Below are 57,342 nucleotides of genomic sequence, written 5' to 3'. Positions count from 1 at the left end.
TGCTGAAAACCGATCCGGACGGTTCGCGGGTGCGTTTGGCCGACGTGGCGCGCATCGAACTGGGGGCGCAGAACTATTCCATCGACAGTTATTACAACGGCGACGCGGCGGTAGGCTTGGGGGTTCGGTTGGCAACCGGTGCCAATGCGCTGGAAACCGCCCAGGCGGTGCGCGCCACGCTGGCGGAGTTGAAACCCTTCTTCCCGCCGGGGATGGAGGCCGTCGATGCCTATGACACCATTCCCTTTATCAGCCTGTCGATCGAAAACGTGGTACGCACGCTGGTGGAGGCGGTGGTATTGGTGTTTGCGGTGATGTACCTGTTCCTGCAGAACTTCCGCGCCACGCTGATCCCGACGCTGGCGGTACCGGTGGTGCTGCTGGGTACCTTCGGCGTACTGGCGGCTTTCGGGTATTCAATCAATACCCTGACCATGTTTGGCATGGTGCTGGCGATCGGCCTGCTGGTCGATGACGCCATTGTGGTGGTGGAAAACGTCGAGCGATTGATGCATGAGGAGGGATTGTCGCCGAAGCAGGCGACCCGAAAATCGATGAGCCAGATCACTGGCGCACTGGTGGGGATTGCCATGGTGCTGTCGGCGGTGTTTGTGCCAATGGCGTTTTTTGGCGGTTCAACGGGCGTGATCTACCGTCAATTCTCGATAACCATTGTCTCTTCTATGGTGCTGTCGGTGATCGTGGCGGTGGTATTTACCCCTGCGCTGTGCGCCACGCTGCTCAAACCGGTTAAACCGGCGGATCACGCAGCGAGAAAAGGTTTTTTCGGTTGGTTCAACCGCCGCGTTGAGTGGGCCAATCACAGCTATGCGGCTTCAGTGATGCGTGGGTTAAGTCGCCCACGTCGGTTGATGCTGATTTATCTGGTGATTGCTATCGCCACCGGCTGGCTGTTTACCCGCATCCCCACCTCGTTCCTGCCCCAGGAGGATCAGGGCGTGCTGTTTGCTCAGGTGCAGGCGCCGGCCGGTGCCAGCGCGGAACGTACACAAACCATGCTACGTGGTGCCTCCGACTACCTGTTAGAGATGGAGAAGGACAGTGTGCGATCGGTGTTTGCCATCTCTGGTTTTAACTTTGGGGGGCGCGGACAGAACGTCGGCACACTGTTTATTCGCCTGCACGACTGGGATCAGCGACCGGACGCATCGCAGAAGGCCGAAGCGGTTGCGGCCCGTTTGAATGCCATGTTCGCGCGCGACTTCCGCGATACCCGCACCTTTGTGGTTTCACCGCCGGCAGTGCGTGAATTGGGCAATGTAGCGGGCTTTAACTTTCAACTGATGGATCGCGGCGGCATTGGGCATCAGCGGTTGCTGGCAGCGCGCGATAGCTTCCTGACGGCTGCCCGACAAAGCCCGGTGCTGAACAACGTTCGCGCCAACGGTCTGGAGGATGCGCCACAGTATGAACTGTTGATCGACCGGGAAAAGGCGCGGGCACTCAGCGTACCGATCTCTGAGGTTAACCGTACCTTGTCACTGGCCTGGGGGTCGGGCTATGTGAATGACTTTATCGATCGTGGCCGGGTGAAAAGGGTTTACGTACAGGGCGATGCTTCGTCACGCATGCTGCCACAGGACCTGGAACAGTGGTTTGTGCGTAACGACAACGGCGATATGGTGCCGTTCTCCGCCTTTGCCAGCGCCGAATGGACCTATGGCGCGCAGAAACTCAATCGTTATAACGGTGCACCGTCGTTTAACCTGCAGGGTGAACCGGCGGCGGGGTTTAGCTCTGGTGACGCCATGGCGGAAATGGAACGGATTGCCGCCACGATGCCACCTGGCGTGGGCTACGACTGGACCGGGTTATCGTTTGAAGAACGGCTTTCCGGCGCACAGGCCCCGGCGTTGTATGCCATTTCGCTGTTGGTAGTGTTCCTGTGTCTGGCGGCGCTGTATGAAAGCTGGAGCATCCCCAGTGCGGTGATGCTGGTGGTGCCGCTTGGGGTGATCGGTGCCGTGGCGGCCACGCTGTTACGGGGCCTGGCCAACGACGTGTATTTCCAGGTGGGCTTACTGACCACCGTTGGGCTGGCGGCCAAAAATGCCATTCTGATCGTGGAGTTCGCCAAGGCGCATTTTGAGGCTGGGGCCAGCCCGGAGCAGGCAGCGGTACAGGCCGCCAGGCAACGGTTACGACCGATCCTGATGACTTCGCTGGCATTTATCCTTGGTGTGGTGCCGCTGGTGATTGCCAGTGGTGCCGGCTCGGGCAGCCAGAATGCCATTGGCACCGGAGTGATTGGCGGCATGCTGACCAGCACCTTCCTGGCGATCTTCTTCGTGCCGGCGTTCTTCGTCATCATGCTGCGGTTGTTCCGGGTGAAACGTGCTAGTGAACGACGTCAGCAAGAGGAAGAAGCCGAACTCAGCGCCCCGGCACCGGGAGAGCCGTCATGATGAAATCTGTGGGCATGATGCTGGCAGCCGCCACTTTGGCGGGGTGTTCGCTAACGCCAGAGTACCAACGGCCCACCGCGCCGGTTGCATCACAGTATCCAGCCTATGGCACGGTGCAAACCGCAAGTGCGGTGACTGCGGATAGCGGTTGGCGTGAGTTTTACCGCGATCCGTTGCTGCAAACTCTGCTCGCACAGGCATTGGCCAATAATCGCGATTTGCGTATTGCGGCGCTGAACGTGGAGGCCGTTCGCGCCCGTTATCGTATTCAACGGGCAGATTCTCTGCCCACACTGGCGGCACAGGGGGATGCTGCGGTGCAGCGCACGCCGGGCGATCTGGCCGCTGGGGGGCAATCCGCTATCGGTCGCAGCTATCAGGTTGGCGGGGTCATGGCATGGGAACTGGATCTGTTTGGTCGTCTGCGCAGCCTTAATCAGCAGGCGCTGGAATTGTATCTGGCGCAGGATGAAACGCGGACGGCGGCACAACTGGCCTTGATCGCCGAAACCGCCAACGCTTATCTGGCGTTGCGTGCCGATAACGAACTCCTGGCGTTGGTGCAGGAGACGCTGAACTCACAGCAGGCGGCCTATGAGCTGGTAGATCAAAGCTTCCGGCTCGGCGTGGCGACCGAACTGGATCACAGTCAGGCAGAGATCGGAGTGCGAACGGCGCAGCGCGATTTGGCACGGTATCGGCGGCAGGTTCGGCAGGACAATAATGCCCTGACGTTGTTGATCGGGCAGCCTTTGACACCAGAGGTTTCCGCGCAGTTAACTCAGGCAAACAGCTTGCCAGACGGCCTGTTGCCTGAGGCGATCCCGGCGGGTTTACCGGCAGAGTTACTGACCCGGCGCCCCGATATTCGTGCGGCGGAGCATCAACTGCGCGCTGCCAATGCCAATATTGGCGCGGCACGAGCGGCATTCTTTCCGGCTATCAGCCTGACCGGTTTCAGCGGCACGGCCAGCGCGGGTTTGGACGGGTTATTCTCTGCCGGTTCCGGTGCCTGGAGTTTTACGCCGCAAATCTCACTGCCGATCTTCTCTGGAGGAGCTTTACGTGCCGGGCTGGACCTGAGCGAGGTGCAAAAGCGTATTGAAGTCGCGCGTTATGAGCAGGTGATACAGCAAGGATTCCGTGAAACGGCTGATGCCCTGGCCGGTCGCGACACGCTGGATGAGCAGATCCTGGCACAGACGCAGTTGGTGGCGGCAAACCAGCGTGCTTACACCCTGTCGCAGCAGCGTTTTCAACAGGGCGTAGATAACTACCTTAACGTGCTGGATTCCCAACGCGCGTTGTATGCGGCGCAACAGGTATTGGTAGAGACGCGTTTGGCGCGGTTGACCAATCTGGTCGATCTTTACCGTGCGCTGGGTGGCGGCTGGCGGGAGTAACGGTCACTGGGGCTTCAGGCGCGATTTTCACCGGCCTGAAGCGGTAACAGATTAACTGAGTTGGTAGCGGCTGTCTGGCTGCGCGGCGGCCGGCAAGTCTGTTTCATCATTCATTTCACGCAGGTTGATCTCAATCGTATTGCACATGGCATTGAGCGGCAGATCGTTGGCTGCAGTACCAAAAGGATCTTCCAGTTCTTCCGCCAGCGAGTCCAGTGAGATGAAGGTATAGGAGATAAATACCGATACCAGCGGCGTCATATAGTGCAGATCCGGCACCAGCGCGAAGGGCAGCAGGGTGCAGAACAGATAAACCGTACGGTGAACGATCAGGCTGTAGGCGAAGGGGATCGGCGTATTGGCGATGCGTTCGCAGCCGCCGAGGATCTCCGACAACCGGTTTAGATTCTGATCGATGCTATGAAACAGCACGTCCGACAACTGGGCCGATTGCCGCTTCTCACCCAACCATTGACCCATCATCAGTAGCAGCCGGTTACAGGGTGAAGCGCTGCTTTCAATCGCCCGCAGGTCGGCATTAGGGAGCAGGCGCTGTAGGTCTGCGCTGATATCAGTGCCACGCAGCTGATGTTTCAGGCAGTAGCTAAACGCCATCAGCAGGGCGGCAAACTCATGTGCCGCCTGGTCCTGCTGCGGCAGCAGGCTTTTAATCTGGCGCAGCAGTGAACGCTGGACGATCAACAGGCTGCCCCACAGCAACCGCGCCTCGGTGAAGCGTGCATAGCTGACACTGTTACGAAAGCCGAGAAAGATAGCGATCGCCACGCCCAACAAACTGAAGGGGGCCAGGGTCAGTTTGACGCCTAGGTGTTCGTACCATTGGAAACAGAGCACCGCGACCAGCGACATTGCCACGTTAAGGCTGAGGCGGAACAAAATTTTGGAGAGCACCGAGCCGTGCCAGACGAAAAGCCGTCTGAACCAGTGTTGCTGAGGTCTGACAATCATAGGTGTGGGGCTGACTGGGAATAGAAGCCGCAGTTGTAACAGATTTGCGGCCTGTTCATCAACGGTCTGAGCGCTAAAAGTTAAAAATCCCGCAGCAGACGGAATGCTGTCCCGTTAATTTCCGGGAGGCGAAAAGTAAGCTACATCCGTGCCGATCTCAGTCTCCATCCGTCATAACCCTCAGATTTTTATTTCGTTTACATTACATTTTCTGATGGTGCTTAAGCTAAGGTAATAGCGTGGGCGCGGGATGCTCCCGGCGAGCGGGGGAAGGCGACCATGGGTCAGACTGTCTGCTCGGCATCAACATAGGAGAAGATAAATCTGTTTAGTAAAGTGAGGCTATGGTGAAGCAACGTAAATATTTAACCCGCAATGAGATTGAAAAAATCTTACGCGCCACGGCACAGGGGCGTCATCCGCAACGGGATGCCTGTCTGTTAAAAATGTGTTTTATTCACGGGTTTCGGGTCAGTGAATTGGTTCGTCTGACATTGTCGGACATTAATCTGGAGGCCGGCATCGTTTATGTCAGGCGGTTGAAAAACGGGTTTTCCACTACCCATCCCTTAACACCGGAGGAGTTGCCTTATTTGCATGCCTGGCTGGCTCACAGATTTACGCTGGACGACCGCTCTGCGCCCTGGCTATTTTTGTCGCAAAAGGGCGGTCCGCTTTGTCGGCAGGCGGTGTACAGCTTGCTCAAGCGACTCGGCCGATTGGCCGGCGTGGATGTGACCGCTCATCCGCATATGTTGCGCCATGCCTGCGGGTTTGCGCTGGCCGATTTGGGGGCGGATACACGCCTGATACAGGATTATCTTGGCCACCGTAATATCAACCATACGGTGCTCTATACCGCCAGCAATTCGCAGCGTTTCAATGAAATTTGGACACGAAATGGGGCGAGAAACTTAAGGGCAAGAGTCAAAGCGGAATAATCGGAATTGGTTATTAATCAGTAGGTTAGTTCAATAAAAATGTGTCATTTTGTATCAAAGTGTCGCCATATTAAGAATGCCCCCCCATTTTGTCAAGCCTTGTCAGTGGATTGTTGTATCACATTGATAAACAAGGATTATTTTTTCAACCTCCTCGTGTGTGTCATCTCCGTAGCTTATTTTCTACCACCTCATTTCTGCTTGAGTAACGCTTAGAACTCTTCTTTGGGTATATTTCTAGATTTATATTCTTTTTTCTTTGTTTATTTAAGAATAAAAATCAAATTAATTATTAATTTACAGTCATTAAAACTTAATGTGTCACTTTGATACAAAATGGAACATTGCCTGGATGGCGTGGCCGTTTTTTATCGGGGTGAATTTGGTGGCGGCGGAGGGATGCCCGTCTGCCGGAGTTTATCACCAACTTTATTCCCGGTTCGTTGGGAACCGGAATCGAAAATCACGTCTTTTAAGGGATTACAAAGCATGAACATGAACAAAAATCTGATTGCGGCAGTACTGGCTACCATGGCGATGGGCTCAATGGTTTCCACGGCTAATGCGGCCAACCAGGGCAGCGGCTCCGTGACCTTTACTGGGTCAATCATCAACGCACCATGCTCGATTGCGCCGGACTCCGTTGACCAAACCGTCAATCTGGGCAGTGTGGCCAACAAGGCACTGAAGGACGGCGGCAAATCCAGCCCACAATCTTTCAACATCAAGCTGCAGGACTGCGACATTACCGGTCTGACCAATAACACCGTCACCGCCACCTTCACCGGTACCCCGTCTAAAATCAATGCCAACAATCTGGGCCTGAGTGGCACCGCCAGCGGCGCGGCCATTGTGCTGACCCAAGGCGGCACCGACATTAAACTCGGCGAACCTACCACCGCCACTAAAGTGGGTGACGGCAATAATACTCTGACGTTTGCCGCCTTCTTGCAGGGCGAATCCACTACCACCGCCGCCAGTGGGGGGACTCCAGCCAAAACCACCTATTCCCCGATTGTTCCCGGTGATTTCAAGTCGGTCGCCAACTTCACGCTGGCCTATCAGTAAGCCTCGCACGGGCGCTATTGCGCCCGTCCCTTTCTGTCGCCAGCCCGATTGAAGTGAGGTTGCCTCATGTTCCGCTTTAGGTCTTCATGCTTCACGCCTTGCCTGTGGGCTATTTGCGGGTTTTCCGTTGCAGCTTCTGCCCATCAGGGGCAGGGGTTAGTCAATATGCAAGGCTCGATTGTCGACGTGCCCTGTGCCATTGCCGTCAGCAGCCGTGACCAGAGCATCGATCTGGCGGTGCTGCCGGTCGGGCAACTCATGCGAGACGGCCAGGGCCCGGTCAGCCCCTTCAGCATTCAACTGGTCAACTGTTCGTTACAACAGATGCGCCCCGGCCGTGCCGACTGGACGCAATTCCGCGTGACCTTTGCCGGTGATGTGACCGACAGCGCCTTGTTTGGCAGCACAGGTCAGGCTGAGGGGATGGGGATACAAATTACCGATGCCGCCGGCAACGTGGCGCAATCTGGCGTGCCAATGCCGCCCGGCGCACTGGTACCTGGGGATACGCGGCTGGACTACAGCCTGCGGCTGGTGGGTACGCATCAGATACTGCGCGTGGGGGCCTATCGCACCACGGTGCGGTTCAAAATGGATTATTACTGATGAAGGAACATGCCGTGTTGTTGCTTTCCCCACGGGCAAAATGGATATTGCGCCCCCTGGCGGTGTGGATGGGTCTGATGTTGGGCCATGCCGGGCAGGTGCTGGCAGCCGACAGCATTGAATTCAACACCGACGTACTGGACGTCAAAGACAGAACCGCCATTGATCTGAGTGAGTTTTCACGCGTTGGTTACATGATGCCGGGCAAGTATGCGCTGGTGTTACGGGTCAACAAACAGGAACTGCCGGAGCAGCAGATCACCTTTTTGGCCCCCCCGGACGATGCCAAGGGCAGCGTCCCCTGCCTGACACCGGCCATGGTGGATCAACTGGGGCTGAAAGCCTCGGTGCAGCGCAATCTGGCCTGGTGGAACCAGGGGCAATGTCTGGCGCTCGACTCGTTGAAGGGCATGCAGACGAGGGCCGACCTGGGGTCCGGTTCGCTGTATCTGAATGTGCCACAGGCCTACCTGGAGTACACCGACGAGAACTGGGATCCGCCGTCGCGCTGGGATCAGGGTATCGCTGGCATGCTGTTTGACTATAACGTCAACGCGCAAACTGTCCGCCAAAGCCAGGGGCAAAACAATCAGTCGCTGAGCGGCAACGGCACCACCGGGGCCAATCTTGGGGCCTGGCGCTTTCGTGCCGACTGGCAGGCGCAGTATGACCATACCACCGGCCAGAACAGCAATTCGCAGCAACGCTGGGACTGGAGCCGTTATTACCTGTACCGCGCGATTGCGGCGCTGCGCGCCAAGCTGACGTTCGGTGAGGACTACCTCAACTCCAGCATTTTCGACAGCTTCCGCTACACCGGCGCCAGCTTGGTTTCGGACGGCAACATGTTGCCACCCAACCTGCGCGGCTATGCGCCGGAAGTGACCGGGGTGGCGAAAACCAACGCCAAGGTGACGGTCAGCCAGCAAGGACGAGTGCTGTATGAAACTCAGGTACCGGCGGGGCCGTTTCGCATTCAGGATTTGAACTCCGCCACCATGGGCAAACTGGATGTACGCATTCAGGAACAGGACGGCAGCGAACGCACTTTCCAGGTGGACACGGCGGACGTGCCTTACCTGACGCGCCCGGGTCTGGTGCGTTACAAGATGATGGCCGGCAAACCGTCCAATCTCCGGCACAACAGCGAAGGCCAGGTGTTCAGCGGCGGCGAATTCTCCTGGGGGGTCAGCAACGGCTGGTCACTGTTCGGCGGTGGGCTGCTTTCCGCCGGCTATAAAGCGCTGGCATTGGGGGTAGGTCGTGATCTGCTGGCCTTTGGTGCGTTATCGCTGGACGCCACGCAGTCACGCGCCGAGTTGCCGGGCAAGGGGACGCCGTCCGGCACCTCCTGGCGACTGAACTACTCCAAGCGTTTTGACGAGTATGACAGCCAGGTGACCTTCGCCGGCTACCGCTTCTCCGAACGCAATTATATGAGCATGTCGCAATACCTGGACGCGCGTTACCACGGCGGCAATTACAGCAACAGCAAGCAGATGTATACCGTCTCGCTGAACAAGCAGTTCCGAACGCTGGGGCTGAGTGCATTCCTGACTGCCAGCCATCAAACCTATTGGGATAGACCTGCCAACAACAATTATAACCTGTCGCTGTCGCGCTATTTCGACATTGGCTCGTTCAAGAACATCAGCCTGAGCCTGTCGGCCTACCGCACGGTGTTCAACAACAGCCACGACGACGGGGTTTACCTGGGGGTCAGCGTGCCCTGGGGCAGAACCGGGACCATGAGCTACAACAACCAGACCACACGGGCCGGCAGCACCAATACCCTCGGCTATTACGATCGCATCGACGACAACAATACCTACCGCCTGACTGGCGGCGTGGGTAACGGTGGGCGCGGTACGGCCAGTGGCTACTTCACCCATGACGGCGATCTTGCTGAAGTGACCGCCAATGCCAGTTATCAGGGTAGCCAGTACAGCTCGCTCGGTTTGTCCTTGCAAGGCGGTGCGACAGTGACGCCAAAAGGGGCCGCATTGCACCGGGTCAATACGCTAGGGGGCACCCGTATGATGGTCGACACCGCCGGTGTTAGCGGTGTACCGGTGCAGGGATACGGTGGTACCTCGAACACCAACATGTTTGGCAAGGCGGTGGTCAGCGACATCAACAGTTATTACCGCAACAGCGTGTCGGTGGACGTCAACAAGCTGCCGGATAACGTCGACGCCAACCAGTCGGTGGTGCAAGGCACCCTGACCGAAGGGGCGATCGGCTACCGCAAGTTCAGCGTAGTCGCAGGGGAGAAAGCCATGGCGGTGATCAAACTGGCCGACGGCAGCGCGCCGCCGTTTGGCGCCATCGTGGTCAATGACCACCTCTATCAGACCGGCATCGTCAATGACGAAGGCAGCGTATGGCTGACCGGGCTGAATCCGGGGGAAGGGATGGACGTGCGTTGGAACGGCCAGACCCAGTGTCGGGTGCATTTACCCAGCCCACTGCCGGCATCGGCCCTGTTACTGCCGTGCCAGACAGTGTCAGGCACGGCGGCGCCTAAGGCCGCAGAGACACCCGCTCTGACGCCGGTTGAATCATAACCCGACCCCTGAAAGCCAATAATAGTGAGTGAAAGAGATGAAATTAAAGACTTCCCTGGCGGTAACTGCCGTCTTATTGACCGGTGTATTGAGCATGCAGCAGGCGGTTGCCGCCATCGCGTTGGATCGTACCCGCGTCATCTTTAACGGTGACCAGAAATCCATCAGCCTGAGCATCAGTAATCAGAACAAGGAATTACCCTATCTGGCACAGGGCTGGATAGAGAATGCCGAAGGCAACAAAGTGACCTCGCCATTAATAGTGTTGCCACCACTGCAGCGCGTCGAACCGGGGGCGAAAAGCCAGGTAAAAATTCAGGCCAGCCCGGAGGTGGCAAGCCTGCCGCAGGATCGGGAGAGCCTGTTTTACTTCAACCTGCGCGAAATTCCACCCAAGAGCAGCAAGCCGAACACTCTGCAGATCGCGTTGCAGACGCGCATCAAACTGTTTTACCGCCCGGCGACGCTGGTGACGCGAGATGCCAAGGCCTGGCAGGAAAAGCTGACGTTGACGCGGGTAGGGGATCAGTATCAGGTCAACAACCCGACGCCGTACTTCATCACGCTGGCGAGTGCCTCGGCCAGCCTGGGTGGCAAAGACATCCCGGGCGTTAACCCGGTGATGATCGCCCCCAAGGCTAACGTGATGTTGGGCGGATCGGCGGCAGCGCTGGGGTCTGCCCCGGTGCTGACCTACATCAACGACTACGGCGGCCGCCCGAAGCTGGTATTTGGCTGTAACGGTGCCACCTGCAGCGTGCGCAGCAGCAAGGCCGGCTAAGCGCGGCACGGAACGCGGCAATCAACAAGGAGAAGTGTATGAACAGGATTGATCGAACCCCGCCCGCCTGGGTTGCCGCGCTGGTGTTGATGAGCACGGCGATGTCGGCACAGGCTGCGCCGGACAACTGGGGGGTAGAGGGCGCACACGGTGAGTTGCACATCAGCGGTGCGCTGGCGGCCGGGGCCTGCCGACTGGATATGACGTCGCTGTTTCAGCAGGTGGAGATGGGGGTGATCCCGACCGCGACCCTGCTGCGCCCGGGCGACCAGGGCGAGCCGGTGGCGGTGCAACTGCAACTGCGCGACTGCCTGCCTGTCGGCGGGCGTCAGCGTGATGACCGCACCGGCAGCCTGACCTGGGACGGCATTCAGCCGGTGGTATCGGTGTCTTTTGCCGCTCGCATGGACGATGACAACCCGGCTCTGGTGCAGGCGCGCGGTGCATCAGGACTGGGCCTGCGGCTGTTGGACAGCCAAAAGCGTGATGTCCGGCTGGGGGCGCGCGGCGCACCGCAATTTCTGACGCCGTACAACGACCAGTTGACCTATTACGTGGTGCCGGAGCGCACCCGGGCGGCGTTGGCGCCGGGGGCGTTTCGCGCCAGCGTCGATTTTCGGCTGAATTATGACTGAGGCGCGAATGATGCAAAACACCTTCAGGCGGCGACGCGGTCAGGCAGCGCGAGTGTGGGCACTGGCGTCACTGCTGCTGTCCGGCACGGTGCTGGCCAAAATGGATGATTCGACGGTGAATGTGAAGATCAGCGGCACGGTAGTGGCAAAAGGCAGTTGCACCTTTATTGGCACCCGGCCTATCGCAGTCGAGTTTGGCGATGTGTTTATCCGTGACATCAAGGACGGCGCCTACAAACAAAGCCTGCCGTACACCCTGGATTGCCAGGGCGATCCGGAAGGTAAAAGCATCCAAATGAAGCTGACGGGCACCGCCGCGGACTTTGACGGCACGCTGCTGAAAACCGACGCCAAGGGTCTGGGGCTTCGCCTGCAGAAAGATGGCAAAACCCTGACGTTGAACCAATGGATCGATATTGATCCCGCTGCACCGCCGAAGTTTGATGCGGTATTAGTGAAAGGGAAGGATGCCAGCTTTCAAAATGGCCAGGCCTTCAACGGGGCCGCGACCTTAATTGTCGGTTTTAACTGAGGGCAGTGAGATGAACCAACACAGAGGGTTGTCGGCGGTGATGCTGATGATGGCGCTGAGCTTTCAGACCGCCGCCGCTCCGACTGGCGACCAGATCGACGTGACCTTCCACGGGGTGTTGAAACAGCGCCCTTGTCACATCAATGGCGATCGGGATATCGAGGTGCATTTTGGCGATGTGGGTGTCAACAAGGTGGATGGCAGTCGCTATCTGCAAAAGGTGAGTTACAGCCTGAGCTGTGACGATCCGGACGACAGCGCCGCAATGACCCTGGTGGTGAAAGGTATGGCAACCAGTTTTGATCAGGCGGCGGTGAGCACCAGCGCCAATGGTCTGGGGGTCCGTATTTTGCAGGATGGCAAACCCTTTACCCTCAACAGCCGGATGAAGATTGATGATAAAAGTCCACCCAAGCTGGAGGTAGTACCGGTCAAGGATCCCAGCGTCACGCTGGTTGAAAGCCCGTTTACGGCCACCGCAACCCTGCTGGCGGAGTATGAATGATGCAACGACAACACAGAACCCACCCGCTGCGGGGAGCACGTATGCCGGCACTGTTACTGACCTTGTTAATAGCGGCGAGTGTGCAGGCGGCAACCACCGATAACCTGCGGTTTGACGGCACTTTGGTAGCCGACCCGTGCGAGCTGGACCCGAAAACCACCGATATCTCACTGGATTTCGGCACGGTGATCGACAGGTACCTGTACCTTAACACCCGCACCCACAGCAAGCCGATCACCATCAGGCTATTGGGCTGTGATTTGTCGCTGGGCAAGACGGTATCGCTGACCTTTAAGGGCACCGAGTCTGTGGCATTGCCGGGCTTGCTGGCGATGAACACCGGGGGGGCGGGTGGCATTGCCATCGGCATGGAGCTGGCGGACGGCACGCCGCTGCCGATTAACAAGGCCACACCGTTGCGCTAACCAAAGACACCACCACGTTGACGCTGATGAACTATGTGCAGGGTGAGCCAAAGGCGATAAAGGACCACAAGATTGTGACCGGGGATTTTACCGCGGTAGCCACCTTTGCGTTGGATTACCCATGATGGCTCGGGGCTGCGTTTGGTTTCAAGAGCAGAGTTTTTTCGCAAATAACGCTGCGGATGAATGAGGATAATAATAGTGAAAATAAAAATTAGAGGGTTGGTACCCGCTCGTATATGTGGAATAGCAACCTTATTCTGCGCGATTCAGCTATTGTTGGCGGCGAATGTCTGGGGAGCGACTTTTTGGGGACCGATTAGGTGTGCTGCTCCGGGTTCGGCGACATGGTGTGTAGATCAGAACGGCCCAAACGGGCCTTTTTGGCGGAGAGTTGATGGAAAGCCTGGTCCATTGGGGGCAAGTTTTACTGCCGCCAGTCAAACACCTCCTGTGGGATATGTCCCGGCGGGTTTAACCTCTATTTATGGGACGTTTCGTGGATGCAAAGGTAAACAAACTACAACGGCATTTTGTCCTGATGGGGAAGAGGGCATAGTTATTGCTGGGACTGGGGCTGGGGCATCACGAGTTTGTACTGCTGGCGAACTCTGGGGAGATTGTATAACACGCGCAACAGCGGCTTATGGAATCTTCGACATTCCCTTTCCAGCAGGGGTGCAATCAACATGTCTGGTCTATAAGGATCAACTAGGGAGAGTATGGGCATTGACATACTCGGATGGTTCTAGGTGTGGAACCGGGAAAGCCGTGCCGACCACCCCAGATAACTGCACGGTAACCACGACCGACAACTGGAATATCCCCTTTGGCAGCGTGGAGCGCAGCGAAATCCCCACGACTGGCGGAACCGAACAAACCAAAGCACTGACCCTGGCCTGCACCGGTACTAGCGCCCACGATTTCTCCGTCAAGCTCAATATGACCCCGACCTCCTGGTCGACCTCGCAGTTGGCCACCAGCAACCCCGATCTGGGGGTGCAGGTCACCGTAGGCGGAACCGCGGCCAAGCTGGGGGATTCGTTCGCCATGAAGGTCACGGGGTCAGGCAGCCAAACCCTCGGCTTCTCGGTGCTGCGTAACCCGAAAACCAAAGCGTTGGATATCGCCACTGGTGACTTTAGCGCCTCGGGAACGTTGGTGGTGTCCGAGCTATAACCGGCGTCAAAGCCAGAATGACTCGCCGCAGGCCAGACCTGCGGCGAACAGGGAAGCCGTTAATCATGGAGCAAGATCATGGAGTTCAGCTATCGACCAACCGTCGTTGACGGTCTGGCACCCGATGCCATTACGCAGGTGGTGATTTATTCGCGCGACGGTTTTTGGCGACAGGGGTTGCTGGCGCTAACCAGTCAACTGCTGCCTGCCAATGTAGTGCCGGTCGTGGTGTCTTCGCTGTCCGAGGTAGTCCACACGGTCAAACAGAGCAAATTGCCGATGCTGGTGATTTACGCCTATTCGTATGGCGTCGCTTCATTACAGGGGGCGCTGTCGATCCTCAAACAGGTGGCCGATCTGTCACCGTTTTGCCGACAAGTGGTAATGACCGATGAGCTGCAGCCGCTGTTTGCGGCGATGACTCAGCGCATCCCCAGCCTGACGGTGCTGGACGCACATATGACGCGTGAGCTTTTGCGGCAGGTGCTGTCATCGTTGCTGAATCCTTCACCAGCGAGGGGTGTTTACCTGCCGCCGTTACCCAAGGCCGATATTGATCTTAGCTTTCGTCAGCGGGGGGTATTGCGCCTGTTGCGCCAGGGCGTGAAGCAGCAGGACATTGCCCGGCGGCTGCAAATCCATGAAAAAACGGTCAGCGGCCACAAGGTGGATGTTTTTAAGCGTCTGCATATCCGTGGCGGGCGGGAAATGATGCTGCTGTTTTCGTTGATGGATGAGTTTTTCCGTCTGACCCTGGTCGGGTACCCGTTACCGTCATGTTGTTTACCGCCGCCAGTGCATAGCGTCGCTTATTTCGATGCTGAGTGGCAAAAAGCAGAACGTTAATTATCGTGAATTTACAAGGGCTTTAACCAGAATATGAATGCTTACTTTAGGTCCGGCGCATTGCGTCGCAGTGTGATGATGGGAATGGTCGGCAGTTTTCTTCTTCTTGGCGGTTGTACCACCTCGCCGGAGTCACGACTGCGCCCGCAGGACGCACCCAACATAGCGGCGGTACCGATGAAAGTCACCGCGACTGCCACTAACCCCAATGCCACACCGGAAGCGCCACCGGTCATGGAGAAAGACAGCAAGGTCACGCAGTGTAATAACGAACTGGCCGCGCTGAAAACGGTTAATGCGGCGCAGTATGCCCGCTATCGTAGCGAAATGGACCATCTGGTGGCCAGCGGTCGGCGCTATATGGAGGTCAAAACGGGCATCAGTAACGACATCAACGACATCATGACGCCACGTTACCAATACGGTATGGCCAGACTGTGTTGGGGAATTCGTAATGCGTTGTCGCAATCGCTGATGGCGCAGGCGGATATCCCGCAGGGGCGTGGGCAATGATCAAGACGTGGTCAGTAACGGCCTGCACCTTGTTGGCGGTTCCGCTGTGCTTCGCCGGTACGGCGACGGCGGCTTACACCCCACCGGAACCCCTGTCTTCGGTCGATGCGCTGGTGCGTCCGCAGCAGGATAACGGCTATGGGCTGGGCGCGTTGATTGAGTCACAACAAAAAGGGCGAGGTGAAAAGGAACGTGGTACAGCACCGGTGTCAGTTTCAGCCGCCGCGGCGGCTGCGCGCCAGGCGCAGTCCGCCCGCCGCCAGACCAGCGCGTTACAGGCGGAAATTGCCGGTCTCAAGGCGCAACTGGCGGCAGGCAGCCGGGATGATCAGCAGTTGGCGAGCAGTGAAGCGGCACGCGCCACCCTTACCGCCGATAAAACCGCCCTGCAACAGCAGCTAGAGAGCCAATTGGCCAAGGAACGCTCGGTGGCCGGACATCTTGCGACTGCCAGAGAGGCACTCAAAGAACGTGACAGCCAGTTGCGGGTACAGCAGCGGCAACTGGAAGCGCTGCAGTCCCAATTGACCCTGCGTGGGGATAACCAAAAACAGCTTACCGCTCGCACGGCCGAGCTGGCGGTGTCGCAATCTGCGCTGGCCGCGTTACGCGCCAAGCCTGCCGGGCCGCAGGCCAATCTGACCACCACCAGCGGCAAACAGGATTATGTGGTGGGGCAAAGCATTGCCGCCAACCTGCGTGAGCGATTGCAGAGTTACACCAGCGCCGGTTTGACGTTGGATCAACAGGGTGTGCTGGCCGGTATCAGCGACGGCCTGAAGGGCAGTATGCAGATGAAAAAAGCGGATATGGATGCCGTTTATCTCCAGTTCGCGACCCGGTTGCAGCAGCAGGTGAGCAAGCAGGTCAGTGACGGTGAGGCGCTGATCGCCAAGAAAAGCCGGGGACGCACGCCGGTGAAACAGGTGGATGGCATTACCTATTTTGTGGTGAAAAAGGGCAAGACGATTACCGATCCGGATGCGCCGGTGATGCTGTCGTTGACCGAAGCCATCGCCGATGGACGCACGGTCAGTCAGTTACCGCAGTTGGTATTAACGGTCACCGATGAAATGCCGGCGGTGGTGCGCGAAGCCCTGCCATTGCTCGGTGAGGGGAGTGAAGTACAAGCCTATGCGCTAGCCAAATCGGTGTATGGCTCGCTGCCGTTGCCGCGTGGGGTAGAGGCGTTCACCGTGCTGAGTTACGATCTGAAAGGATTAACCCCGCCACGGCCGGCCAAGAAATGACCGGCAGTTGCAGCGGGGCTACCCGTTAGCGGAAAGGTGGCTCGTTAAAGGTACGCAGCTTGCGGGAGTGCAAACGATCGCCTTCTGCACGCAGCAGATCGATCGCGCAGATTCCGATCTGCAGGTGCTCCGAGATTGCGCCTTCATAGAAGCGGTTGGCCTGGCCGGGCAGCTTGATTTCGCCGTGCAGCGGCTTGTCGGACACGCACAGCAACGTGCCGTAAGGCACCCGGAACCGATAACCCTGAGCGGCGATGGTGGCGCTTTCCATGTCTACCGCCACGGCCCGGCTGAGGTTAAAGCGCAGTGCCGAAGCCGAGTAACGCAGCTCCCAGTTGCGGTCGTCGGTGGTGACCACGGTGCCGGTACGCAGGCGCTGTTTGACCTCTTCGCCCGGCATGCCGCTGACCATTTTGGTGGCGTCATACAGCGCGCGCTGTACTTCGGCAATGCTGGGGATTGGGATGTCCGGTGGCAGTACCGAGTCCAGCACGTGATCGTCGCGCAGGTAGGCGTGGGCCAGCACATAGTCGCCAATCGACTGGCTTTCACGCAGGCCGCCGCAGTGGCCGATCATCAGCCAGGCGCTCGGGCGCAGCACCGCCAGATGGTCGCAGATGGTTTTGGCGTTGGACGGGCCGACGCCGATATTGATCAGGGTAATGCCCTGGCCGGTACGGGAAATCAGGTGGTAGGCCGGCATCTGGTGATTCTTCCAGGCCAGATCGGACACGGCCTGGTCCGGCGCGGTGGTTTCCGGCGTGATATAGATGCCACCGGCGCTGGACAACGCAATATAAGGGCTGGCCGGATCGGCTATCTCGGCGCAGGCCCAGCGGACAAACTCATCCACGTAGCGGGTGTAGTTGGTGAACAGCACGAACGGCTGGAAATGCTCCACCGGGGTGCCGGTGTAGTGCCGCAACCGCGCCAGTGAAAAATCGGCCCGCAATGCGTCGAAGTGTGAAAGCGGGAAAGTGCTGGTGGCGTTGAACAGACCGTCAGCGGTTTCGTCACCAATTTGCGCCAATTCGGTGGTAGGGAAATGCTGCGCCAGACTGGCACTCATCGAACGATCCAGCATCAGATTGGAACCGTCGATCACGTATGGGAAGGGGATTTCCTGTTGTGATGGCCGCACTTCAATATGTGCATCATATTCCCCCGCCAACAGGGTCAATTGTTCGGTCAGATAGTGCCGAAACAGCTGTGGTCGGGTAATGGTGGTGGTGTAGCAGCCGGTATGGGTGAAGCGGCCGAAGGCGCGGGTCTTGGTCTGACCGGACGATTTGCCATCCCAACTGACTCGCAGTTCAGGGTAAACAAACAGCCCTGCGGCGCGGGTCTGCGCGTCGGGTAGCCCGCCGTGACTGATAAAATCCCCAACCGCCTGGCGCAGCGCTTCAACCGAGGCTTCATACAGCGCTTCCAGTTGTTCAATCGCCTGAGCGGGGGTGAGGCCGGTGCCGGATTGCTGACTGCTCATACTCTCTCCTGGGTTCTCCCGGCTCTGCGGCGGGAGGCATGCGGATGCCGATATCAATTCACAGCAACAGGTTAGCTGAAGATGGGCGCAAAAGCTTTGCAGAAATAGAACCGGAGGAAAGAAAACGCAGCGTTCAAATCTGCGCCCGGTAGATTTGCTGTTGGGGGCGAATAAATTCGCCCCCAACAAGGAGATGATCAGGAAGCGGGGGCGGCCTGTTCGACCTTCAGCGAGACCAGGCCAATACCCAGTTTTTTCGGTATAAAGCCCCCGCTGGCACCTTCCTGCGGCTCGGTCGGTGCCGGTGGCGTGATGCTGATGTTCTGCGCACCGCCGGGGTTGTCGAAGCGCAGGGTCACGGTGGTGTCCTGCTCAGTGAGCGTCACAAACTGCTCCTGATCCCCAACGCGTACCGAGATCGGCTCACCGACATTTTTGCCGTAAGCGCGTGCGCGCAGCACCAGATCGAAGGCGGATGGCAGTGGGTCAACGTAGTCAATGTTCACCGTCGGAGCCAGATTGGCGTCTGACCAGCGGCCCCAATCCTCGATGCTGGAAACGCCGGTGATGGCCTTCACCTGTTCCGGCATCCCCGGCAGCATAAAGGCGATGGCATCCGCGTGATATTTAACCGCGCTGTCGTCCACTTTCAGCCGCTCGACGGCCTGTTGGTAAGCGGCAACGCTGTCCGCTTCTGGCGCAGTAAAGTTGACCTTGCCGCGATAACTGCCCGCTTTGGCCTGCACAATCTGCGGTGGGGCGGCCAGATTGCCGGAGGCGACGCAGGTTTCGGTGCTTAGCGCCAGTTCCGGTGCCCACACCCGACCGATTTCATAGCACTTGTCGACCCAGACAAATTTTTCACCTGCTCCCAGACCGGCCAGCTGTTTCTTCAGCGGCGTGGACAGGTAGACGTTAAACATTGGCTCAATTTTGTTGTCCGTTACCTTCAGGATAAACGGCACCTTAAAGGTGATGCCAGAGAAGGTAAAACGGCTGCCCTGGTCGTCCAGACTAAAGTTGCTAATGCTGTTGGGGAAGCCCCATTGCTTCACCACCGCCGGTTTCCAGGCGTTGATCTTTTCATCAATATTCAGGAACACGGTGGCCAGCGTTGGGCTGGACAGGCTGCTGCGGCCGAGGCCGATGTAGTTATCGCCGCCCATCACGTCCAGCACCGTGGCACCGTTGTCCAGCGTACTGCGCTTTTCGTTATGCAGCGCGGTCTGCGGGTGGGTGCCATCAATGATAAAGAACAGGTTGCGGCGTTTCTGTTTGGTCAGAATGTCATAGGCGGTGTTGTTCATCGCCAGATGATCTGAGGACACCACGATGACGGTGTTTTTGAAGTAGTCGGACGCTTTGATTTTGTCGATCAGCACCGCAATGTGCTGCTGGCTGCAGGCCACCGCGCTCAGCGAACGGTTTTCCTTGTTCTGCCAACTGAATGACTTTTTGCTGCAACTGGCGGAAATGAAACCATCCGGATGATGGGTATCGACGGTCAGTGCAAACAGCGAGAACTTTTTATCCTGTTTCGACAGCTCGACAAACTTGTCGAACACCAGATCCAGCACGGTATCGTCGTACCAGCCCCAGTCATTTTTGTAGCTTGGGTCGCTGACCTGCCCGCGCAATTCCTTGAAGCCGTAAGCATGATCAAAACCGTGCGATTTCAGGAAGGTGTCCTTACCGGCAAAGGCCAATTCGGCACCCTGATAAAAGTAGTTGTCGTAACCGGCGGATTTCAGCACGTCGCCCAGGCAGACGTTTTCCGGATAAAAGGTGGACACCGCGCTGGAGGCGTTGCCATCAAAGGGGGCAAACAGCGGAATACCGCACTGTGAAGACACCATTCCGGCAATGGTATAGCCGGTGCCCGGCAACTGCTGGGTGTTGCTGAAGTCGATGCTGTTTTCACGGTGCTGATTCAGTTCATCGGCCAGGCCGGGGAAAACATCCTCATCCAGGTAGGTTCTTTCCAGGCTTTCGGCATAGATATACACCAGGTTCGGTGCTTTGCCCTGCACGCTCTTCTTCGGGGCTTTGTAGTAGGTATCAAAGTCGGCGGTGTCACCGCTAATCTGGCTTCTGACCAGCAGGGAAATATCCTGAAAGGCCGGGGTGGTGCCGACGGAAAACAGCGCCAGCAGCACGGCGATCACGCTATATACCACGCTGCTGCTTTTTGCCTTGCGCCGCACCAGGCTCCAGGTCAGCACGGCGAAGATCAGTGCCAATACCGCCAACAGCCCAATAAACGGCAGCAGGTATTTGCCGACGCCGGCGCCCTTCAGACTGCTGGTGAGGGTGTAGAGCACCGCATCGGTAATGCCGTCGCCGGTAAAGTAGTTACTGGCGATCAGCACCACGTTGAGGATCAGGTAGCTGCCCAGCAGCGTCAGCAGGGCGGCCAGCCACCAGCGGTTGGCGGCGGCCCGGGTCCGGTAGATGAGAATTGAGGCTAAGAAAAGTGCAAACGAAATTAATGCTGAAACCATCCACCGTACCCTGTCTGATTAAAAAGAAAATCTTAACTGCCCTGAGAAACGCGGCTGAACCGCGCACAGCGCGAAAGAGGAAGGGTATAGCGCATTGACCGCGACAGGGTCAATGCGTGTTTGCAGCGGCCCGGTGCGGCGGGGGGCGATTGGTCATTTTTGTGACAATACTGTGACACCCATCACGTCTGTAGGGGTAACAACGGCTGAAAGTTGCTCATCTGGCGTTGGGCTATAACATTAGTGAGTCACGTCGTTGTGGCGTATTGACGCTTTGTTCAGGAGAACAGCATGCACCTTATTCCCGCAGCCGTACTTGATGATCTTGCCCCACAGGGTGTCCTGCGCGCGGCGATCAATCTTGGCAATCCGGTTTTGGCGCAGACGGGGCCGGATGGCGAGCCGCAGGGCGTATCCGTGGTTTTGGCCAGCGCATTGGCGCATGAACTGGGCGTGGCATTGGAGTTGGTGACTTACGACGCGGCGGGCAAGGTTTTCGCCGCGTTGGCAACCGCGGCCTGGAATGTGGCCTTTATGGCTATCGAGCCGGTGCGGGCGGAACAAATCGCTTTCAGCGCGCCTTATGTGATCATTGAAGGCACTTATTTGCTGGCACAGGCGTCACCCTGGCAGCAGGTGGCCGAGTTGGATCGGCCTGAGGTGCGCATCGCGGTGGGCAAGGGCGCGGCTTATGACCTGTATTTGTCGCGCACCTTAAAGCATGCGCAGTTGGTGCGAGCAGAGACCTCCGCCGAGGCGATAACCCTGTTTCTGGAGCAGGGCCTGGATGCCGCAGCAGGTGTGCGTCAACCCTTGCTGGCCGCCGCAGCGGCAAATCCGGCTTTCCGGGTGCTGGCCGGGCACTTCACCGCGATCCACCAGGCGATGGCAGTGCCGCGAGAAAAAACAGCCGGGGCGGCCTATGTGCGCGAATTTGTGGAGCGGTGCAAGGCGAACGGACTGGTGCAGCAGGCCCTGCAGCGCAGCGGCCAGGGGGATGTGACCCTGGCCCCCTCTGCCTGAGTCCAGTTAGTGGTAGGGGCGCTGCATGCCGCGCCCTTAGTGCAGCTCCACCGCATACTGCTCTATCGGGGTGATTTTCTTGATCAGCTTATTGTCGAACAGGAATTGTTCGTAGGCCTGATAGCGCGCTTTATCCAGCCTGGCCGGATCGCGGGCGAACAATGGCAGGCTGGCTTGCCAGGCCAGTTTGTTCAACTCGGTATTCAGTTCCGGGTGGGCCTTGGCGAACGCCAGCCAGCTTTCCTGCGGGTGGGCCTGCAGGTAGTCGTTGCCTTTTTTCAGTGCCACGAGGAATTTTTTGATTTTCGGCTCGGTCACCACGTCGCGATTGGCGACAATAATCAGCTCGTCGTAAGCCGGAACCCCGTAGTCTTCCACGTTAAACACCACCGGATCCTTGCCCTGCAGCTTGAGTTCCAGCGCTTCAATATTGCGATAACCGCCAATCACTGCATCAACCTGGCCTGCCATCAGGGCGCTGGTCAGTTGGAAATTAACGTTGATCAACTTGCCGTCGTCAGGCTTGAGGTGTTCATGTTTGAACATGGTTGCCAACGTGGCCTGTTCGATACCGCTGACCGAGTAGCCGATTTTTTTGCCCTTAAGGCCCGCCGGGGTGGTGATATTTTTATCCAGCGTAATCACAGTATTCAGCGGTGAATTAATCAGGGTGCCTACGCGCACCAGCGGCAGGCCCTGATCGGCGAAGAAATGCAGCTGTGGCTGATAGGTGATCGCCAGATCGGCCTGTTTTGCCGCCACCAGCCGCGGTGGCAGCGCCGGATCGGAAGGCGGCACGATCTTGACGTCCAGCCCTTCGGCCTTGAAGGCACCGATCTGCTCGGCCACCATAATCGGCGCGTGGTCAGGGTTGATATACCAGTCGAGCACCAGCGTCAGTTTTTCAGCGGCAGTGGCTTGCCCGGCCAGCGTGGCGCTAAGCATCAGGCCGCACAGGGTATTTTTAATCATGGTGGATCCCTTATTTTCAGTCATGTTCCGGCGCCCAGTTGATCAGGCGCAGCAGCAGCGCGTCCACCGTCACCCAAAGCAAGACGGTCATCAGCACCAGAATAAACAACGCGGCGAAACAGACGTCGGTCTGCATGCGCGCATTGGCGTTAAGCATCACGTAACCCAGCCCCTCCGCCGAGCCCACCCATTCGCCGATAATCGCGCCAATCGGGGCGACGGCAGCGGCCATCCGCAGCCCGGAACCAAAGGCCGGCAGTGCCGCCATCAGCCGCACGTGCCGCAGTTGGGCCCAGGGGGAGGCGCGCAGGGTGCGGGCCAGATCGAGATAATCGTTATTGACCCGGCGCAGCCCATCGAAGAAGGCCGAGGTGACCGGGAAGAAGATCACCAGCACCGCCATCACCACCTTGGCGCTCATGCCAAAGCCAAACCACAGCACCAGCAGGGGGGCCAGCGCAAACACCGGTATCGCCTGGCTGGTCAGCACCAGGGGCATCAGCCAGCGTTGTAGCCGTGGGGAATAAATCATGCACAGCGCCAGCACGGCACCGAGTAACACCCCGGCCAGCAGGCCGCAGGCGATCTCGGCGGCGGTGATCAGCGTGTGATAAGCGAGGTAGGCCCGGTCATTCCACAGCGCCTGCGCTACCGCAGAGGGGGACGGCAGCAAAAAGGCGGGAATATCACCCAAAGTGACCAGCCCCCACAGCAGTAACAGGCCGGCAAACACCGTCAGGCTGCGGCGCATCCGTGACAGGCGGCTTTCTACCTGCGGCGTCATCCGGCGGCCCTCACCAGTTGCAGCAGCAACTCGCTCTGGCTTTTCAGCAGTTGAGGATCGTCCGGTGCGCGCGGCGGCAGGCCTTCGATAATATGGCTATCGTCGATACCGGCGGGGGGGCGGGACAGCACCAGCAAGCGATGACTAAGGCGGCAGGCCTCCATCGGGTCATGAGTAATCAGCAACACGGTATGTTGCGCCAGCAGGTCGGCGGCCAGCGTCTGGATCATGGCGCGGGTTATGGTGTCCAGCGCCGAAAAGGGTTCATCCATCAGCACAATCGGCTGGCGTTCATACAGGGTACGGGCGATGGCGGCGCGCTGGCGCATGCCACCGGACAGCGCGGCAGGCAGAGTGTTGCCATAACCACTCAGCCCCACGCGTTCCAGCAGGTGCTCCGCCCAGGGGCGATCGGCCTTTTCACCGCGTAGCCGCGCGCCGAGGCTAATGTTCTGGTCAATGGTCAGCCACGGATAGAGCAAATCTTTTTGCCCCATATAGGCGATGCGCCCGGCAATCGGCTGGCCATCGCTGCCGATGACCGTACCGGAGGTGGGTTTCGCCAGCCCGGCAATAATCTTTAACAGGCTGGTTTTCCCCGCCCCGCTGGCACCGAGCAGAGCGACAAAGCTGCCGCCTGCGATATCAAAACTAAGCCGGTCGAAAATCACCTGCTGACCAAAGCGCAGGGTTAAATCCCGCACCTGAATACCCGGCCGGACGCCATCGTGCTGCGCATTGCCTATACTCATTGGGCATTCAGCCCCATTTGCCAGAAGGCGGATTCCAGCCGGGTGGCGGTGGTGAAAATCACCGACAGCTCGGCCAGGCGGCTCTCAGCCCCACGCTGGCGGCCAACGTTTTCCAGCAGGTCGAGTGCGGCCTGCACCCCGGCCAGATAGGCCGGATCGCCATAGTTGCGGATCCACGAGGCATAAGGATTAGCTTCCATCACCGTGGCGGGGTCGTTGAGCAGGCGCAGGCCAATCTCGGCATAGCCGGCGACGCAGGGCAGCAGGGCCGCCAGCAGATCCAGAGCATCACCGGCGTGGCCGATATCGAGCACATAGCGGGTGTAGTTGAGGGTTTCCGCCGCCTCGGGTTCGGCGGCAATCTGCGGCTCGCTCAGCCCCCAGTCGGCGCAGTCGGCGCAGTAGGCCAGATGCAAAGGCAGTTCGGCGACAATCGCATTGAGCGAGGCGGTGGCTGCGCGCATCTCCGGCAGGGTGCGCAGCTTGCTGACCAGCAGCGCGTAGGCGCGGGCAAAGTGGATCAGAAACAGATAATCCTGGGTCAGGTAGCGACGGAACGCGGGTTCCGGCAAGGTACCAGCAGCCAGTTGCTGAATAAAGGGATGAGCGACATAGTCCTGCCAGTGGCTACCGGCCTGTTGGCGTAGCCGACCATAAAGACCGTCGTCGAATTGGGGGGTAAACATGGGACCTCCAAAAGTTAAGTGGAGATCCGGGCGTGCTGAGGTAAGAACGGGCAATAACTGATGGTGTTATTGCCGACCCGTCCCTTCGCTGGCATGACCCAGATCAGGTTCAAAGGGTTCGGCTTACGCCATCTCAGCCCTTTACAGGACACCCCTCGGAGCAGCCTGTTATACGATATTTACTTTTTGATTACAATGCCCGGGCGGTGGCCACGGGCACCCGGCGTTAAGGTTTTTCCTAGCCGAAAACGGTTCGTTTAGTGCGGTCCAATACAATTTTCCTGGCTTGCAGGGGGGCATGTTTGTCACTGTATTCCGGTCATAATTCACTCTAAGGACACTACCCATGAAGAAAATTGGATTTCTCTCTTTTGGTCACTGGACGCCTTCGTCGCAGTCGGGCACCCGCTCGGCTGGCGATGCACTGTTGCAATCCATCGATCTTGCCGTCGCGGCAGAAGAGCTGGGGGCGGACGGGGCCTATTTCCGCGTACACCACTTCGCGCGCCAACTGGGTTCGCCATTTCCGTTGTTGGCCGCCATCGGTGCCAAAACCCAGCGCATTGAGATCGGTACCGGCGTGATCGACATGCGTTATGAAAACCCGCTGTATATGGTGGAAGACGCCGGCGCCGCCGACCTGATTTCAGGCGGGCGCTTGCAGCTTGGCATCAGTCGCGGCTCTCCCGAGCAGGTGATTGATGGCTGGCGTTACTTTGGCTATACCCCGGCCGAAGGCGAGACCGAAGCCGATATGGCTCGCCGCCACACCGAAGTGCTGCTTGATGCGTTGCGTGGCGAAGGGTTCGCCGAACCTAGCCCGCAGCCGATGTTCCCGAATCCACCGGGCTTGCTGCGGGTGGAGCCTTTCTCCGCCGGGCTGCGGGATCGCATCTGGTGGGGCGCCAGCTCAGACGCTACGGCCGTTTGGGCGGCGAAGTTGGGGATGAACCTGCAAAGCTCAACGCTGAAAAACGACGAAACCGGCGAACCGTTCCACGTGCAGCAAGCGAAGCAGATCCGCGCGTATCGCGAAGCCTGGAAGGTCGCCGGGCATAAACGGGAACCCCGCGTGTCGGTCAGCCGCAGCATCTTTGCGTTGATGGACCAGCGGGATCGCAACTATTTTGGCAATAGCGGGCAGGACGGCGATCAGGTGGGGTATATCGGCGATCAGACCCGGGCGATATTCGGCCGCAGCTATGCCGCCGAGCCGGAGCTGTTGATCAAACAACTGGCGCAGGACGAAGCAATTGCCGAGGCGGACACCTTGCTGCTGACCGTGCCAAACCAGCTGGGTGTTGATTATAACGCCCATGTGATTGAGTCGATCCTGACCCATATCGCCCCTGCGCTGGACTGGCGCTAATTAGGCCATAGCCAAAAGCCCGCCTGAGGTTTCTGCGGCGGGCTTGACTTATTTTGCTCAATTTGTATTTTAACGACATGCATACATTTCTGATTATCGTCCCTGAAGGGGGCATGTTGTTTGAGTCGGCGGGGATCGCCGACATCCTGATGCAAGCCAACCGCTTGAGGCCCGATGACGCGCCGCTCTACCAGATAGCGATAGTCACTACCCAGTCTCACCGCGTGGTGCATGGGTCCTCCGGCTTGAACCTGTTGGCAGACCATCGCCTTTGCGATCTGGATCCAGAACAAGCGCGTGACACCATCATCGTCACCGGCAAAGGGGCGACCGAGGAAGAAAGTGCTTTTGTGGTGGATTGGCTACGTCGTGCCGCACCCAAAGCGCGTCGAATGGCCTCCGTTTGTGGCGGGGCCTTGTTGCTTGCTGAAGCCGGGTTGCTGGATGGCCGTCGTGCCACCACGCACTGGCGGTTGCTGGACACCTTGCAATCTCGTTTCCCCAAAGTGCTGGTCGAAAATGGGCCGATCTATGTGCAGGACGGCAGTGTCTGGACCTCCGGCGGCGTCAGCTCCGGGTTCGATCTGACGCTGGCGCTAGTGGAAGACGATTACGGTTTTACTCAGGCCCGCGAAGTGGCGCAGGACCTGGTGATGTTTTTGCGTCGGCCCGGCGGGCAGGCGCAGTTCAGCCGTTACCCGTTAAATCAGGCTAAAACTCCCGGCCCAATCCGCGATCTCCAGTGCTGGATCCTGGAAAATCTGGCGGAAGATCTTTCCGTCGAGAAACTGGCCGAACGGGTTGCCATGAGTCCACGAAACTTTACCCGCGTGTTCACGCGTGAGGCCGGTATTCCTCCGGCCAAATTTGTCGAAGAAGGGCGTTTGCACAGCGCCCGACAGCGCCTGGAACAGAGCTCGGCAGGCATTGAGCAAATTGCCCTCACCAGCGGTTTCGGCAATAGCCTCAATCTGCGGCGTGTCTTCGAACGGCATTTGCAGCTGACCCCGACAGAGTACCGCGAACGTTTTCATGCACGTACTTTGGCCTAAATTGATCTGTAAACGTCATTTACGACACACATCCCTCAGGCTTAAATTGGCAGCAGAGCCAATAACGAAGGAGTAGATCATGGTCAAAGTAGGCATTAATGGATTCGGCAGGATCGGCAGGAATGTTTTGCGTGCGGCATTAGGTCGCGATGACTTTGAAGTCGTGGCGATTAACGATTTGACCGACAGCAAAACCCTGGCGCACCTGCTCAAATACGATTCGCTTTCGGGCACTCTGGCCGCCCAGGTTGAAGCCGGTGAAAACCAGTTGCTGCTCGATGGTCGTCCGATTCATGTATTCTCCGAAAGAGATCCGGCGGCCATCCCATGGAGCAGCGTGGGTGTCGAGGTGGTGATTGAGGCGACGGGTTTCTTTACCGACAAAGCCAAGGCTGAAGTGCACATCACGAAAGGCGGAGCCAAGCGAGTCATTATCTCGGCACCGGCCAAGGGCGACGACATTACCCTGGTACTGGGCGTTAACCACCAGCAATACGATCCGGCCAAACATTTTGTCGTCAGCAACGGCAGTTGCACCACTAACGGTCTGGCACCCGCCGCTCAGGTATTGCATCAGGCTTTCGGCATTGAATACGGCCTGATGAATACCACCCATGCTTACACCAACAGTCAGGCATTGCATGACCAACCGGAAAAAGACTTACGCGGTGCCCGCGCCGCAGCAGAGTCGATTGTGCCTTATTCCAGCGGCGCGGCCAAAGCGCTCGGCAAGGTGATCCCGGAGCTGGAGGGCCGTTTGACCGGTTACTCGCTGCGGGTGCCGGTACCGGTGGTGTCTATCGTTGACCTGACGGTCACGCTGAAACGTGAGGTGACGGTGGAAGAGATCAACGCTGCTTTCCGCCAGGCAGCCGAATCCGGCCCTCTCAAGGATATTCTTGGCTACAGCGATGAGCCGTTGGTGTCGAGCGACTACCGTGGCGATCCACGCTCTTCCGTGATTGATGGGCTTTCCACGCTGGTCATTGGCGGCAAGCTGGTCAAGATCCTGGCCTGGTATGACAACGAGTGGGGCTTCTCTAACCGGCTGGTGGATCTGGCGGTATTGATGGATAAACGCGGGTTATAGACGAGTAGGGGCGCTGCAGGCTGCGCCCCGATGTTGAAATCCAGCCAATTTACAGCTGCGCGATGCGCATTAAATCTTGTTTGGCTCCTGGCGCGACCGCCAGCACCGGCCCGCCGTGCAGCAAATGTTCCCCTTCGGTGTTAAATGCATGGGTCCAGCCACCGGCTTCGTTGACCAGGCAGTAACCCGCCAGACAATCCCAGGCATGCATATAAGGTTCGTAATAACCCACCAGTCGTCCTGCGGCCACCCAGGCCAACATCATGGCGCCGGAGCCGTTGCGGAAGAAATTGCCACCGACCGCAGTGATCTGGGCAGCGATTTCCCCAACGCGTTCCGGTGTCACATAGCTGTTGGCACCAAAGCCGGTGACGTGGTTTTGCATGGTGCGCTGTGGATCCACCTGCAGCGTTTTACCGTTGAGGGTGGCACCCGCGCCGCGCGCCGCGACAAAACACTCCTGCTGGCAGGGGGCGACGATCACCCCGATCACCGGCTCACCCTGATGGATCACCGCAATCGACACGCACCAGTTAGGCATACCGTTAACAAAGGGGCTGGTGCCGTCGATCGGGTCTACCACCCAGGTGTAGCCAGAATCACCAGGCTGCAGGCCAAATTCTTCTCCCAGAAAGCCGTCGTCCGGGAACTGGCGGGCTATCTGCTCGCGGATCAGCAGTTCAACTTCGCGGTCGGCGATCGATACCACATCTTGCGCATCGCGTTTGGTTTCAATCACCAGGCTTTCGCGGCGGTTAAAATAGTCCAGCGCTTTGTCGCCCGCTGCTCGTGCCGCCTGTTCGGCCAGCGTCAAACGCTGGGAAATGGACTGATTCATCTTTGCTCCTTAAGGTATTGAGGTTCACTGGGCAATCAGCACCAGTCCCTGAGATTTGAAATCAATGGCCACGCGGGTGGTCGGCGTCAGCTGGCGTTCCATCTGCACATCGACAATAAACAGCGCGCCGAGATCGGTTTTCACTTCATATTCGATATGGTCCCCCAACCAGGCGCTGTGGGTCACTTCACCGTTTAATGCGCCGCTCTGCTCGGGCTGTAAGGTAATAAACTGTGGCCGCACCGAAAGCTGCGCAGCGCCGGGGCGCGCTTTGGCACCCGGTACCCGGTACTGACGGCTGCCGAGGGTGATCAGCGCTTCGCCGTTGTCTACCCGCTCAATGTCGCAGGGCAGGATGTTAGCCTCACCCATAAAGTCGGCAATAAACACTGAAGCCGGCGAGTGATACAGCTCCTGAGGCGCACCCTGTTGAGCAATATGCCCTTCTTTCATGACGATAATCTTATCGGAGACCGCCAGCGCCTCTTCCTGATCGTGAGTGACATACACCGCGGTGAAGCCGAGGCGCTGTTGCAAATCGCGGATCTCGGTGCGCACTCGGCGACGCAGCCGTTCGTCAAGGTTGGATAAGGGCTCATCGAGCAGCAACACCTGAGGTTCCAGGACCAGTGCGCGCGACACGGCGATGCGCTGCTGCTGGCCGCCTGACAGTTCGGCGGGCAGGCGTTGGCCCATATTTTCCAGCCCAACCAGTTTTAACCCTTCGCGCGCCCGATCCTGCGCCTCTTTACGTGACAGCCCGCTGGCCAGCAGGCCGTACATGACGTTGTCCAGCGCGTTCATATGCGGGAACAGCGCGTAGGACTGGAACACCATGGCGACGTCGCGCTCATTGGCCGGCAGATGGGTGACGTCTTTGCCGCCAATCAGAATACGCCCCGAGGTCGGGTGCTCCAGACCGGCCAACAGGCGCAGGGTGGTGGTTTTGCCACAGCCCGAAGGGCCGAGCAGCGTCACCAGCGTACCGGGTTCGACGGTGAGCGAAAGGCCGGGCAGGGCGGTGAAGTCGGCAAACTGTTTGGTGACGTTTTCAAACACCACCGAGCCGGAACGAATGGCGGTCATAGGGCATTCTCCTGATGTAAGGCCGCGGGTGGCGTCACCGGCGGAGTGGCAGTGATGGCGCGGCGCAGGCGACGTTCGCCAACCAGCAGCTGGAAGGTGAGGATCACCGCCAGCATCACCACGATAAGTACCGAGGAGTAGGCGATAGCCACGCCGTATTCCCCGTTTTCGACCAGCCCGACGATGTAGGAAGTCGCCATGTTGTATTGAGCGCTGACCAGGAAGATCACCGCACTGATCGAGGTAATGGCCCGCACGAAGGCATACACCAGTGCTGCGCTGATGGCGGGTTTCAGCAGCGGCAGGATCACTTTGCGCAGGGTGCGGAAACTGCTGGCGCGCAGCGTCAGCGAGGCTTCATCCAGGCTGCGATCCAGTTGGCTCATGGCGGCGATCCCACCGCGTACGCCGACCGGCATATTACGGAACACAAAGCAGGCCACCAGGATCAGCGCAGTACCGGTGATTTCCAGCGGCGGCAGGTTATAAGCCATGATGTAGCTGACGCCGATCACCGTGCCGGGGATGGCAAAGCTGAGCATCAACATAAACTCAAAGGTCTGACGACCGGCAAACTTCTGCCGCACGATCAGCCAGGCGGTGAGCAGGCCAACGATGGCGGTAAGCGGCGCGGCGATCAGCGCGATCTCCAGGGTAGTCCAGAACGAGTTCCAGGCGACGCCGGTCCAGGCTATCTGGCCGTTGTTCCACTGGAAACCGAAGGCGCGGGCGTAATGCCCCAGCGTCAGGCTGTTATCCAACCCCCATGACTGGACAAAGCCGCCGATCAGGATCATGCCGTAAACCACCAGCGTGAACAGACCCCAGGGGATCACCAACGCGTACACGCCATAGCGCAAGCCGCGTGGCAGCCCGCAGTGCGTGCCGGAGTCCCCTTTGCCGGTGACGGTGGCGAAGTTTTTCCCTGCCAGCCACAGGCGCTGCAAAATAAAGGCGCTGAGGGTAAAGCACAGCAGGATGATGGCCAGCACGGCGGCGCGGCTTGGATCGTTCTGCGCCCCGACCACCGAGAAGAAGATCTCGGTCGACAGCACGCCGTGGCTGCCCCCCAGCACCATCGGATTACCGAAGTCCGCCATGCTTTCGATAAAGCTGATCAGGAAGGCGTTGGCCAGGCCGGGTGCCATCAGCGGCAGTGAAACATAGCGGAAAGTGCGCCAGCGGTTAGCGCGCAACGTCTGTGAGGCTTCTTCCAGCGAGGGACTCACCCCTTCCACCACGCCAATCAGCACCAGGAAGGCAATCGGGGTGAAGGAGAGCACCTGAGCAATCCAGATGCCGGTCAGGCCGTATAACCAACGGCCGGGCTCGATGCCAAACAGGCTGGCGAGCAGTTCGGTGACCACCCCGGCGCGGCCAAATAGCAGCATCAGCGCCAGGCCAATCACAAACGGCGGCGTGATGATCGGCAGTATGGTCAGCAGGCGCAGCCCTTTTTTGAACGGCAGCGGCGTGCGGGTGGCGGCCAGCGCAAAAGCCAGACCGAGCAGCGTAGAGCCGCTGGCGGTCATCAGTGCCAGGGTCAGGGTGCGCCAGGCGGTACCGCAACTGCCACCCTTCAGGCAGCCGAGGCTCCAGATGGCCGGATCCTGCATATTGGCGATCAGCCCGTCGGGCTTAAACGACCCATCCACGTCCTGTACCGATGAGACAAACATGCTCAGCACCGGATAAAGCACGAAGGTGGTCACCAGCGCGACCAGCAGCACAATGGCGGCCACCACAAAGGCATCCCCCTTCAGCACGCCGCGTTCGGCCAGCGCAAAAGAGAGCAGCAGCAAAAAGGTGGTGATCAGCAAAATGGCACCGGCGCCAAAGGCGGGTTGGCCGTCGCTGAGCGCGCCAAACAGCTGTTCGCTCCACTGCCAGTTCCAGCCGCTGTAGCCAATGGCATGGCCTTCAAACAGTAAAAACAGGATGCCGATGACGCTGGCCCCCATCAGCAATTGCGAACGCAGGCGACTCACCGGCAACAGACGAGCCGGTGCGCAAACCAGTAGCATCAGCAGAGCAATCAGCAGCCAGGGCCGTTGAAAGGTGATTATTTGCCACAGCGCAGGCGCGCTTGCCTGATCCTGCCACAGCGTACCGAGCCAGCCAAAGTCGAAGAACCCGGCTTCCTGGCTGTACCACGGCAGCAATAACACGGCCAGTGCGCCCAGCACGAGGGCCCCGTCAAGGCGGCGGTTTTGAGCATTCATCGTAACCTCGAGAGTTCATATTTCCGTTACCGCGCTTTGTACAGGCGAGGGTTGCCTCGCCCGGTTTATCGCAGAGCGCGTCACATACGGGAGGAAAAGGGCGTAAATTATTGGGCGCTGGCGCCGATCTCTTTATCCCAGCGGCTGAGCAGTGCCTTGCGTTTTTCTGTCGCGCCGTAGGTTTTAAAGTCGTAATCGATCAGTTTGATGTTCTCGAAGCGTGGCGCATATTCGGAAATCGCCGCGTTGCGATTGGACGGCAACTGGAAGGATTTGGCGTCTTTCATGTGTGACTGGGCATCGGCACTGAGCGCCCAGTCGTACCACACCTTGGCCTGGTTGAGGTTGCGTGCGCCTTTAACGATCGACATCGAGCCAATTTCAAAGCCGGTGCCTTCGCAAGGGGCGACCGCCTTGATCGGGAAGCCATCGACCTGCATCGCGACGGCATCATGCATAAACACGATACCGACGGTGGTTTCACCGCGAGCAGCCGCTTTCACCGGCGCGGAGCCGGATTTGGTGTACTGTGAAATATTGGCGTTGAGCTTTTTCAGGTAGTCGAAGGCCGGCTCCTCACCCATGATTTGCACCAGTGTGGCGAGGGTGTTGTAAGCGGTGCCGGACGAGTTCGGGTTGGCCATCTGGATCTCGCCTTTGTAGGCCGGATCCAGCAGGTCACTCCAGCAGGCCGGAACCTTGAGTTTTTTCTCCGCCAGCAACTTGGTGTTGTACCCCCAGCCCAGCGCCCCAGCGTAGACACCGACGGTGCGGTAGCCGGCACTTTCTGCCTGTTTACGTGCCCAGTCGTGCTGTTGATCAAGCAGCGGGGATTTATAGGGCTGGGTTAAGCCTTCGTCGGCGGCCTGCATATGCGGATCGCCAGTGCCGGCCCACCAAATATCGGTGCGTGGGTTACGGGCTTCGGTACGAATACGTGCATAGGCTTCCCCGGCGGAGAGGCGCACCATACTGACTTTGATATCCGGGTGTTGTTTCTCAAACAGATTGGTCATTTGCTCGCAGACCACGACGTCGGCGGAGCAGATCATATTCAGTTTCCCGGCTGCGTGAGCAGGCAGGGCAGAGAGTGCAGAGCCGGCGGCGAGGACCGCCATCAGAGTAACGCGATGCATGGTGTTCTCCTTGGTTGTGTAGGGTGGCGATACGTTGTCGCCTATTCTTTTTGCACGTGTGTGCAAATAACTAGAGGATATAAATTGCGCTGTCAATCGCGCAGTGAAGCAATTCAACCTACTCATCACAAAAATGAAACATTTTGACCGACAAAAATTTGCACAGCTTTGCAAAATGCGGCAAACTTTTCTCAGAATGCGAAACGGATGGATGTGAAGATGGCGATGGACAAGGCGATGATCAGTGCGAAAGACGTAGCGGAGTTGGCCGGGGTTTCCCGCTCGGCGGTTTCACGGACTTATACGCCCGGTGCCAGCGTGTCGGCGGCCACCCGCGAAAGGGTGATGCGGGCGGCTGAAGAGCTGGGATATCACGTTAACCATTTGGCGCGGGGATTGGTGCGTAACCGCAGCGGTATCGTCTGCCTGATCGTTTCGGAACTGGCGACCCCCTATCGGGCCAGCCTGGTCCGCTTGCTGACCCAGCATTTGCAGGATGCGGGCAAGATCGCCATGTTGATTAACACCGATCGCTCCGATGACAGCGTCTCCCAGGCGTTGCAGCAGGCGATCAACTTCCGTGCCGATGCTTCCTTTGTGCTTTCCGGCATGCCGGACAGCGCCATTGCCCGCCTGTGCCATAAACACGGCCAGCGGCTGGTGCTGATCAACCGTAATGACACCTTGCCCGGCTCACTCAGTATCCGGCTGGATAACGAAGAGGCGGCCGGCAGGGTGGTGATGGCGTTTGCCCGAGCGGGCTGCCAACGCATCGCTTTTGCCAACTCATTGGCCGGGACGCCCAGCCTGATGGCGCGTGAACGCGGTTTTCTGCAAGCGGCGGAAGCGGCGGGGCTGCAGGTAAGCGTCGAGCGCTTTGGCACGACGTCGTATGAGAGTGGTCAGATCCTGGCGCACCGGCTGTTGACCCGTCGCGAGCGCCCCGATGCGGTGTTCTGCGTCACGGATTTATTGGCCTGCGGTTTTATGGATGAGGCGCGCCACCGCTTTGGACTGCGTATTCCAGAAGATCTTTGCGTGGCGGGCTACGACGATATTCCCCAGGCGGCCTGGTCCTCTTACAACCTCACCACCTTTACCCAGCCGGTGGCGTTATTTGCTCAGGATTCGGTTGCCTGGCTGATGGCGGAAGAGAAGAAAGAGGAGAGTATGATGCCGGCGCTGGGCCACGAGATGCCGGGTGAAACCCGGCTGTACCATGCCGATTTTGTCTGGCGCGGGACCATACGGGGAGGATGACCCATAGCAAAAGACCCGCCTAAGTTTCCTTAAGCGGGTCTTTCGAATTTGGCTCCTCTGACTGGACTCGAACCAGTGACATACGGATTAACAGTCCGCCGTTCTACCGACTGAACTACAGAGGAATTGTCTGAACGGGGCGCATCATATCCAGCCACCCAGAATGTGTCAACGCTAAAATCGCCGATTCGGTGCGACTGCTCAGCATCTGAGCAATGCGGGCCGACTTATGGCTGTTCTGCACCATCTTCGGCCTGCAACCGCTGCAAGCGTGCCAGCGGATCCTGTTTATAGAAGCGGCAGAAATGCTGGTACAGCAGTGGGAAACGGTTGGCCAGTAGCTCGGGCGCACTGAAAAAATACTCCGACAGTACCGCAAAACATTCGGCCGGATCGGTGGCGGCGTAGGCGTCCATGCTGGCGGCCTCTTCGCCAACCATGTCGATCTCATCCTGCAGATTTTCCATCGCGGCATGCAGGTCATGTTCCCAGGCAGCAATATCGCGCAGCGGAATCGGTGGGATGCCGGTGGCGCTGCCGCCGTTGCGCATATCCAGCTTGTGCACCGCTTCGTGGATCACCAGGTTAAAGCCGGAGAGATCAAAAGAGTCCTGCACATCCTGCCAGTTAAGCACGATAGGCCCCTGTTCCCAGCTTTGACCGGACTGCACCACCGGCCCGGAGTGAACCAGGCCGAAGTCGTCCTGCCATTCGTCTTCCACCACGAACGGCGTAGGGTAGAGCAGGATCTCATTGAAGCCGTCGAGGCACTCGGCCCCCAGTTCCAGCACCGGCAAAGCGAACAGCAGGGCAATACGTGCCTGCATTTGTGAGGTCAGCACCAGCCCCTGCAAGGGGACAATGCGTTTTAGTTGTAAAATTTGCCCGGCAACGGCAATCAGCCGCTGTTGTTCCTGCTCATCCAGTGGAGAGAGCAGGGGAATAGCCAGCGCGTCTTGCCACTGGGCAAGCGTTTCCGCCTGCGGTTGATGCGTTTTCCACGGCCATTTAATCATCGGATTGCTCGTTAAGTCGTCACTTGAACATTCGGCAGGAGGCTAACCCTGTAAAAATGCCGCAAAAAGGGGCATGATAGCAAGCACTTGAAGGAGAGATGCCGGAGCGGCTGAACGGACCAGTCTCGAAAACTGGAGTAGGGGCAACTCTACCGGGGGTTCAAATCCCCCTCTCTCCGCCATTATTCAAGCACTTAGCTAAAATTCTTTCAACGATCCCCGTCACACATAATTTACTCACGCATAGTCAGACTCATGGTTAGTTTTTTACATAACTCTATTCATTGGTTAAGTATCCATCGAATGGGGTGTTCCTGTCATAGTCTCCTCACCTGTATCATCGATATCGATTATTTATTTTTGTTGTTTGGGCTCCAGGCAAAAATATCTCAGTAGTGGTCGTTTAACACTAATGCGACTATACGGTTGTTCATGTTTTTCGAGTGAATTAAAAAACAACTTAATTGAGAGGATAAATATATGGCTGATACTATTCTTGACTATGTTACGCCAGAAATGTTTGGTGCGGTGGGTGACGGTATTGCAGATGATACTGCTGCCTGGCAAACAGCAGTATCTAAGGAAGTTGACATTCATGCAAACTCACAAGCTAGATATTTAATTACATCGCCCATTAAACTTCCGTACATGAATGGATATCAATTGATCGAGGGCAACAATTGCACATTGATTACACTTGGAAATTATAGTCCTTTTGGTCAGCTTAATGGAAATGGTACGACTCAGGTTGTTACAATAAGAAAGAATTTTCAAAATATTTTTGCTATTGGTGGAGTGAATAAAAATACCGCGTGGGATAATGCGTCCTCTGCGGTTTTTTTGTCATTCTCATATGGGTATGCGAAAAATATAAATGCCATTGGTTTTTGCAATGCATTACGGGCATACGGGCATACATGGGCCGAAAATATCTTTGGCGATGACTTACGTAACGCACTATGGAGCGCTTACGCTCCTGGTTACAATTCGATATCGAATTCTCGCTGTGGCTGGTGTTCTGGGGATGGCATCATCATAAAAGGTGAGCATACATATGTTGATAACATCCATTTTGAATATGCTGGTTGTATCAGTCTGGAGAATGAAGACGGTACGACTGCAAATCGAGGTGTAGTGATCTCTTCTGGAGCAGATCTTAACCCTGCACAATATGTATCTATTAGTAATATAACTTGTCAATATTTTGGTGCTGGTGCTATAAACCTCAATGCAAAAAACCTTTCAATAGGCGGCGTAATGAGTTTTGGCAGTATTTACGAGGAGAACTTTCTTGCGAGTAAGTCTACTTCGGCAATCTGGTTAAGCGTTAGCGACAGTGATATTGGTGATATTAAACTTGGGAATGTATATGCAGGGGTTGGCGTTAACGCTAGAACAAATAATACAAGAATCGGGACCATAGATATAAAATCAAAAATGCCAGTGGCTGGGGCTATTTTGTTAAGTGTTACTGATTCGATAGACTCTAAAATTGTAGGGCTTGAGATTGAAGGGGTTATTTTTCATGGTCAAAGTACATTAAATGATGATATCTATCTGAATAGTGAAGGTGTTCGTATTGGCCGAATATTTGTCAATTCATTAGCTAATCAACAGGGCGGGAATTCAGTTAATTTCGCCAAAGCATGCCGGGTTGATAGTCTGTATTTGCAAGCAACGACATCTTCTTCAAAAAATAACATCTGTTATTTTTCTGCACCAGCGTCTGTAGGTACTTTGGAGATAATTCGAGTTTACGGTTCGGCCATAGTTGTCGCTTCTGACATAGTTCCTGATATCGGTAATGTTTACATCAGGAATAAACAAGGTATAGCTGCACCAATAAAAATAATTGGCTCGGGAAATCAAACTCATTATTGGGGAAATGTATATATTCTTGGCGTTTCCATAGCTCGGCCTACGGTGGCGGGAACATTGGTGATGCAAGGATATTCAGGGCCTTCATGGCGACTCAATGATACTGAAATTGCAGGGGCGACGTCTTTTCCTGAAAAAAAATTAACCGTGTTGAATAATTAATCAATAGCTCCGTTCTTTGGTTGGTAACCTGTTTAGAGCGGGGCATATTGAGCACTTATTTTCAGCTCGAGTAGCTACAGCTAACCACTGTTAAGTAGCCAGTACATTGCCGTGGTGCCATAAAACGTTTCCTATAACACCAAATTATCGAGAAAGAAATTATATCTTTGAAATCAAAGGTTCAAGTGATATTTAATAAGCATGCTAATTAGTATGGAAATAAACCGGAGGAAGAAATGTTGGCGCATTTATTTTTACGATAATTTTATTGATATAGGTTTTCTATGCATTGTAAAAAATAAAATAATCAATTTATTGTGTTAGTAATACTCAATTGAGGTTTAATGTTGCTTATTAAATCGATGAACGAGCGCTAAAGATACCATCAACAATAAAATAGGTGGGGCAAGGGTCGTTAATTGAACGTTGAGAGAAAACAGCAATCCAAGGTTAAGAATTATCTGGTATATGATATACGTAAGCAGTCCAACAATGACACCAATGGCTAACCGGCTACCCAACCCTGGCGCACGGGGAATACTGAAGGTGAATGGGATGGCTAATAAAATCATGGCCAGGACTAAAATTGGGCGGCCTAGTTTTTGCCATAAAGCGATCTGATATTCATTGCTGGGTTGCTCTGAATTTTGCAGATAATGAATGTACTGCTTCAGTTGTTTGCTAGAGAAGCTATCAACAGGCATGGTCAGGCCTTTCAGGTTCATCCCGGCAAATAGAGATTGCCAGGGTAAATCATCATAGGTTTGTACGACTTCTTTCTTGTTTTTCCATTGTTTTTGCATGACTTGATGCAAGGTCCACAGTCCGTTATGGGCGGTGGTAGCCTTTTCAGCGTAAACGTAGGATTCAAGGGTGAGGTCGGGTTGGTAGCGAAATATCTCAATCCCGACGGGTTGGTTTTGCTTATCCAGGGATTTTACGGTAACAAATTCATTGCCACTTCTGGCCCACAAGGCATTGCCGGAGTCAGCGCCGTTATTGGTTTTAGCCAGGGCGGTGTCTTTAAGTTCCTGGGCCTGTTGCTGCATCGGTGAGGCTACCCACTCGTCGAGAGCTCCTAATGACAGATTGATAAAAAGGCCGGCATAAAGAGTCACCAAAGCAATTTTGAATATTGAAAAGCCAGCGGTACGCATCGCCGTCAATTCAAGCGTTTTTGACAGTTGTCCAAGTCCGACGATGCCACCCAGCAAGGCGATAAACGGGCCGAGATCAACGAGGCTTCTGGGTAATGTCATTAACACAACTAACAGAGCCTGAGTCCAGTGGTATCCATTGGGAGTGACGTCCTCTAGCTCGTTGATCAGATTAAAGGTGGTAAATAATGGAATTAACAATCCGGCAGCGGCTGCAAATCCGATAAAGAGATTACGGATCAAATAACGACTGAAGATGTTCATCGAAATGGTTTCCGTAGCAGTGAGAAATCACGCGCAATTAGAATTAACAGGCCAATGGACATTAATGTCGGGACTAACCAGACACCTGGAGTAATGGGAAGAGTACCGTTAGCCACCAACGTACGGCAGATATTCCCACCATAAAAAATAGCGGTAAATAAGAGCGTGAGGGGGAGCAGTGTTGTATAGCGACCCTGGCGAGGTTTTATGCGGCTTAATGGAATCGCCAATAACACCATCAGTAGGGTGCTGATACCACGACTTTCCCGCCATTGTAATTCCGCCCTGTCCGCAGGGTCAGTGGAGCGTGATAACGCTGCCAATGATGCTGATTTCCGCTTGACTTCTATGCTTTCAATAAAAGGTTTAAGCGATATTTTTAAATTATTATAATTCTGCATGTTATCATCTGTGCCTTGGCGATCTAACACATAGGCGGTTCCGGATTTTAGCATCACGGAGGGGCTTGAAGGTGAAGGATCTATAACTTCAACCGAATGAGCCCGATATAAACTGGTGTTGTTGGTCGAGCGTGAATAAATCAATGCGTCTGTAAGATGATTTGACGTTGGGTCAATACGAGAGGCGAGGATCATTCTGCCGCTGCCATTAACGTTAAACTTATTCGCCTGCAGATGACTCACGTCCAGCACGGATTGTGACTGTTGTTCCAACTGATAAATATTGGCGTAAGCCCAGGGTCTGCCGTACAGAGAAAGAAGTGTTACTAACAGGGCCAGAGGAATGGCAAGAACCAACACCGCTTTGTATAGCCGCCATGGGCTGGCGCCAGAGGCGTGAATGGCGGTTATTTCAGAATCGCTGTAGAGCTGGCCCAGCGCAACCGCGACGGCAACATAAAGGCCTACTGGTAGAAGCATCTCCAATGCAATCAATATCTTATAAAAGACAACATCAAATACGATTTGCAGAGCCAATGTCCCATTGGCAGCTTCTGTGAGATACCGTTGGGCTGAATAGCTGGCAAACATAAAGATGAGAAAACCCACGATGATCATCACTAATCGGCGGATTTCAACCATGATATAGCGCTCAATCAAAGCCATAAGCTAGTTATATCCCTTAATATCAAACGCATGTTTGCTGAGAAAAGGCCCGCTTCCAGCACGTTTTTCTTCATGATTTATCATTGGCAATCAGCTTTCGCAGCAGGGCGATCACCTGATTAACCTCATCCGGGGTCAGAGCTCCATCTTTTGCCCATTGGACGCGTCCTGCTTTATCCAGTACCACAATTGTTGAACTTTCTTCTGGCAGCTTCCAGGCGTTATGGACCAGCCCATGACTATCGACAATGAATTGTGCCCAGGGATAATGCCTTTTGTTTTTCTCAATTTTACTGCGCACGAAGAAGCCCGAGCCCGGAATTGCATCGTCAGTATTGACGATAGTGGTCGGCTGAAAACGGTCGTTCGGAAAATTTGCTTCCTTGACGGCGGTAATCAGCATTGAGTTTTTCTTCTTGGCAGAGGTGCGGCCGGCGATGCACTGAATGACGCGAACTTTTCCTGTCAGTTCTGAACTACCCCATTTCTTATAGCGAAAATTGTCATTTTCAAGCAGTAACTCTCCGCGATCGGCTATGACTACCGGTGCGACAGGTTCACCCTGAACAAAATTATGCGCTGATGTTACCAGTGGGAACAGCAGCAGCGAAATTGTCAGTAATCTACGTAACGTCATGAAAATAACCATAATGTATAAAAATTGTGGCTGCAGAGGAGGGTGGTAATCTCCCGTTGCGGCTAAACTTGCATAGGATATCGCTCGAGAAGTAACTCCAGACGTTGGCGAATATCGACATCCAGCATCGTTGGTTCATCATAGGATTTCCCCCCGGCCAGTTTATCCGCCACCATCACATCATGCCGATCTCCCATTAACCCATTAATAGCGGCCAAAAATCTGGAAATCTGACGGGCTTCCCGGTTGCTGGGATCTATAGATCTCAGCGTGTCGTAAAATGAGACTTGTTGGCTAATAATTTTCCGCACATCGTGGAACTGCTTTCCAGTGAGCTGTGGATCAGCAATTAGCCTCTGAAGTTCGCGCATTTGCTCCTGGCGATATGCAATAAAATTGCTCTCGGTTTCTAAGTGAATATGACGCAAAGCGTAATTCACCAGCGACCAAATCGGCTTGCTGAGGAGGATCCGGAGAATATTACCGTAGAGTTTAAGGTTTTCTTTATTGCCGTTGCGAAAAGCATCCTGAAAATGCCCAAGAACTACGGTTGTTAAGTGAAAGAGGTGACTGGAGTTATGCTTTTTGCTGTAAAGCCGCTGAGCAAAGCGTAAATGCTTATAACGCGCACGAATATACTTATAGCGCATACGCGTTGCTGCAGATAATTCTACATCTTTAAGAAAATCATTGACTAAGCGTAATAGCTCCTGTCGGGTGAAACCGTCCTGCCAAAACTGCAGACACAAGGCATAATTATCCTGAATGCTCTCATAGGAACATTGCAAGTCAATATGCTGAGGTAAATGGATATCCGCCTCAACGATGTCATCTGTCTCTACCGCAGTAAACAGTAATTGGATTGTTTCTGTTGAGAATTTTTTCCTGTTGCTGCTATTAGTCATTGATTACTCTCTCTGGATACATTGAATCCCAGTAAATAGCGATTACGGTAAGCACTTATAGTCGGAATTAGCGTCAACAAAACGTCTAGACATTGGCCTGCCAAATAAGCGAATGCCGCGCCTTGCACACCAAAGATATGAGACATGACGATTAAGAGCCCAATGTATGAGACTGCGGCGATGGTTTGCACTATCAAGAAAGCCCGCTGTTTACCTGCCATAAACAATAGGGACTCCTGAGGAAATCCCAGCATGGACACGATAATGGCACCCAGCATGATTTGGATTAAATCATAGGCTTGCAAGTACTGGTAACCGAAAACAACTGAAATTAATGGCTTACCAACGACGATCACCAGAAGGGCCACGGCGAGGCCAATACCCCCGGCTAACAATGCCGATCGGAGGCCCAGTAGCCAGGGTTTTGTCGTGCGGGGATCCAGGCGCATGATCTCAGGATAGAAGCTCTTTTCCAGCAACTTGGCCGGGGTGCCTGTGGCATCAAAGAAGGTCATTGCAATTTTGAACAACCCAGCCGCTGCCGGACCCAAAACGACGCCAACTAAAACGGTACTGCACGAGTTACGCGTAGCCCAAATCGTATGTGCAAAATTGGTTGTCCATACGAAATTCCAGGCTCCCTCTATGCGGCGTGCGGTCTTAAATAGCCGTGGTTTCAGCGCATTATGAATATCCCTGCGGCGTAATTCACGCGCGGCAAACCACCAAAACAGGGTTCCTCCGATTAAGTTGGAGGCATACCATGTGATGATAAAACCCGGGAATCCCAGGTCAAAATAATAAGACAGGACACTTCCGATCGCCTGCAAAAAGGGTTTTATAGCTTGCTGAACGGCAATCAGATCGAAGCGGTCAAACGCCCGTAAAATCCCCGTAGGGGTTGACGACGTCATGGACGGGATTAATGTGCAGTAAAGAATGGCGAGCCAAAAACTTTCCTCATCCAAGCCTAAGGCGTGAGAGAGGAAGGGGAGTAATAACATACCGCCAAGCACGGCAATGGTTCCGCTCGCGATATCCAGACCGAATGAAAATGAAATGACGTCACGAAAGCGTTGAATGTTTTGGCGTTCTAATGCGGGAGTGCCAAATTGAACAACGAATTGCCATGTCTGAAACTTGATAAAATCACTGATCGCTTTTGTATAAGCCTGAATGATTACAAGTACACCAAACATTTCGGGCGACATGCCTTTACCGGCACAAGAAAGCGCAAGTAACCCAAGCAATGCACTAGCCACACTGCCGGAGCCTAAATAGGCGGCGTTACGTAAGATGGAGCGAAAAGCACCATCGGAAAACCAATGCTTCATAGTCAAACCAGCCATACTAACCACATGTACCCACTCTGACTTGAGAATGAGTAATATTGTTGGGATCCCGGCATATAAGAGTGATTTCGCTAGCCGAGAGTGGAATGGGTACGCGATGGAAGCATTGAAACTGAAGTTATCGCATTCAGTGCTTTTTCCAGTACTTCATCGTAGGGGGCTTTGGCATCCAACTCGATAATTCTGGAGCCATTATACTGTAGCCGAACCATGGCTGAAATTTTGTCCTTCAGTTCTTCATAACTGTGGTCGGGCTTACGTGAAAAGGCGGTATCGACATCAATATCAAGACGAATGATAAGTTCGGGGCGGCATAAGGCCATCCGCTGATACAGTCGTCGTTCACGAGCCGCTAAACGAGTCATTAGCCAGCCCTTTGCGCGCTCCACACCAATGCCCGGTCCGTCATAGTAAAAACCGGAAATTTCTGCCTGTGGAAAACGATCGCTGATCACCAATACCCCACTCTGTGCCAGACGCTGTACTTTGCGTAAATTGGCCGCGCGCCACAATGAAAAACCGTACATAATCAATGCCGCCCAGAGTGCCGGTGGTTTATTGCTCATGCGCTGAGTCTTGTCAGATTTGGCGGCCAGGCGCCGTTCAAGCCATACGCCAATGAAAGGCAGGCGCTTAATTTTATCGCCATCCTCCCCGGAGATAAGCCCTAAATAACGACGCTGGGTTGTCCGGTATTTTTGCAGATTTTTGACCAAATCGGCGGTAAGCGTGGACTTTCCAGTGCCGTCGCTGCCTACCACCGCAATAAGGCCGGTAATGCATGCAGATGAGGGATCTTTTTGTGTATTTGATTTATTTTTTTGCATTTTTTTCAGCATGAAAAGATCATCAAAAGACTAAACCTCTGACGTCGTCAGTGAGGTTCGAATTGCACGCAGTGACTCATCGAGAATTTTACTCGCCGGCTCGCGCCCATCTAAATCCAGTATCTTTGCGCCATTAAACGTAAGGTGAGGGATGACGGCAATCTTTTCACGCAGAGCCGAAAGCTTATGATCGGGTTTACGTGAGTACGCGGTTTTTTCATCAATATCGAGACGAATCAATAAGAAAGGTGGATAAGACGCCATCCACTGATACAGCTTTTGCTCATGTTTTCTCAACCTTTGTACCCAACGATTACCGCCAACCGTTTTTGCAAGTTGCGGACCATCGAAACGAAAACCCGCCACTTCCGCTTGTGGGTAACGATCCGTCACCAGCAATTGCCCCTTGCGACTTTTCGCCAACATTCTGCGAAACTTATAAACTCGCCAATATGACAATAAAAAGATCACCAGCGCCGTTACATTGCCAGGAGGTGTTGAAGGGTGCTCATGAACACGATCAGACTTCGCCAGTAAATAACGACCAAAGGGTGTACCAATAATGGGCAAGCCGCTGATCCATTCTCCTATACGTCCCGAAGACTGGCCGAGATAAAGTAATTCCGTCGGCTCTTGCGCTGATAGATGATTGACCAGACTGGCAGCCAAAGTCGATTTTCCTGAACCATCACAGCCCGTTATTGCTATTACGCGCACAGGGGGATGATTAGCAATGGATATTGTCTGTTGACTCACAGTAATGGGTCCAATACAAAGAAACCATTGTATTGTAATCAGTCTTGGGTTCAAGGTATTTATTGTGCTCTATCTCGATAATTATCAAATTTATTTTTTCCGGTAATTACATTTCACCATGGTGGTCTTGTTTTTTTGTGCTAATTGTTACCGAGATTTACCCTATGGCTCTTATTGCTAATGAGATATCACAGTGACGGGGGAAGGAACGAGTGTATCATTATTTTCTTAATATTTTGTGTGAAATCTCATTGGATTAAGGATGTTTATTTCTTGTCGGGCTGGTCACGGCTTTAAGCGACTTTTTTCTTGCGAAATGGTACATTTTATCAGGTGTCTTAAAAGCGAGTCTTATTATGAATTCAAAATTACCGCCGCTGATTGCGGTTATTGGCAGTGATGGCTCTGGTAAGTCTACTGTCTGTGAATCTCTTATCGTTCATGTAAAAAAATACGGCCCGGCGGTAAGGGTTCATCTGGGCAAGCAGGCAGGAAATGTCGGACGTGCTGTTTCACAATTCCCACTCATGGGGAGTTTTTTTGGCAAGGCCATTGAACGTAATACAAAAAAAGTCAAATCCACCAAGGCCAGGCTTGGTTTATTGCCGGCACTGGTCATCATCACTTTCGTTTTACGTCGATTGATACGTTTTCGCCGAATGTTGGCTTTTCGTCGGCAAGGGCTCATCGTATTAACCGACCGTTTCCCACAGGTGCAAATCCCTGGCGGATATGATGGCACCGTATTTCCCGTAAATGTAAAAGGCAGCCGCTTTGTCAAATGGTTGGCGGGACGTGAGCGCGCAGCTTTCCAATGGATGGCAGATCATAAACCGGACTTGGTCATAAAGTTAAATGTTGATATTGATGTCGCTTGTGCGCGTAAGCCCGATCATCAGAAAGAGTCATTGGAAAAAAAGGTTGCCTTGACACCGCTACTCACTTTTGAAGGCGCGGAAATTGCAAATATTGACGCTAATAATTCGCTTGATGAAGTGTTATCTGACGCTAAAAAAGCCATTGATGAATTTATGGAAGCGCATGGATATCGCTATGCTGTCGAAAATGATTCAGTCGTAACCTACTAATTATCACCGGCCTTTCTGCCAGACAATTAAGAAAGGCCGGTATAATCTGTAATACCAAGAGAAGGGCATCATCTCTTTGAATATTAACCATGACTCTCTCATGGGCAATATGAAGGCGATTACTTTTTCAGTGCGGCAAAAGCCTGAATGATCGTATCAATCTCTTCCTCACTGTGTGCAGCATTAACGCTGCAACGCAGAAGCGTCATTCCTGACGGCGCTGCCGGTGGTAATACCAGATTGACATAAACACCCTTTGCGATCAGGTCGCGCCAGAAACGCAGGCCATCTTCTTTCGAACCAATCATGACCGGAACGACCGGGCTGATACGCGGGCCCAGCTCATAGCCCAGCGTGGCAAGACCCTGATAAAGCCGATGCGCGTTGCTCCAGAGTTTTTCCCGCAGTTCAGGATGCTGTGCGATCTTTTTCAAAGATGAGCGCACCGAAGCGATACTTGATGGTGAAGGTGAGGCGGTAAAAATATAGGGACGACTGCTGTAGCGCAGCACCTCCATTGCCTTGCTGCCGACGGCAAAGCCACCGATAGAGGCCAGGCTTTTACTGAATGTGCCCAGAACAATATCAACATCTTGCTCAACACCCAGCGCTTCCGCAAGACCGCGTCCGTTAGCCCCCATCACGCCAAATGAGTGAGCTTCGTCTACCAACAGATAACCGCCAAGACGCCGTTTGATGTCGACGATTTCGACCAGCGGAGCAACGTCACCCAGCATGCTGTAAATGCCTTCAACGATTATGATTGCCTCTCGAGCACGCTCGCCGAGGCGCACCATACGGCGCTCCAGATCTTTCGCATCATTGTGGCGGAAACGAATGATTTCAGCGCCGCCCAAGGCACAGGCATCATAAATACTCGCGTGGCTGTCTGCGTCTATCAGCACCACTGAGCCGGGGCCCGCTAGCGTGCTGATTACCCCGAGGTTTGCGGTATACCCAGTGGGAAATACAATGGCGGTAGGGCGGTCAAAGAAAGCAGTCAGTTCCTGCTCTAACATTAAGTGAGCACTGTAGCTACCATTCGCCATGCGCGAACCCGTTGTACCGGTCCCCTGGGCGGCTAACGCAGCCTGCCCATCGGCAATCGCCTGCGCATCGAAAGTCAGGCCAAGGTAGTTATTTGTCCCTGCCAGGACAATTTTCTGGTTACCAATCCGTCCTTCGGTCGCGGAGTAAATCTCATCAATGCAGGTACCAAAGGGATTTAGGCCAGAAGTCTGGAATTGCTCACGATCGTTGGCAAGCCGTGAAAATTTATCATACAGGCCCATTCGTTGCCTCCAGGCGAGGGAGTAGTGCGTTCAGCAACTGCTCTGGCGTTCTGACATCAAGTAATATATTGATAGGAATAGAAATATCCAATTCATCTTCTAACATCATCAGCAGATCCAGGACCCTGATGGACTCCAGGCCAAGATCATTGACGAGATCACTATCAGGTTTGATTTCTAATCCGCCTTCGACGAGACCTTGTAAGCAAGTAAGAATATAATCCATTACAGCGTCGCGATTTAGCATAAGAACTTTGGCAAACCTCTAATTAAGATAATTAAAATAGACCTTCACGCAGCGCGCGCTCCAAACTGACCTTGGGAAACCAATTAATACTCTCGGATAAGCGATGATTGCTCGCAGACCAGTCCGGATAGGTTAATTCACGTATTTTGTTGTGCGTCAGCATGGGTTCTTTCTTTGCCAAACGGCTCAACAAAATGCTGATGTCTGCCATGATATTCAGCAGAGGCAGCGGGATCCCCAGTAGCCGTACGGGGCCATTACGCACCGCGGCACCTATTTCCCGTAAGCGCCGCCAGCTATAACCACCGGCTATCCCATCGCATAATTCATAAGTCTGCGCCTGGGGACGTTCGGCTAATAACCATTGACTCACTGCTTCAGCTAAATCGCTCACATGCAGGAAAGTCAGCTTGGCTTCCGGCGAACCCAACCGGGGGAGGATGCCGCGTAGCAGCCAGCTAAATATCGGTTTAAGCTCTTTATCACCGGGCCCGTAAACTGCGGTCGGACGAAAAATGCCCAGTGAAATGTCCGTGGCCATGGTCATTAACCGTTGTTCGGCAATATGTTTTGAATTCGCGTACCAAGACAGCTCAGGATGGCGGGCAGCAAGGGAAGAGATAAACAAGAAACGCTTACAACTGCCACTTTGTCTCGCCGCCTGCATCAGGTGCAGGCTGCCGCTAACGTTGCAATGGGTAAAGGTTTCTTCGGTCTGCCCACGGACCTGTCCCGCACAGTGAACCACGAATTCCGCGTTACGAACCAACTCGCTGAGAGAGTCCCGATCTTCCAGAGCCCCCTGGATCCAGGTCAGGTTATCGGTCGACGTTTTACCGGTACGCCGGGTTAGGGCCCGCACGGTAAAACCCTGCGAAAGCAGGTTCTGCACGACGTGTTGGCCAATAAAACCCGTGGCGCCAGTAATGGCAACGGTGCCGATCATTGCGCAAAACCTGCCAACTGATGCATCGGCGGACAGATTGATGCGCTTAGCCAACGCTTCTTGGCTTCGGCGCGGGCCGGTTTCCCCGAAGATGTACGAGGAATGCTATGGGGTGGCAGCAGTTCAATATCCACCGCAATGCCGAATTCGCTTTGTATGCGTGCGCTCAGCGTATGGACGATTTGCTCTCGCCGCTCTTCAGCACTGACCCGGCACTGGATTTGCAGAATAATTCTGGCGCCGTCAGCGTGCTCTTCCGTGACGAAGGCAATGGCATCACCTGAGCGGATTTCAGGCTCGGATTCCGCGACATATTCAATATCCTGAGGCCAAATATTCCGGCCCCGAATAATGATCAAATCCTTCTTGCGGCCGGTGACGTAAAGATACCCATCCAGCAAATACCCCAGGTCACCGGTATCCATCCAACCCGTCGCCTGAATTTTTTGCTGCGATGCATCATCACGAAAATATCCATTCATCAGGCTGGGGCCGGAGATAAAAATACGGCCGACCTGCCGCTCTGGCTGGGGGAGCCCGGTTTCATTTCTAATTTCGATACGATGGCCTGGAAGCGCCTTGCCGCAATTGACAAACGTTGATGTGGCACGCGTTTTTTTGCCCGGAGCTACCGCTTTGCCCTCGTATTCCAAAATCTCGCGGTCGACTGCGTTGATTGGTGCGCCAGAGGCTTCGTCATAAAAACTTACCGCAAGGGTATTCTCGGCCAAACCATAACAGGGCATGAGTGCCTTGCTGTCAAAGTTGAGGTGGCTAAAGTGCTCACCAAACTGATTGAGTAACTCTGCCGGAATAGGCTCCGCCCCCACGCCAGCAACCCGCCAACTGGAAAGATCCAACCCGGTCAGCTCTTTGTTGTGGCTGTAACGTAAGCACAAATCGTAACCAAACGGAGGAGCGACGGACACCGTACCGCGATTTTTGGCAATCAGTTTTAACCATTGCATTGGTCGCATTGCAAAATCTTGCGTGCGCAGATAGTCAACCGACAACTGGGTCGCCACGGGGGTGAGCAGGAAACCGACCAACCCCATATCGTGATAGAAGGGCAACCAGGAGACGCAGCGATCGCCTGCACGTAATTTGATGCCGTCATGACTGATAGCACGCAGGTTAGCCATAACGGCACGTTGGGTAATTATGACTCCGCGCGGAAAGCGAGTGCTACCCGATGTATATTGGAGATAGGCAATGTCGTCGGATGACGGCGCTTGCAGTTCAATATCCCGCTCAGGCAATGCGTTAAAATCTGCGTTGCTAAGAATATGTGCCGGTGGTGTATCCAGAGCCGCCGAGCTAATCAACGGCACCCATTCTTCACCGCTGATAATGGCTGCAGGTTTACAGCTATTGATCAGACCCTGAAGCTTGATGGTATAGGACTCACGCTGTCCGACCCCCATAGGAATGGCCAGGGGCACAGCAACCAGGCCGGCATATTGGCAGGCAAAGAACGCCTCGACGAAACCCGCACTGGTTTCCGCGATAAGCGCAACGCGATCGCCTTTGTTGAGATTCAGTGATAACAGACGTCGTGCACCCGCTGCCGCCCGCTGTTTCAGCGTACGATATTCCAGTACGGCCACGAGCTGATTACGACGATCGTAAAAATTCATTCCTGTACTGCCCTGCGCTGCATAATCTAAAGCCTCCACCAACGTGGGGAAATCTGCATAACGCATGGGAAGAGAATGAGTTGAGCTTGTTTCAGACATAGACAAATTAGCCATAGATTAAAATCACCAAAAAGACAAAAGGCTATTGGCGTGAGAGTTAGCGTTTTACAATGAAAATGCTTTGAATATATCTGTTATTCAATCATTTTCTTTCATTCTACAAATAGCGCATGCGATGGTTAATAACCACCATGTCTACTCTGAACTAAAGATGAGAGATTGGTTGTCGATATTCCATGTCTATTTCACGTGAGGATCATGCCCAGCGAACGGTGGATGTACGGGCTGTTATCATTGGCTCCGGATATCATGGCCCTTTGGTCGACAACCTTCATCCAATGTCTGTCGTCGACACATTTTTGGATGGGAATAATCGCCGGTTTATATGATCTGACCTTGCGCATGGTTATCTCCGTACTTAAACATATCATAAACAGTATCCGGAAGACGTCGAAAAGTGAAAGCCTCATTTAGTCGGAAGGATAGAAAGAGCATTTAATGGTAAAATATGACAATGCTTCCCCAGACTAGAATTAGTAAACTAAAAACGGTAATTTTTTCTCGCCAGAAATAGCACTAAATAATAAAAGGAGTGGTTTCCTTAGCGTTTGCACGTCCCTGTCAGGTAGCTCTTTGGATAAAGAACAGCAACAGCCAGGGTAAACTCTGGCCGGGTAACATCTTTTTTGACTTTAGACATTAATTAAATTTTCTTATCTCTTATAGGAATAAGACATCGTCAATAATGGATCCCCGGTCAGAAAATATCACTGGCGTAATAGTGATTTCATTTGATTATGTTATTAAATTTTAAGGTTATTTATGATTCGCATTGAGACTGTCCTGGATAAGCGTGATCTTAAGGCATTTATCGATTTTCCCTCCTCACTCTATCGCAATGATCCTAGCTGGATTACTCCCTTGTATGTAGAGCGTGAAGAGCATCTTTCCAAGAAGAACCCTGGCACTGAACATATAGAATGGCAGGCATGGGTAGCCAAAAAAGAGGGGAAGGTCGTTGGGCGGATAACCGCTCAAATTGATTCCTTACACCGCGAACGCTATGGCGAAGATACCGGCCATTTTGGCATGATCGATGCTATCGATGATCCGGAGGTTTTTAGAGCGTTATTTACCGCAGCGGAAGATTGGTTGAAGTCAAAAGGTGCATTAAAAATCACCGGGCCATTTAGCCTTAATATCAATCAGGAAAGCGGATTATTGGTTGAAGGTTTTGATACCCCGCCGTCAGCCCTGATGACACACGCCAAACCTTACTATGCCACCAATTTAGAGCGCCAGGGATATACACAAGGCATAGATTTATTGGCTTATTGGATGAAACGAACTGACCTGAATTTCTCGCCTTCATTAACCAAAATGATGGCGCAGGCAGGTAAAAAGGTGACCCTTCGCCGCCTCAATCGCAAACGTTTTAACGAGGAAATGCAGGTACTTCGCGAAATTTTTAACTCAGGTTGGCAAGATAACTGGGGCTTTGTCCCCTTTACCGAGCATGAGTTCGCCACCATGGGGGACCAGTTGAAGTTTCTGGTCCCTGACGACATGATTTATATTGCTGAAGTAGATTCAGTCCCTTGTGCCTTCATTGTGGGGCTGCCCAATATCAATGAGGCTATAGCCGATCTGAACGGGCGTTTATTGCCCTTTGGCTGGGCGAAGCTGTTATGGCGTCTGAAAGTGAGTGGCGTACGTACTGCCAGAGTCCCTCTGATGGGGGTTCGCCAAGAGTATCAATTTAGCCGGATAGGGCCGATTATCGCGTTGTTACTTATTGAGGCGTTACGTAACCCTTTTGCGAAGCGCAATATCGATGCATTAGAGATGTCATGGATCCTGGAGTCCAATAGCGGTATGCGTACGATCCTGGAGCGAATTGGGGCAGTGCCTTACAAGCGCTATCGTTTATACGAAAAGCAACTCTAACTCGTCTGATAGGTACGCTCAAGATGATGCAATACGTGCTGTGGTCAGAGGACATCCATGGCCGAAATTCCTTTTTTGTCGTTTGTGACTCAACGTTGCCGGATTAACCCTGTTACCAGGGGGATTGTTTTATTTTATTAATCATTTAACCAATAACTACCGGTGCGTTATTTATTGGTTTTATAAATCACCCTGATTTTTATAAGAGTAAATACATGTCATTTGAAAAGAAAAAAGGAATAAGACGCTTAACCAGTAGCATAAAAAACTCATTGGACGGTTTTGTTGATGCCGTTATCACAGAGGACGCTTTTCGTCAGTTACTCATTATTAACTTAATCTTACTGATAGTTACATTTGTTATAGATATTACAAAAATGGAAAGGCTGTTATTGATTTCAAGTTGCTTCCTTTTACTGGTTGTTGAGTTGCTCAACACTGCGATTGAGAGCGTCGTCGATCGCATTTCTCTGGATATACATCCCTTATCGAAGCGAGCCAAGGATTTAGGCGGTGCGGCACAGTTGGTCACGGTTATTATGACAATAGCCCTTTGGCTGGTCGTGTTATTTTGATCACCAATCGCACCGTGCGCCGATATTCCCTGCGCAACATGCAAGAATTTGAAAGACCGTACCAACAACGAAAAGTGTTCTTTGCCGTTGATTTGAATTGCTATCCAAGACGCCCGTTATCCGTCGGCTTGCAGTATTTCATCGCTCGCCTAAGCTGATGTTAACCATCTTTTATTTAAGGGTAATCGCTATGCTTAGGGTGTTAGGTACTTCAGTTTTGGGCGCTATGGCCCTGGTCTTTCTCGTGGGTTGCCAGCAAACGGCGCATAAGCCACCAACGGCACTGCAAGCGCAGTTGGATCAGCTTTCTACCCTGTTGGCGGGCAGTCATTTCCTGCGGCAAAACTGTGGTCGTGCGGATATTCCAGATGATGTCAAACTGCAACGCACCGCGATGCGCGTGGCAGAGCATCGCGGCTGGGATACGAAGGCGGCGGGCTATCAGCAGTTGCCGGCACTGGCTCAGGCACGCTACCTGGCCGTGTTGGAGGATCGTCAGTTGCTGACGGACAAATGTGCCGTGATGAACAATCGCACCGCAAACTTTATTGCCGCAGCCAAGTCCGATCAGGAAGACTACATGGAGTAGCCTATGCCTGGCTGAGGTGGGCGCGGTATACGGCTCCGCCCCAGCCATTTTCCTAATCCACAGCGCATTGGCAAAAAATTCTTTGCAGGATAAGCATCTGTCACTCATTATTTGAAATGTTGTTTCACTTTTATCCCATGAGCCGATCTTGAACTTATATGCTGCCCTGCGTCAGCGTGTGGAAAACACGCCCTGGTACCCCAAACGCAAAAGCTACCGCGTCCTGTTTTGGCGTGAGATCACACCGCTGGCGGTGCCGATCTTTATGGAGAACGCCTGCGTCCTGCTGATGGGGGTGCTGAGTACTTTTCTGGTGAGCTGGATTGGCAAGGAGGCGATGGCCGGAGTGGGGCTGGCAGACAGCTTCAACATGGTGATTATCTCTTTCTTTGCCGCGGTGGATCTGGGCACCACGGTGGTGGTGGCCTTCAGCCTCGGCAAACGGGATCGCAAAAGAGCCCGTTCGGCGGCCCGTCAGTCGCTGGTGTTGATGACGCTGGTGGCTCTGGTGCTGGCTGTGGGCATCCATTTGGCGGGCGAGCAGATTATTAATGTGATTGCCGGTGCCGCCACGCCGGAGGTGAAGGCGCTGGCGCTTTCTTACCTGCAAACCACTGTCTGGAGCTACCCGGCGGCAGCCATTGCACTGATTGGCAGTGGGGCGCTGCGCGGTGCCGGGAATACCAAAATCCCGCTGTTGATCAACGGCGGCATGAATATCCTGAATATCATCATCAGCAGCATCCTGATTTACGGCATGTTGGGCTGGCATGGCCTGGGCTTTGTCGGGGCTGGACTGGGGCTGACCATTTCCCGCTATATCGGTGCGATAGCGATTATTTATGTGCTGATGATCGGCTTTAACCCGGCGTTGCACATCACGCTGAAAAGTTATTTTAGCCCGTTAAAGCTGACGATCCTGTGGGAAGTGCTGGGGATCGGCATTCCCGCCAGCATCGAGTCGGTGTTGTTCAACGGCGGTAAATTGCTGACGCAAATGTTTGTCGCCGGCATGGGCACCAACGTTATCGCCGGCAATTTTATCGCTTTCTCTATCGCCTCCTTGATTAACCTGCCGGGCAACGCCCTGGGGTCGGCGTCGACCATTATTGTCGGCAAACGTCTGGGGAAAGGGCAGATAGCCCAGGCGGAAAGGCAGTTGCGTCATATCTTCTGGTTGGCGACCATTGGCCTGACGGCGCTCGCCTGGGGTACCGCACCGCTGGCTGGGGTGTTCGCCTCATTTTATAGCCAGCAAGATGACGTGAAGGAAGTGGTGAAGGTGCTGGTCTGGCTCAACGCCGCCTTTATGCCCATTTGGGCCGCTTCATGGGTGTTGCCCGCCGGTTTGAAAGGCGCGCGTGACGCCCGGTTCGCCATGTGGGTGTCGATGCTGGGTATGTGGGGCTGCCGCGTGGTGGCCGGCTATACGCTGGGTATCCTGCTGGGAATGGGCGTGGTCGGGGTCTGGCTGGGCATGTTTATGGATTGGGCGGTGCGCGGTGCGTTGTTCTACTGGCGAATGGTCAGCGGGCGCTGGCTGTGGAAGTACCCGCGGATAAAATCGAAAGTCGCTGAGGAAAAGGCTCTGGTGAAGTGATCATTCCGCGTCCACCGGCATTAGCGGGCAGTGCTCCTGCCGCCATTTGGCCGGTGAGATACCGTGGACCTGCTTGAAGGCTTTGGAAAAGTGCAGCTGGTTTTCATAACCGACCGAAATTCCCACCACTTTGATCGCCGTCTGGCTGTTGCGTAACAGACTGGTGGCGAGCGTCATGCGGAAGTTAAGCAAATATTCCTTTGGCCCAATACCGTATGCCCCTTTGAACAAGCGGCACAGATAACTGCGGTTGATATTGCAGTAGGCGGCCAGGCGCGCAATGGTCAGCTGTTCGTGGTAGCGGTTTTCAATCAGCTTGACCGCTTTGTGCAGATGCTGCGCCTTGTCCCTGGGGTGTTCCTCGCTGCCTTGTAATCTATGGTCGATCAGCGCCGAAAAAAACAGGTAGCTCAGGCCGAGCGTTTTCAGGCGGTGTTCATCGTCATGAGTGACCAGTCGCCGCAGGTAGCGCAGGGCCTGGGGCGTCTCATCCGAGGGGCGGGCGCGATAAATCGGGAACTGGCGACTCAGGTGGCACTCTTCGAAAAGCTTGCCGGCCATCAGCCCGTCGACTTCCAGCCACATGTAATGCCAGGGATCTTTTTTATCGGCGCAATAGGTGGTCACGTCGTGTGGGTGGATCAAAAAACCTTCTCCGGCCACCACCGGAAATGCACCGTATTCGCTGTGCAGCACCCCGGTGCCGCTTATCACATAATGAAATAAATAGTGCTGGCGTACGGCGGGGCCAAAGCTATGCCCTTTGTCACAGTTCTCCTCACCATATTGGTACAGGTTCAGCTCAATATTGTCGGTGCGGCTTAGGGTAAAACTCTTGTGCATCAGTTATTGTCCTGGTTTTCTTACCCACTGTAGCAGTGTAGTTGCCGTATAAGGGTTGGGGTACCACCAAATCCAGACCTGGCTCACAGTTTTTGCGCTGCGTCATTTTTCGCCATAATGAGGTCACATTCATCCATATCTCGCTTCGGCATTGCAGGGTAATTTCAGCCTATCGAAAACCAGTGCAGCGGAGAAATACGATGATTAAAGTAACTTTTATGGGCGCGGGCAGCACCATCTTCGCCAAGAACGTCCTCGGCGATATCATGGCGACCCCGGCATTGAAAGAAGTGGATATCGCGCTGTACGACATAGACAGCGCCCGTCTCAACGAATCTTTCGCCATGCTGAGCAATATCAACCGCAATATTAACGCCGGCAGGGCGAAAATCACCCCTTATCTCGGGGTGGAAAATCGCCGCACGGCATTGAAAAATGCCAATTATGTGGTGAATGCCATCCAGGTCGGCGGTTACGATCCTTGCACCATCACCGATTTCACCATTGCCAAAAAGTACGGCCTGCAACAGACCATTGCCGATACCCTGGGGATAGGCGGGATCTTCCGCGCACTGCGCACCCTGCCGGTGATGTTTGATTTCGCCCGGGATATTGAAGCGGTATGCCCGGATGCCTGGCTGCTGAACTACACCAACCCGATGGCAGCCTTAACCGGCGGCATGCTGCGTCATACCGGCGTGAAAACCGTGGGGTTGTGTCACAGCGTTCAGGTCTGCGCAGAGACGCTGCTGAAAAGCGTGGATATGCCTACCGATGACGTGCAGTTCCATATCGCGGGCATCAACCATATGGCCTGGCTGCTGGATGTTCGCCGTCATGGCGAGGATCTGTACCCGGAAATCAAGCGCCGCGCCAACGCGCTGCAGGGCAAGCATGATGATATGGTGCGCCATGAAATCATGAAAACCTTTGGCTATTACGTCACTGAGTCTTCCGAGCATAATGCCGAGTACATGCCTTACTGGATTAAGCGCAATTATCCGGAATTGATTGAGCGCTTTAACATCCCGCTGGATGAGTATCCGCGCCGCTGCATTGAACAGATCGACCAATGGCAACAGCGCAAGCTGGCGCTGACGAATGACGCTACCCTGACGCATACCCGCACGCATGAGTATGCGTCCTATATTATCGAAGCGATGGAAACCGATCGCCCGTACAAGATTGGCGGCAATGTGCTCAATACCGGTTTAATTACCAACTTGCCTGCCGAGGCCTGTGTCGAAGTGCCTTGCCTGGTGGATGGGCAGGGGATCTCGCCATGCTATGTCGGGCATTTACCGGAGCAACTGGCGGCGCTCAACCGCACCAATATCAATACCCAACTGCTGACGATTGAAGCAGCGGTAACCCATAAACGTGAGGCCATATACCACGCGGCGCTGTTGGATCCGCATACGTCTGCCGAGCTTTCGATTGATGATATTCGCAAGCTTTGCGATGAACTGATTGAGGCTCACGGTAACTGGCTTCCCGCCTACCGTTGATCGCTGAACTGACTGTATTACCTCCTCAAAACGCACAAGGCGCGGGGCTTCCTGCGCCGTCATAAATGGGATGGTGAGCCATGTTT

At 54.6% G+C, this 57,342-nt stretch carries 51 protein-coding genes, 2 tRNA genes and 1 riboswitch (1 of these 54 only partly in view); of the genes, 28 read left to right on the top strand and 25 right to left on the bottom strand.

What is annotated here, in order from left to right:
• Both BEI65_RS20030 and BEI65_RS20025 read left to right on the top strand, forming a co-directional pair.
• Positions 1-2,426, top strand: partial view of an efflux RND transporter permease subunit gene (locus BEI65_RS20030; protein WP_099064808.1) — the 3' portion only. 748 nt of this gene lie to the left of the window's left edge; only the last 2,426 of its 3,174 coding nucleotides appear in the window; its start codon lies beyond the left edge, outside the window; the stop codon is at positions 2,424-2,426.
• Positions 2,423-3,829: an efflux transporter outer membrane subunit gene (locus BEI65_RS20025; protein WP_157765470.1), complete on the top strand. Its 1,407-nt coding sequence runs from the start codon at positions 2,423-2,425 to the stop codon at positions 3,827-3,829. The genes BEI65_RS20030 and BEI65_RS20025 overlap by 4 nt, the downstream gene beginning before the upstream one ends.
• A gap of 51 nt (positions 3,830-3,880) precedes the next feature.
• Here BEI65_RS20025 and BEI65_RS20020 read toward each other — a convergent pair whose 3' ends face one another.
• A complete protein-coding gene (locus BEI65_RS20020; protein ID WP_099064807.1) occupies positions 3,881-4,798 on the bottom strand; it encodes a bestrophin family protein in 918 nt (305 codons plus the stop codon).
• Between the two features lie 347 nt (positions 4,799-5,145).
• On the opposite strand from BEI65_RS20020, the gene BEI65_RS20015 reads away from it, so the two are divergent.
• The 13 genes from BEI65_RS20015 (at position 5,146) to BEI65_RS19955 (ending at position 16,646) form a co-directional block, all read left to right on the top strand.
• Positions 5,146-5,739 (top strand): tyrosine-type DNA invertase, encoded by a 594-nt coding sequence (locus BEI65_RS20015; protein ID WP_099064819.1) that lies wholly within the window; start codon positions 5,146-5,148, stop codon positions 5,737-5,739.
• 489 nt (positions 5,740-6,228) lie between these two features.
• Entirely contained in the window at positions 6,229-6,807 is a 579-nt protein-coding gene (locus BEI65_RS20010; protein WP_099064806.1) for a fimbrial protein, read from the top strand.
• A 165-nt stretch (positions 6,808-6,972) separates the two neighbouring features.
• Positions 6,973-7,413, top strand: coding sequence for a fimbrial protein (locus BEI65_RS20005; RefSeq protein WP_232519128.1), 441 nt, complete (start codon positions 6,973-6,975; stop codon positions 7,411-7,413).
• Positions 7,413-9,980, top strand: coding sequence for an outer membrane usher protein (locus tag BEI65_RS20000; protein ID WP_099064804.1), 2,568 nt, complete (start codon positions 7,413-7,415; stop codon positions 9,978-9,980). The genes BEI65_RS20005 and BEI65_RS20000 overlap by 1 nt, the downstream gene beginning before the upstream one ends.
• Positions 9,981-10,017: 37 nt before the next feature.
• A complete protein-coding gene (locus tag BEI65_RS19995; RefSeq protein ID WP_099064803.1) occupies positions 10,018-10,761 on the top strand; it encodes a fimbria/pilus periplasmic chaperone in 744 nt (247 codons plus the stop codon).
• Positions 10,762-10,799: 38 nt separating this feature from the next.
• The gene (locus tag BEI65_RS19990; RefSeq protein WP_232519127.1) at positions 10,800-11,396 is read left to right on the top strand and encodes a fimbrial protein; all 597 of its coding nucleotides are present in this window, start codon (positions 10,800-10,802) and stop codon (positions 11,394-11,396) included.
• Between the two features lie 7 nt (positions 11,397-11,403).
• A complete protein-coding gene (locus BEI65_RS19985; protein WP_157765469.1) occupies positions 11,404-11,928 on the top strand; it encodes a fimbrial protein in 525 nt (174 codons plus the stop codon).
• A gap of 10 nt (positions 11,929-11,938) precedes the next feature.
• On the top strand, positions 11,939-12,433 hold the full coding sequence (locus tag BEI65_RS19980; RefSeq protein ID WP_099064801.1) for a fimbrial protein: 495 nt from the start codon (positions 11,939-11,941) through the stop codon (positions 12,431-12,433).
• Complete coding sequence (locus BEI65_RS19975; RefSeq protein WP_369804772.1) at positions 12,430-12,858, top strand: fimbrial protein; 429 nt, start codon at positions 12,430-12,432, stop codon at positions 12,856-12,858. The genes BEI65_RS19980 and BEI65_RS19975 overlap by 4 nt, the downstream gene beginning before the upstream one ends.
• A gap of 771 nt (positions 12,859-13,629) precedes the next feature.
• On the top strand, positions 13,630-14,037 hold the full coding sequence (locus tag BEI65_RS26885) for a fimbrial protein (RefSeq protein WP_157765468.1): 408 nt from the start codon (positions 13,630-13,632) through the stop codon (positions 14,035-14,037).
• 78 nt (positions 14,038-14,115) lie between these two features.
• Positions 14,116-14,883 (top strand): LuxR C-terminal-related transcriptional regulator, encoded by a 768-nt coding sequence (locus BEI65_RS19965; protein WP_099064799.1) that lies wholly within the window; start codon positions 14,116-14,118, stop codon positions 14,881-14,883.
• Between the two features lie 33 nt (positions 14,884-14,916).
• Positions 14,917-15,396, top strand: a complete 480-nt coding sequence (locus BEI65_RS19960) for a hypothetical protein (protein ID WP_157765467.1) — start codon at positions 14,917-14,919, stop codon at positions 15,394-15,396.
• On the top strand, positions 15,393-16,646 hold the full coding sequence (locus BEI65_RS19955) for an FKBP-type peptidyl-prolyl cis-trans isomerase N-terminal domain-containing protein (RefSeq protein ID WP_099064797.1): 1,254 nt from the start codon (positions 15,393-15,395) through the stop codon (positions 16,644-16,646). Before BEI65_RS19960 ends, BEI65_RS19955 begins: the two co-directional genes overlap by 4 nt.
• A 25-nt stretch (positions 16,647-16,671) precedes the next feature.
• Here BEI65_RS19955 and BEI65_RS19950 read toward each other — a convergent pair whose 3' ends face one another.
• Both BEI65_RS19950 and opgB read right to left on the bottom strand, forming a co-directional pair.
• Positions 16,672-18,132 carry an AMP nucleosidase gene (locus BEI65_RS19950; RefSeq protein ID WP_099064796.1) on the bottom strand — a complete coding sequence of 487 codons (1,461 nt, stop codon included), beginning with the start codon at positions 18,130-18,132 and terminating at the stop codon, positions 16,672-16,674.
• 197 nt (positions 18,133-18,329) lie between these two features.
• Positions 18,330-20,633, bottom strand: a complete 2,304-nt coding sequence (gene opgB / locus BEI65_RS19945) for a phosphatidylglycerol--membrane-oligosaccharide glycerophosphotransferase (protein WP_099064795.1) — start codon at positions 20,631-20,633, stop codon at positions 18,330-18,332.
• A gap of 291 nt (positions 20,634-20,924) precedes the next feature.
• Here opgB and BEI65_RS19940 point away from each other — a divergent pair, with 291 nt between their 5' ends.
• The gene (locus BEI65_RS19940; RefSeq protein ID WP_099064794.1) at positions 20,925-21,656 is read left to right on the top strand and encodes a transporter substrate-binding domain-containing protein; all 732 of its coding nucleotides are present in this window, start codon (positions 20,925-20,927) and stop codon (positions 21,654-21,656) included.
• A 36-nt stretch (positions 21,657-21,692) separates the two neighbouring features.
• On the opposite strand, the gene BEI65_RS19935 is transcribed toward BEI65_RS19940, so the two are convergent.
• From BEI65_RS19935 to BEI65_RS19920, 4 genes are read right to left on the bottom strand one after another with little or no spacing between them, the layout of a single operon-like run.
• Positions 21,693-22,628 carry an ABC transporter substrate-binding protein gene (locus BEI65_RS19935; RefSeq protein ID WP_099064793.1) on the bottom strand — a complete coding sequence of 312 codons (936 nt, stop codon included), beginning with the start codon at positions 22,626-22,628 and terminating at the stop codon, positions 21,693-21,695.
• Between the two features lie 16 nt (positions 22,629-22,644).
• Complete coding sequence (locus tag BEI65_RS19930) at positions 22,645-23,412, bottom strand: ABC transporter permease (RefSeq protein WP_085117461.1); 768 nt, start codon at positions 23,410-23,412, stop codon at positions 22,645-22,647.
• Entirely contained in the window at positions 23,409-24,164 is a 756-nt protein-coding gene (locus BEI65_RS19925) for an ABC transporter ATP-binding protein (protein ID WP_099064792.1), read from the bottom strand. Before BEI65_RS19925 ends, BEI65_RS19930 begins: the two co-directional genes overlap by 4 nt.
• Positions 24,161-24,850, bottom strand: a complete 690-nt coding sequence (locus tag BEI65_RS19920; protein WP_099064791.1) for a TenA family protein — start codon at positions 24,848-24,850, stop codon at positions 24,161-24,163. The genes BEI65_RS19925 and BEI65_RS19920 overlap by 4 nt, the downstream gene beginning before the upstream one ends.
• A gap of 63 nt (positions 24,851-24,913) precedes the next feature.
• A riboswitch (TPP riboswitch) is annotated at positions 24,914-25,016 on the bottom strand.
• Positions 25,017-25,196: 180 nt separating this feature from the next.
• On the opposite strand from BEI65_RS19920, the gene BEI65_RS19915 reads away from it, so the two are divergent.
• The 3 genes from BEI65_RS19915 (at position 25,197) to gap (ending at position 28,361) form a co-directional block, all read left to right on the top strand.
• On the top strand, positions 25,197-26,219 hold the full coding sequence (locus tag BEI65_RS19915; protein ID WP_099064790.1) for an LLM class flavin-dependent oxidoreductase: 1,023 nt from the start codon (positions 25,197-25,199) through the stop codon (positions 26,217-26,219).
• 77 nt (positions 26,220-26,296) lie between these two features.
• Entirely contained in the window at positions 26,297-27,271 is a 975-nt protein-coding gene (locus tag BEI65_RS19910) for a GlxA family transcriptional regulator (RefSeq protein WP_099064817.1), read from the top strand.
• A gap of 79 nt (positions 27,272-27,350) precedes the next feature.
• A complete protein-coding gene (gap, locus tag BEI65_RS19905; protein ID WP_099064789.1) occupies positions 27,351-28,361 on the top strand; it encodes a type I glyceraldehyde-3-phosphate dehydrogenase in 1,011 nt (336 codons plus the stop codon).
• 49 nt (positions 28,362-28,410) lie between these two features.
• Here the strand turns inward: gap and BEI65_RS19900 are convergent, their stop codons facing one another.
• The 4 genes from BEI65_RS19900 to BEI65_RS19885 all read right to left on the bottom strand — a co-directional run bounded on the left by BEI65_RS19900 (position 28,411) and on the right by BEI65_RS19885 (position 33,643).
• On the bottom strand, positions 28,411-29,199 hold the full coding sequence (locus tag BEI65_RS19900; RefSeq protein ID WP_099064788.1) for an inositol monophosphatase family protein: 789 nt from the start codon (positions 29,197-29,199) through the stop codon (positions 28,411-28,413).
• Positions 29,200-29,223: 24 nt separating this feature from the next.
• Positions 29,224-30,285, bottom strand: coding sequence for an ABC transporter ATP-binding protein (locus tag BEI65_RS19895; RefSeq protein WP_099064787.1), 1,062 nt, complete (start codon positions 30,283-30,285; stop codon positions 29,224-29,226).
• Positions 30,282-32,507 (bottom strand): iron ABC transporter permease, encoded by a 2,226-nt coding sequence (locus tag BEI65_RS19890; protein ID WP_099064786.1) that lies wholly within the window; start codon positions 32,505-32,507, stop codon positions 30,282-30,284. The genes BEI65_RS19895 and BEI65_RS19890 overlap by 4 nt, the downstream gene beginning before the upstream one ends.
• 107 nt (positions 32,508-32,614) lie before the next feature.
• Positions 32,615-33,643: an ABC transporter substrate-binding protein gene (locus tag BEI65_RS19885; protein ID WP_099064785.1), complete on the bottom strand. Its 1,029-nt coding sequence runs from the start codon at positions 33,641-33,643 to the stop codon at positions 32,615-32,617.
• Positions 33,644-33,850: 207 nt separating this feature from the next.
• Between BEI65_RS19885 and BEI65_RS19880 the strand changes: the two genes are divergently transcribed.
• Complete coding sequence (locus BEI65_RS19880) at positions 33,851-34,903, top strand: LacI family DNA-binding transcriptional regulator (protein ID WP_099064784.1); 1,053 nt, start codon at positions 33,851-33,853, stop codon at positions 34,901-34,903.
• A gap of 49 nt (positions 34,904-34,952) precedes the next feature.
• Here BEI65_RS19880 and BEI65_RS19875 read toward each other — a convergent pair.
• Together BEI65_RS19875 and mtfA are read right to left on the bottom strand one after the other, a co-directional pair.
• Positions 34,953-35,028: transfer RNA gene (locus BEI65_RS19875), tRNA-Asn, on the bottom strand.
• A gap of 102 nt (positions 35,029-35,130) precedes the next feature.
• A complete protein-coding gene (mtfA, locus tag BEI65_RS19870) occupies positions 35,131-35,919 on the bottom strand; it encodes a DgsA anti-repressor MtfA (RefSeq protein WP_099064783.1) in 789 nt (262 codons plus the stop codon).
• 92 nt (positions 35,920-36,011) lie between these two features.
• Here mtfA and BEI65_RS19865 point away from each other — a divergent pair.
• Together BEI65_RS19865 and BEI65_RS19860 are read left to right on the top strand one after the other, a co-directional pair.
• A tRNA-Ser gene (locus BEI65_RS19865) sits at positions 36,012-36,101 on the top strand.
• Between the two features lie 298 nt (positions 36,102-36,399).
• A complete protein-coding gene (locus BEI65_RS19860; RefSeq protein WP_099064782.1) occupies positions 36,400-37,959 on the top strand; it encodes a hypothetical protein in 1,560 nt (519 codons plus the stop codon).
• 341 nt (positions 37,960-38,300) lie between these two features.
• Here BEI65_RS19860 and lptG read toward each other — a convergent pair whose 3' ends face one another.
• The 7 genes from lptG to BEI65_RS19825 all read right to left on the bottom strand — a co-directional run bounded on the left by lptG (position 38,301) and on the right by BEI65_RS19825 (position 44,924).
• Positions 38,301-39,380, bottom strand: a complete 1,080-nt coding sequence (gene lptG / locus BEI65_RS19855; protein ID WP_099064781.1) for an LPS export ABC transporter permease LptG — start codon at positions 39,378-39,380, stop codon at positions 38,301-38,303.
• Positions 39,377-40,447: an LPS export ABC transporter permease LptF gene (gene lptF / locus BEI65_RS19850; RefSeq protein ID WP_099064780.1), complete on the bottom strand. Its 1,071-nt coding sequence runs from the start codon at positions 40,445-40,447 to the stop codon at positions 39,377-39,379. The genes lptG and lptF overlap by 4 nt, the downstream gene beginning before the upstream one ends.
• Before the next feature lie 70 nt (positions 40,448-40,517).
• Positions 40,518-41,084 carry a YtfJ family protein gene (locus tag BEI65_RS19845; protein WP_099064779.1) on the bottom strand — a complete coding sequence of 189 codons (567 nt, stop codon included), beginning with the start codon at positions 41,082-41,084 and terminating at the stop codon, positions 40,518-40,520.
• 62 nt (positions 41,085-41,146) lie between these two features.
• The gene (locus BEI65_RS19840) at positions 41,147-41,989 is read right to left on the bottom strand and encodes a hypothetical protein (RefSeq protein WP_099064778.1); all 843 of its coding nucleotides are present in this window, start codon (positions 41,987-41,989) and stop codon (positions 41,147-41,149) included.
• Positions 41,986-43,323, bottom strand: coding sequence for a lipopolysaccharide biosynthesis protein (locus BEI65_RS19835; protein ID WP_099064777.1), 1,338 nt, complete (start codon positions 43,321-43,323; stop codon positions 41,986-41,988). Before BEI65_RS19835 ends, BEI65_RS19840 begins: the two co-directional genes overlap by 4 nt.
• 89 nt (positions 43,324-43,412) lie before the next feature.
• Positions 43,413-44,168 carry a hypothetical protein gene (locus BEI65_RS19830; protein WP_099064816.1) on the bottom strand — a complete coding sequence of 252 codons (756 nt, stop codon included), beginning with the start codon at positions 44,166-44,168 and terminating at the stop codon, positions 43,413-43,415.
• Positions 44,169-44,198: 30 nt separating this feature from the next.
• Positions 44,199-44,924 (bottom strand): hypothetical protein, encoded by a 726-nt coding sequence (locus BEI65_RS19825; protein ID WP_099064776.1) that lies wholly within the window; start codon positions 44,922-44,924, stop codon positions 44,199-44,201.
• Positions 44,925-45,280: 356 nt separating this feature from the next.
• Between BEI65_RS19825 and BEI65_RS19820 the strand changes: the two genes are divergently transcribed.
• Positions 45,281-46,012: a dTMP kinase gene (locus tag BEI65_RS19820; protein ID WP_099064775.1), complete on the top strand. Its 732-nt coding sequence runs from the start codon at positions 45,281-45,283 to the stop codon at positions 46,010-46,012.
• 119 nt (positions 46,013-46,131) lie between these two features.
• Here BEI65_RS19820 and BEI65_RS19815 read toward each other — a convergent pair whose 3' ends face one another.
• Genes BEI65_RS19815 through BEI65_RS19800 form a run of 4 tightly spaced genes read right to left on the bottom strand, consistent with a single transcriptional unit; the run spans position 46,132 to position 50,233 of the window.
• Positions 46,132-47,304, bottom strand: coding sequence for a pyridoxal phosphate-dependent aminotransferase family protein (locus tag BEI65_RS19815; RefSeq protein ID WP_099064774.1), 1,173 nt, complete (start codon positions 47,302-47,304; stop codon positions 46,132-46,134).
• On the bottom strand, positions 47,291-47,551 hold the full coding sequence (locus BEI65_RS19810; RefSeq protein WP_099064773.1) for an acyl carrier protein: 261 nt from the start codon (positions 47,549-47,551) through the stop codon (positions 47,291-47,293). The genes BEI65_RS19815 and BEI65_RS19810 overlap by 14 nt, the downstream gene beginning before the upstream one ends.
• 31 nt (positions 47,552-47,582) lie before the next feature.
• Positions 47,583-48,497: an NAD(P)-dependent oxidoreductase gene (locus BEI65_RS19805; protein ID WP_099064772.1), complete on the bottom strand. Its 915-nt coding sequence runs from the start codon at positions 48,495-48,497 to the stop codon at positions 47,583-47,585.
• Positions 48,494-50,233, bottom strand: coding sequence for a fatty acyl-AMP ligase (locus tag BEI65_RS19800; protein ID WP_198404487.1), 1,740 nt, complete (start codon positions 50,231-50,233; stop codon positions 48,494-48,496). The genes BEI65_RS19805 and BEI65_RS19800 overlap by 4 nt, the downstream gene beginning before the upstream one ends.
• Before the next feature lie 783 nt (positions 50,234-51,016).
• On the opposite strand from BEI65_RS19800, the gene BEI65_RS19795 reads away from it, so the two are divergent.
• The 4 genes from BEI65_RS19795 (at position 51,017) to BEI65_RS19780 (ending at position 54,905) form a co-directional block, all read left to right on the top strand.
• Positions 51,017-52,141 (top strand): N-acetyltransferase, encoded by a 1,125-nt coding sequence (locus BEI65_RS19795; protein ID WP_099064770.1) that lies wholly within the window; start codon positions 51,017-51,019, stop codon positions 52,139-52,141.
• A 215-nt stretch (positions 52,142-52,356) separates the two neighbouring features.
• Complete coding sequence (locus BEI65_RS19790) at positions 52,357-52,716, top strand: diacylglycerol kinase (RefSeq protein WP_099064769.1); 360 nt, start codon at positions 52,357-52,359, stop codon at positions 52,714-52,716.
• 190 nt (positions 52,717-52,906) lie between these two features.
• The gene (gene gspS / locus BEI65_RS19785) at positions 52,907-53,305 is read left to right on the top strand and encodes a type II secretion system pilot lipoprotein GspS (RefSeq protein ID WP_099064768.1); all 399 of its coding nucleotides are present in this window, start codon (positions 52,907-52,909) and stop codon (positions 53,303-53,305) included.
• 148 nt (positions 53,306-53,453) lie between these two features.
• Positions 53,454-54,905, top strand: coding sequence for an EmmdR/YeeO family multidrug/toxin efflux MATE transporter (locus tag BEI65_RS19780; RefSeq protein WP_099064767.1), 1,452 nt, complete (start codon positions 53,454-53,456; stop codon positions 54,903-54,905).
• Here BEI65_RS19780 and BEI65_RS19775 read toward each other — a convergent pair whose 3' ends face one another.
• Complete coding sequence (locus tag BEI65_RS19775; protein ID WP_099064766.1) at positions 54,906-55,748, bottom strand: AraC family transcriptional regulator; 843 nt, start codon at positions 55,746-55,748, stop codon at positions 54,906-54,908. It lies immediately after the preceding gene.
• Positions 55,749-55,948: 200 nt separating this feature from the next.
• Here BEI65_RS19775 and BEI65_RS19770 point away from each other — a divergent pair, with 200 nt between their 5' ends.
• Positions 55,949-57,256 carry an alpha-glucosidase/alpha-galactosidase gene (locus BEI65_RS19770; RefSeq protein WP_099064765.1) on the top strand — a complete coding sequence of 436 codons (1,308 nt, stop codon included), beginning with the start codon at positions 55,949-55,951 and terminating at the stop codon, positions 57,254-57,256.
• Positions 57,257-57,342 lie beyond the last annotated feature (86 nt).

Origin of the sequence: Serratia sp. BW106 (assembly GCF_002607755.1) — a bacterium.
In the GTDB taxonomy this organism is placed as follows: Bacteria; Pseudomonadota; Gammaproteobacteria; order Enterobacterales; family Enterobacteriaceae; genus Serratia; species Serratia proteamaculans.
The sequence above is the reverse complement of the archived record's forward strand: the minus strand, read 5'-3'. Positions and strand labels throughout refer to the sequence as shown.

Excerpts from the sequence above, each read along its gene's own strand:
- BEI65_RS20025 (WP_157765470.1), top strand. The coding sequence starts at position 2,423 with ATGATGAAATCTGTGGGCATGATGCTGGCAGCCGCCACTTTGGCGGGG.
- BEI65_RS20020 (WP_099064807.1), bottom strand. The coding sequence starts at position 4,798 with ATGATTGTCAGACCTCAGCAACACTGGTTCAGACGGCTTTTCGTCTGG.
- BEI65_RS20010 (WP_099064806.1), top strand. The coding sequence starts at position 6,229 with ATGAACATGAACAAAAATCTGATTGCGGCAGTACTGGCTACCATGGCG.
- BEI65_RS20005 (WP_232519128.1), top strand. The coding sequence starts at position 6,973 with ATGCAAGGCTCGATTGTCGACGTGCCCTGTGCCATTGCCGTCAGCAGC.
- BEI65_RS20000 (WP_099064804.1), top strand. The coding sequence starts at position 7,413 with ATGAAGGAACATGCCGTGTTGTTGCTTTCCCCACGGGCAAAATGGATA.
- BEI65_RS19995 (WP_099064803.1), top strand. The coding sequence starts at position 10,018 with ATGAAATTAAAGACTTCCCTGGCGGTAACTGCCGTCTTATTGACCGGT.
- BEI65_RS19990 (WP_232519127.1), top strand. The coding sequence starts at position 10,800 with ATGAACAGGATTGATCGAACCCCGCCCGCCTGGGTTGCCGCGCTGGTG.
- BEI65_RS19985 (WP_157765469.1), top strand. The coding sequence starts at position 11,404 with ATGATGCAAAACACCTTCAGGCGGCGACGCGGTCAGGCAGCGCGAGTG.
- BEI65_RS19980 (WP_099064801.1), top strand. The coding sequence starts at position 11,939 with ATGAACCAACACAGAGGGTTGTCGGCGGTGATGCTGATGATGGCGCTG.
- BEI65_RS19975 (WP_369804772.1), top strand. The coding sequence starts at position 12,430 with ATGATGCAACGACAACACAGAACCCACCCGCTGCGGGGAGCACGTATG.
- BEI65_RS19965 (WP_099064799.1), top strand. The coding sequence starts at position 14,116 with ATGGAGTTCAGCTATCGACCAACCGTCGTTGACGGTCTGGCACCCGAT.
- BEI65_RS19960 (WP_157765467.1), top strand. The coding sequence starts at position 14,917 with ATGAATGCTTACTTTAGGTCCGGCGCATTGCGTCGCAGTGTGATGATG.
- BEI65_RS19955 (WP_099064797.1), top strand. The coding sequence starts at position 15,393 with ATGATCAAGACGTGGTCAGTAACGGCCTGCACCTTGTTGGCGGTTCCG.
- BEI65_RS19950 (WP_099064796.1), bottom strand. The coding sequence starts at position 18,132 with ATGAGCAGTCAGCAATCCGGCACCGGCCTCACCCCCGCTCAGGCGATT.
- opgB (WP_099064795.1), bottom strand. The coding sequence starts at position 20,633 with ATGGTTTCAGCATTAATTTCGTTTGCACTTTTCTTAGCCTCAATTCTC.
- BEI65_RS19940 (WP_099064794.1), top strand. The coding sequence starts at position 20,925 with ATGCACCTTATTCCCGCAGCCGTACTTGATGATCTTGCCCCACAGGGT.
- BEI65_RS19935 (WP_099064793.1), bottom strand. The coding sequence starts at position 22,628 with ATGATTAAAAATACCCTGTGCGGCCTGATGCTTAGCGCCACGCTGGCC.
- BEI65_RS19930 (WP_085117461.1), bottom strand. The coding sequence starts at position 23,412 with ATGACGCCGCAGGTAGAAAGCCGCCTGTCACGGATGCGCCGCAGCCTG.
- BEI65_RS19925 (WP_099064792.1), bottom strand. The coding sequence starts at position 24,164 with ATGAGTATAGGCAATGCGCAGCACGATGGCGTCCGGCCGGGTATTCAG.
- BEI65_RS19920 (WP_099064791.1), bottom strand. The coding sequence starts at position 24,850 with ATGTTTACCCCCCAATTCGACGACGGTCTTTATGGTCGGCTACGCCAA.
- BEI65_RS19915 (WP_099064790.1), top strand. The coding sequence starts at position 25,197 with ATGAAGAAAATTGGATTTCTCTCTTTTGGTCACTGGACGCCTTCGTCG.
- BEI65_RS19910 (WP_099064817.1), top strand. The coding sequence starts at position 26,297 with ATGCATACATTTCTGATTATCGTCCCTGAAGGGGGCATGTTGTTTGAG.
- gap (WP_099064789.1), top strand. The coding sequence starts at position 27,351 with ATGGTCAAAGTAGGCATTAATGGATTCGGCAGGATCGGCAGGAATGTT.
- BEI65_RS19900 (WP_099064788.1), bottom strand. The coding sequence starts at position 29,199 with ATGAATCAGTCCATTTCCCAGCGTTTGACGCTGGCCGAACAGGCGGCA.
- BEI65_RS19895 (WP_099064787.1), bottom strand. The coding sequence starts at position 30,285 with ATGACCGCCATTCGTTCCGGCTCGGTGGTGTTTGAAAACGTCACCAAA.
- BEI65_RS19890 (WP_099064786.1), bottom strand. The coding sequence starts at position 32,507 with ATGAATGCTCAAAACCGCCGCCTTGACGGGGCCCTCGTGCTGGGCGCA.
- BEI65_RS19885 (WP_099064785.1), bottom strand. The coding sequence starts at position 33,643 with ATGCATCGCGTTACTCTGATGGCGGTCCTCGCCGCCGGCTCTGCACTC.
- BEI65_RS19880 (WP_099064784.1), top strand. The coding sequence starts at position 33,851 with ATGGATGTGAAGATGGCGATGGACAAGGCGATGATCAGTGCGAAAGAC.
- mtfA (WP_099064783.1), bottom strand. The coding sequence starts at position 35,919 with ATGATTAAATGGCCGTGGAAAACGCATCAACCGCAGGCGGAAACGCTT.
- BEI65_RS19860 (WP_099064782.1), top strand. The coding sequence starts at position 36,400 with ATGGCTGATACTATTCTTGACTATGTTACGCCAGAAATGTTTGGTGCG.
- lptG (WP_099064781.1), bottom strand. The coding sequence starts at position 39,380 with ATGAACATCTTCAGTCGTTATTTGATCCGTAATCTCTTTATCGGATTT.
- lptF (WP_099064780.1), bottom strand. The coding sequence starts at position 40,447 with ATGGCTTTGATTGAGCGCTATATCATGGTTGAAATCCGCCGATTAGTG.
- BEI65_RS19845 (WP_099064779.1), bottom strand. The coding sequence starts at position 41,084 with ATGACGTTACGTAGATTACTGACAATTTCGCTGCTGCTGTTCCCACTG.
- BEI65_RS19840 (WP_099064778.1), bottom strand. The coding sequence starts at position 41,989 with ATGACTAATAGCAGCAACAGGAAAAAATTCTCAACAGAAACAATCCAA.
- BEI65_RS19835 (WP_099064777.1), bottom strand. The coding sequence starts at position 43,323 with ATGAAGCATTGGTTTTCCGATGGTGCTTTTCGCTCCATCTTACGTAAC.
- BEI65_RS19830 (WP_099064816.1), bottom strand. The coding sequence starts at position 44,168 with ATGCAAAAAAATAAATCAAATACACAAAAAGATCCCTCATCTGCATGC.
- BEI65_RS19820 (WP_099064775.1), top strand. The coding sequence starts at position 45,281 with ATGAATTCAAAATTACCGCCGCTGATTGCGGTTATTGGCAGTGATGGC.
- BEI65_RS19815 (WP_099064774.1), bottom strand. The coding sequence starts at position 47,304 with ATGGGCCTGTATGATAAATTTTCACGGCTTGCCAACGATCGTGAGCAA.
- BEI65_RS19810 (WP_099064773.1), bottom strand. The coding sequence starts at position 47,551 with ATGCTAAATCGCGACGCTGTAATGGATTATATTCTTACTTGCTTACAA.
- BEI65_RS19805 (WP_099064772.1), bottom strand. The coding sequence starts at position 48,497 with ATGATCGGCACCGTTGCCATTACTGGCGCCACGGGTTTTATTGGCCAA.
- BEI65_RS19800 (WP_198404487.1), bottom strand. The coding sequence starts at position 50,233 with ATGTCTGAAACAAGCTCAACTCATTCTCTTCCCATGCGTTATGCAGAT.
- BEI65_RS19795 (WP_099064770.1), top strand. The coding sequence starts at position 51,017 with ATGATTCGCATTGAGACTGTCCTGGATAAGCGTGATCTTAAGGCATTT.
- BEI65_RS19790 (WP_099064769.1), top strand. The coding sequence starts at position 52,357 with ATGTCATTTGAAAAGAAAAAAGGAATAAGACGCTTAACCAGTAGCATA.
- gspS (WP_099064768.1), top strand. The coding sequence starts at position 52,907 with ATGCTTAGGGTGTTAGGTACTTCAGTTTTGGGCGCTATGGCCCTGGTC.
- BEI65_RS19775 (WP_099064766.1), bottom strand. The coding sequence starts at position 55,748 with ATGCACAAGAGTTTTACCCTAAGCCGCACCGACAATATTGAGCTGAAC.
- BEI65_RS19770 (WP_099064765.1), top strand. The coding sequence starts at position 55,949 with ATGATTAAAGTAACTTTTATGGGCGCGGGCAGCACCATCTTCGCCAAG.